The sequence below is a fragment of the Specibacter sp. RAF43 genome (assembly GCF_052114065.1).
GTDB lineage: Bacteria > Actinomycetota > Actinomycetes > Actinomycetales > Micrococcaceae > Specibacter.
This window is the reverse complement of record NZ_JBFREA010000001.1, coordinates 284,229-341,056: the sequence shown is the minus strand read 5'-3', so window position 1 is coordinate 341,056 and position 56,828 is coordinate 284,229. Positions and strand designations below refer to the sequence as shown.

Sequence of the window (56,828 nt, the reverse complement as noted above, 5' to 3'; positions counted from 1 at the left end):
CGCCGGGACAAATCCAAAGCGCGGGTAATAGTCGGTGCCCCCGAGCAGCACGATCACCGTCTCCCGCAGCTCATTCGCGGCGTCGATGGAGGCGTGCATAAGGGCCGAGCCGATCCCCTGGTTTTGGCGCGCCGGCAGCACGCCCAGGGGTCCCAGGCCCAGGGCCGGGACGTTGTCGATCCAGCCGCGCGTGCTGATCACGTGGCCCAGGATCTCCCCGTCGGCCGACTCCGCAAGGATCGAGAGCTCGGGCAGGTACTCGCGCGAGGCAAACAGCTCCCGCAGCAGCCGCGCCTCCGCCGCGCCCGGGTACGCGGCCTCAATCACGGCAAGGATTTCCGGCCGGTCCGGGGGGCGCTCCCGTCGAATGATCATCCGGCCATTGTATTCCCCCGCCCCGCCCCGGCCACCGGGACCCCCGCGGACAGACCCGGAACCGCGAGGAAGGCGTTGGGCGGCAGCGTTGCTGCGGGGCAGGGTCTGCCTGGCGGCGCAGGGTCTGTCCGGCGGCCCAGGGTCTGCCTGGCGGGCGGGGCCTGCCGGGGACCAAAAGCGCGACGGCGGCCCTCCCGCAGGTGGGGAGGGCCGCCGTCGGGCGGGGGGTGCGGAGCCTACTTGGACGCGTGGGCGTCTTCCTTGACTTCTTCCTTGACCTCGGAGGTGATCTCGACCGGCTGGGCGGCCGGGGCGTCCTCGACCGGCTTGGGCGCAGGCTTCGGCTTCGGCGTGGCGGCACTGACGAACGATGCGCGCGGGGTCATCAGGCCCTCGAGCTGGGTCAGGTCGCGGCCGGTGAACATGGTGATGAACCAGTCCATGAGCACGCGGAACTTGCGCTCCACGGTAGGCATGGCCAGGCCGTGGTAGCCGCGGTGCGCCAGCCAGGCCGGGGCACCCTTGAGCTGGATGCCCATGATCTTGGCAACACCCTTCCACTCGCCGAAGCCGGCAACGGCACCGAGGTTCTTGTGCTTGTACCCGGTCAGCGGCTTGTTGAAGCGGCTGGCCCACAGGTTCGCGGCGAGGCGCTTGGCCTGGCGCAGGGCGTGCTGGGCGTTCGGGACGCAGGTGCCGTCGGGCAGGCCGCCGGTCACGTCCGGGACGGCCGCGATGTCGCCGGCGGCCCAGGCGTTGGGGATGACGCCGAACTCGCCCGAGACCTGCAGGTTCACGTTCACGGACACGCGGCCGCGCGGTTCCACCGGGAAGTCGGTGGAGCGCACCATCGGGTTCGCCATGACGCCGGCGGTCCAGATGAGGGTGTCGGCGTCGAACTGCTGGGCCACGGTCTTCGCCGGCAGGTTGATGAGCTTGAGGTTGTGGTCCTCGGCATTGTCCAAGGAGGTGTTGAGCAGGACCTCGATGTTGCGGCTGCGCAGGTGCTCGACCACCCATAGGGCCTGGGACTCGGTGACCTCGGGCATGATGCGTCCCATGGCCTCAACGAGCACGAAGCGGAGCTCGGATTCCTCGATGCGCGGGTTCAGCCTGGCGGCGGCGCGGGCCATGTCCTCCAGCTCGGCAATGGTCTCGATGCCGGCAAAGCCGCCGCCGACGACCACGAACGTCAGGGCGCGCTTGCGCTTGGCGGGGTCGGTCTCGGTGGAGGCCTTCTCGATCAGCGACAGCACCTGGTTGCGCAGGGCCACGGCCTCCTCGATGGTCTTCAGCCCGATGCCGGATTCGGCCAGGCCCTTGATCGGGAACGTGCGGGTGATGGCGCCGGCAGCCAGGACCACGTCGTGGTAGGTCAGCTCGAACGGGGCGCCGCCGTCGGCCGGGGCAATGACGGCCGTGCGGTTCTCGTGGTCGATCCCGGTGACGGAACCCTGGATCAGCTCGGTCTCGCGTAGGTGCCGGCGGTGGGAGACGACGGCGTGGCGCGCCTCAATGTTGCCACCGGCCACCTCGGGCAGGAAGGGCTGGTAGGTCATGTAGGGCAGCGGATCGACGAGGGTGACAATGCCACCGGACTTCGCGATCTTCTTCTGCAGGCGCAGGGCCGTGTACAGGCCTACGTAGCCACCGCCGACTACGAGCACGCGCGGACGGGTTGAATATGTTGGTGTGAGTCCCATGTCTCAATGATACAACCGTTTGTGAAAACATTCACTAGCGCATTAAGTGACGTGCGTCATCCGGGCGGGCGCCGGCCAGACGGCCCCGCCCTCAGTGCTTGTTGGTGCCGGAGGACGCCGGGGCCGGGCCGGCCGGGGTGTCGGCGCCGTGCTTGCCGCCGTCACCCGCCCCGGAACCCACGGGTGCACCGGAGGCCTCGGTGAGCAGCCGGCGTCGTGCGACCAGCAGATGCGTGCCGCCGGCCAGGATGACCAGCACCAGCAGGCCCGCCGAGCCAAGAACCACGACGGCCGGGGTGGCGCTGGCCAGGGCGGCGTCCGGCAGCGGTGACGGCGCGGCGGCGTCGGTCAGCGTGGACTTGGGCTGGGGTGCGGTGGCGGCGGCGCCGGCGGACGGCGGCAGCGACGCCTGGCCGCGGCGGTGCACCCGAATCCAGTCGGTGATGCTGCCCAGCGGGTTGCGCGTCGCCAGCGGGACGTCGGCGGACAGCGCGGCCCGGGCGTCCAAGATGCCGTAGCCGTAAATGGCGTTGGGAACCCCGTCGCCCTTGGGCTTGGCCGTGCTGATGATCCGGTTGATCACCTGGGCCGCCGACATCTTCGGGTACTTGGCGCGGATCAGCGCCGCGACCCCGGCCACGATCGGGGCCGCGCCGCTGCTGCCGCTCCACCGGGCGTAGCCACCGCCGGGGAGGCCGCCGGCCAGGTCCTCGGCCGGGGCACTGACGCCGATGCTGATGCCCTGGGAGGAGGAATCGACGCTGGCCGTCCCGTCCTTGTCCAGGCCGCCCACGGCCAGGACGCCGGGGATGGTGGCGGGGGCGCCCACCTGTTCACTGCCGGTTTTCCGGTTGCCGGCCGCCGCCACGATCACCACGTCCTTGGCCTCGGCATAGGCAAACGCGGCATCCCAGCTTTGCGGCCAGGCCGTGGACGTGCTGCCCAGGGACATGTTGATGACCTTCGCGCCATGGTCCACGGCCCAGGTCACGGCGGCCGGAATCTGGTCGTCAATGTTCTTGCCGGAAGGGTTGTTGCTGCCGAGCCAGACGGAGATGCTCAGCAGTTGCGCCTTGGGTGCGACGCCGATGACGCCCGCGGGGCCCGCGCCCACCTTTTCCTTGGCATTCGCGGTGCCCTTGGTGGCGGCCGGGGCACTGGAATCGGCGTGGCCGCGGCCGGCCAGCATGGTCGCCACGAGGGTGCCGTGCTCGGGTTCGGCCCCCACGCCCTTGGTCCCGCCGGCGGCGCCGGAGCCGGACATGTCCACCCCGCCGACGACGGCGCCCTTCAGATCGGGGTGCTTTGCGTCGATGCCGCTGTCGATCACGGCCACTTTCACGCCGGCGCCCTGCGAGATGTCCCACGCCTTCGTGATGCCCGACTGGTCCAGCCAGTATTCGCGGTTGCGGATATCGTCGGCGGACGCGGCGGAGGCGCCCACCAGGGCCATCGGCCCCAGCAGGGCAAGCGTCAGCGCGGCCGCAGCGACGCTGCGCAACCGTGGCACTACAGGCATGAACACTCGATTCCGTTGCGGTCGCCGGCCGGGGATGTCCTGGTCCTCAGGACGGGTCCCCGGCCGCGCCCAGGGCAATTCCGTCCAGAATATCGTGTTCGCTGCTGGTTGCCGCATCGAGCCGTCCCCCGGTCAGCGCCGCGAGCCGCCGCAGCACGGTGCGCCAGATCAGCGCTCCCGCCCCAATGACGTCCACGCGGCCCGGGTGCATGATGCCCAGGGCCGCCCGGTCCGCCCGGGCCATGCCCAGCAGTTCCGAGGCGGCCTGGTCAATGTCGGCCAAGGGGACGACGGCGGCATGAATCACCTCAGCCTGGTAGCTCGCCAGCCCGAGCGCCCGGGCGGTGATGGTGGTGACGGTGCCGGCCACGCCCACCACCTTCGTCACGCTGCCCAGTGCCATCGTGGCCTGCACTTCGGCCAGTATGGCCTCGACGGCCGCCTCCGCGGCGGCGATCTCCGCGGCGGTTGGCGGGTCGCTGCGCAGGAACCGTTCGGTGAACCGGACGCACCCCATGTCGGTGCTCAGCCCGGCCCGGACTCCCCCAGCATTGCCCACCACGAACTCGGTGCTGCCGCCGCCCAGGTCAACCACCAGGACCAGTTCGTCATCCAGGGCCGGCAGCACGCTGGTGGCCCCGGCAAAGGACAGGGCCGCCTCCCGGGCACCGGAAACCACTTCCGGTGCCACGCCCAGGCGGGCCGTGATGCCCTCCACAAAAACGTCGCGGTTCCCGGCGTCGCGGGTGGCGCTCGTGGCCACGAAACGGATCCGTTCCACGGCGTTGGCGCGGATCAGGGCCGCATAGTCCGTGACGGCGGCAAAGGTGCGCTCCAGCGCCTCGGGGGCCAACATGCCCGTGGCGTCCACGCCCTGGCCCAGGCGCACCACGCGCATCTCCCGGTGCACGTCGGTGAGCGTCACGGCAGCATCGCCCGGGCCGCCCGCGCCGGAAGTGACGTCGGCGATGAGCAGGCGGATGGAGTTGGTACCGCAATCAATGGCGGCTACACGCATGGAAGGGCCTTTCGGGGCGGGAGGCTGGGCAGGCGGGGAGGGAACCGGCACTATTCGTCGGGGAGGTGCCGCACATGCCGGCTCAGGTCCTTCCGGGGCACGGGCGCCGCATCGTCCCAGGCCCCGGCGCAGTGGCACGTGTCCGCGGTCCACCAGGGGGCCAGGGCGGCCACGGCCTCGTCGCCGAGCGGATTCACGCCGGGACCCGCGGCCAGGGCGTGCCCCACGAGGACGTGCAGGCATTTCACCCGGGTGGGCATGCCGCCGGCGGAGATCCCGTCAATTTCGGGCACGGGCCCGGTGCCGGCGCGCCGGCCAAGGTCGGCGCGGGCCGCCAGGTACGCCTCGTGCGCCCGCCGGTACGCGGCCGCCAGGGCCGTATCGGCAGCCAGCCGGTCCGTCATCTCGGTCATCAGCCCGGCGGCCTCCAGCCGGGACGCCGCGGCGGTCAAGACGGGATGGGTGAGGTAGTAGGTGGTGGGGAACGGGATGCCGTTGCTGAGCCGGGGGGCGGTTGCGGCCACCAGCGGATTGCCGCACACGCAGCGGGCCGGGATCTCCACGACGTCGCGGACGGGCCGGTTGAGCTGCCGGCTCAGGGTGTCCAGATCGTGTTGGGTGGGTTCGGGCCCGCGTGCGGCGGGGCTTGCTGATGCGGACACCGGCGTCCTTCCTTCGAAATGATGTGGCGGCGGGCTGCTAACGGTTTCCTCCGCCAGGTTCAACCTGCCATTTTATCGTGCCGGCGGCCCACGCGATCGCCGGCGGCTATTTCGCCGCCGGCGCCGGCGTGGGCACCGTCGTGGCGCCCTTGGTCTTTGACTCCTTGGCGGCCGGCTGTGCCGATTTTTGGACGGCGTCCCACAGCCCGTCCACCCATGGCTGCGTGGTGACCGCCAGGGCGTTCTTTGCGGAGGCAATGCCCGGGGTTGTCGCGGATTGGCCCTGCGGGAGGACGCCGTTGGCGCCATACACCCAGTAGCCGGTCTCACCGGGCATGAGCATGCTCACCCTGTCCCGGGCCTGCTGGCGGATATAGGCCGGATCGTCCCAGCGGGCCAGCTCGGTGACAATCCCGGACCGGATGGTCTGCTGCGCGGCGATATCGGCCTTGAGCGCGGAAATCTCGGCGCGCTGCTCCATGAACGTGTGGACGTTGGGGGTCAGCATGATGGTGAGCACTCCCATGGCCAGGGCCAAAACCAGCAACCGGCCGGAAAACGAACGCGCCGGCACGGGGGCGGAGCCGGCCCCGTCGCGCCCGATCACCCCGGGCCCAAAACTGCCGGGCCCAAAACTGCCGGTGTCGGTGCCGGCGGTGACCCGCCGGCGCCCGGCCTTCGCGGCACCGGAGGTGCGGTGGCCGCCGGACTGTGGGGCCGGCGTCGTGCCGTGCCCGGACGGCTCGCCTGCCGTGGCGGACTCGGGGACCGCAGTCCCGGCCGTGTAGTGAGCGCTGGGCACTTTGGGGCGACGCGTGGCCATGACTCTCCTGATACTTCTGCGACGGCCCTCCCGCGTCACCGCCGGCATGGCCGACGGCTCCAACGGGTGCGGCCGGGCGACCGGCTAGGGTGTGTATTCCACCTTAGCCAGTCGCCGGCGCATCTTTAGGCCGTGAAACGCGGGAAAGCGCTGCGACCTGCATAACGTGCCGCATCCTCGAGGTCCTCCTCGATGCGCAGCAGCTGGTTGTACTTGGCCACGCGCTCGGAGCGGGCCGGGGCGCCGGTCTTGATCTGGCCGGCATTGGTGGCCACGGCGATGTCCGCGATGGTGGTGTCCTCGGTCTCGCCGGAGCGGTGCGAGGTGATGGTGGTGTAGCCGGCGCGCTGGGCCATGGACACGGCGTCCAGGGTCTCGGTCAGGGAGCCGATCTGGTTCACCTTCACCAGAAGCGAGTTGGCGGTCTTGGTCTCGATGCCGCGGGCCAGGCGCTCCGGGTTGGTCACGAACAGGTCGTCGCCCACGATCTGGACCTTGTCGCCGATCGCGTCCGTGAGGGCCTTCCAGCCCTCCCAGTCGTCCTCGTCCAGCGGGTCCTCGATGGAGACCAGCGGGTAGTCGCGCAACAGGTCCTCGTAGTAGGCGCTCATCTGGGCGGCCGTGAGGGACTTGCCCTCGAACTGGTACGTCCCGTCCTTGAAGAACTCGGAGGAGGCCACGTCCAGGGCCAGGGCAATGTCCTTGCCGGCCTCGTAGCCCGCGCGCTTGATGGCCTCCTGGATCAGGTCCAGGGCGGCACGGTTGGACGGCAGGTTCGGGGCGAAGCCGCCCTCATCGCCCAGGCCGGTGGACAGGCCCTTTTCCTGCAGGACGGCCTTGAGGTTGTGGTACACCTCAACGCCCCAGCGCAGGCCCTCGGAGAACGTGGACGCGCCCAAGGGGACGATCATGAATTCCTGGATGTCGACGTCGGAATCGGCGTGCGAGCCGCCGTTGAGGATGTTCATCAGCGGGACCGGCAGCACGTGGGCGTTGGGGCCGCCCAGGTAGCGGTACAGCGGGAGGTCGGCAGACACGGCCGCGGCGCTGGCCACGGCCAGGGAGACGCCCAGGATGGCGTTGGCGCCGAGCTTGCCCTTGTTGGGGGTGCCGTCCAGTTCCAACATCATGGAGTCAATCAGGCGCTGTTCGGACGCGTCGATGCCCTCAAGTTCCGGGGCGATCGCCTCCAGCACGGCCTCAACGGCCTGCAAGACACCCTTGCCCTGGTAGCGGGCCTTGTCGCCGTCGCGACGCTCCACGGCCTCGAAGGCGCCGGTCGATGCCCCGGAGGGAACGCCGGCCCGGCCCACCGAGCCGTCCGCCAGCAGGACCTCGACCTCAACGGTGGGGTTGCCGCGGGAATCCAAAATTTCGCGTGCGTGAATGGCTTCAATAAGTGCCACGTAGTGCTCCTCAAGCTTCGAGCGGATAAAGGTCGACCTCGCTGTCGCCTCAATCCTAACGGGTCGCGATGACCGGACACCCATTGCTACGCATGGGACGCAGCGCCCGGCCGGTGCTGAGCCGGCCGCCGGGAAAAGTTTCTCCATCCGGGGTATGGAATCACCGAATGCAGCGATATATCGTTAAGTATCGCGATGTATCATGCCGCGAGTACATGCCATCAGCGGCCGCGACCGCAACACCGCGCCGCCGCCTCGGGCGGACCCGGAGAGTCCCCGTACAGGGGCTCCGCGTCACCGCCCTCCCTCATCCAAAATCTGTCCTTGAACAGGCAAGAGTCATGAACAACTTCAACAATCCGGAACAATCCTATTGCTTTCCTTTCGGTCAGGCCCGCTGCCACCACGACCACCACTCCCCCACCGGCGAAGGTGAATTTTCCGGTCCGGGTGATGAGCGCGGCGGCGACTTTCCCGAGGGATCCGGGCACGGTCCGCACGACCGCCACGGCCACGGCTTCGGTTTCGGCCCCGGGTTCCCTCCGGGGTTCAGCGGCGGATTCGGTCCCGGCTTCGGCGGGTTCAGCGGTGGCTTCGGCCCCGGCTTCGGCGGCTTTGGCGGCGGCTTCGGCCCCGGTTTTGGTCCCGGCTTCCGGGGCGGGATGGGCCGCGCCGGTCGGGTCCGCAAGGGCAATGTCCGCAGCGCGATCCTGTCCCTGCTCAGCCGGCACAGCTACAACGGGTACGGCCTGATCGGTGCCATCGCCACCCATACCGACGGCGCCTGGCGTCCGAGCCCGGGCTCCATCTACCCCGCCCTGGCCGCACTGCAGGCCGAAGGACTCATCGCCTCGGTCGGCAACGGCAAGCGCACCGAATTTGAGTTGACGGACGCCGGGCGCAGCTACGTGGCCGACCATGCCGAGGAAATGGCCCAGGTGTGGACCGAGGCCCACGACGAGGCCAGCGTGAGCGCCGAGCTGCGCACGAGCATGGGCAAATTGATCGGCGCCGTCCAGCAAATCGGGCTTGGCGGGTCCGAGGAGCAGATCAAGGCCGCCACGGAGGCCCTGGATGCGGCCCGTCGGACCGTCTACAAGCTGCTGTCCGACTAACGCCCGCGCACCGCGTCCCACGAACGCTGCCCACCCGCTTGACCGCTGCCGGGCCGCAGCGTCCATGCGGGCCGGCAGCGTCCAAGCGGGCCGGCAGCGTTAGGGTGCCTGGTACCGGCGCACCGCGTTGCGCAGCGCCCGTTCGGCATCCAATCCGCGGGCCCGCGCGGCACGGACGACGTCGAAGAGCAGCTCCCCGAGTTCGTCCTCCGTTTGCGGCGGGCCGTCCGGTCCGCCTGGCCCCGGTCCGCCTGGCCCCGGCAGGGAGGGCCCGGACAGGGCGGGCCCCGGCGAGCTTGCGGACGGTGGGAGGGTGCCGCCCAGGCCTGCGGCAACGGCACGGTCCAGGGTCTTCGCGGCCAGGGCCAGGGCCGGCAGGGACGCCGGCAGGGAACCGTACACGGACGCCGCAGGAGCCCCTGGCGCCCCGAACCCCTCGGCCGACTTCGCCGCGGCATAGTTACGCTCGATCTCGGCAATGCTTTGCGGAAACCGCTCCTGCAGCGTCCCGTCGCCGCGAAATACGTGGCTGTTGCGGCGCACCAGTTTCTCGCGCAGGTGATCGGCCACATCCGCCAGCGTGAATCCGCCCGCCTCCTCCTGAAGGCGGGAATGCAGCATCACCTGGTAGAGGATGTCGCCCAGTTCCCCCTTGAGCTCGCCGACGTCCAGGGGCCCCGGACCGGCCTCCACGACATCGGCGAGCTCATACGATTCCTCGATCAGGTAGGTGATCAGCGACTCGTGCGTCAGCGCCGCCGTCCACAGGCAGTGCTCGCGAAGGTCCGTGATGACCGCCGCCAACCGCTCGACAGCGACCCCCAGGGCGGGATTAGTCCTGGTCATCACCGTCAAGGGCGTCCTCGTAAAACTCGATGATGTAGTCGGCCAGCTGCTCGCGCGCCTCGATCGGCAGGAACGCGGCGTGCACGGCGTTGAGCGTGAGCTCCAGGATGGTCTCAATGTCATAGCCAAACGTCTTGGCCAGGAGCTCAAACTCCCCGGTCAGCGTCACCCCGCTCATCAGCCGGTTGTCCGTGTTGACCGTGACGTTGAAGCCCAGCTGGTGCAGCAGGTCGATCGGGTGCTCGGAAATCGTGGTGCCAAACGCGGCAATGGCCCCGGTCTGCAGATTCGAGGACGGGCACAGCTCCAACGGGATCTGGCGGTCGCGCACCCACTGGGCCAGGTCCCCCAACGAAACGGTGCCGACGTCGTGCCCGTCCTCCTCCTGCACGTCCAGGTGGATGTCCTCGGCAATGCGCACGCCGTGGCCCAGGCGCAGCGCCCGGCCGTGGACCAGCGCGTCCTGGATGCTGTCCAACCCGGCGGCCTCGCCGGCGTGGACGGTAGTCGGGAAGTTGTTTTCGGCCAGGTAGGTGAAGGCCTCGGTGAAGAGCGACGGCAGGAAACCGTCCTCCGCCCCCGCGATGTCAAAGCCCACCACGCCGTTGTCGCGGTGGCGCACGGCCAGCTGGGCGATTTCCGCGCCGCGATCCGCATGCCGCATGGCCGTGACCAGCTGGCCCACCTCGATGTAGCCGCCGGCCTCGTCCACGGCGTCCATGCCCGCCTCCAGGCCCTCCTGCACGGCCTCGACCGCCTCATCCAGCGTCAACCCGCCGGTGAGGTGCTGCTCGGGCGCCCAGCGCACTTCCCCGTACACGACGCCGTCGTCCGCCAGGTCCTCGACGAACTCGCGGGCCACGCGCACCAGGGCGTCATGGGTCTGCATGACCGCAATGGTGTGATCAAAGGTTTCCAGGTAGCGCACCAGCGAGCCGGAGTCCGCCGAGTCCAGAAACCAGCGGCGCAACTCCTCCGGGTCCGTGGACGGGAGCGTGTGGCCCGCCTCGGCGGCCAGCTCGATGATGGTGGCGGGGCGCAAGCCGCCGTCCAGGTGGTCGTGCAGGGAAACCTTCGGCAGGGATTTCAGGTCGACGGGGGACGGGGAAACGGGCAGGGGCTCTGTAGTTGGCTTAGTCACGTTCCAACTCTAGGGAGCGATCCGGGCCCGCGCTAGTTCTTGGTGGTCCCCTGCGCTACGGGCGTACCGGCAATTTGTTTTCCGCGTTCGACGCCGGTCGGCGCCGGGCGCGGCGCGTTTGGTCCGGCGGCGGCCGGGGCCGGTCCGGCCGCTGCCTCCGCCCGGGCGCCCGCCTGGGCCGCCTCCGCCCGGGCCGCCTCGGCGCGGGCGGCCGCGACCAGGGCGACGGCCATCGAACCGGGGGCGGGGCGGGGCGCCAGCTTGCCGCGCTTTTCCAGGTAGTGGTGCAGGTACTTCATGGCGTGGTCCACGAGGAAGCCGATGACGATGGCAAAGGTAATGGCGATTCCCACGCCCAGCAGCGGGTTGTCGTGCACCCAGCGGCCGGCGAAGGTGCCCACCGCCACGGAGTAGCCGGCCCATGTCACCACGGCCACGCCGTCGAGCACGGCAAACCGGCGCCACGGGAAGCTGGTGGCCCCCGCGGTGAAGTTGACGGCGATCCGGCCCACGGGGATGTACCGGGCCGTGAAGATCAGGATGGCCCCGCGCTTCTCCAGTTCCCGGCCCGCCCAGGCGAACGCCTTCGCCCCGCGCGGCCTGCGCATCCACTTGAACCGGGTGGTGCCAAGCCGCCGGCCCATAAAGTAGGCAATGTTGTCGCCAATCACGGCCCCGATGCTGGCGCCGAGCATGAGCAGCCAGATGTTGGGCAGCCCGGTCCGTGCCGCGATCGAGGACAAGGCCACAATGGCCGTCTCGCTGGGCAGGAACAGGAAGAAACCATCGATCAGGCAGAACAGCGCCACGAGTGGGGTGACCCACCACTGGGCGGCTGAGTGCTCGATCACGAAATTAATCTGATCGATGGTGTGCAAGAAATCCACCGGGGATGGTTCCTCTCCTCTGGCGGGCTGTCACTCATTAGTTTCCCACGTTGGGAGCGGTCCGGGTATCAGTCTTTGGGGCTATCTTTCCCCCGGCGCTCTGGCGAGGGGACGGGCGGGTCACCCGATGCGCTCAATGATCAGTTTCGACGCCGGGGCGGAGCCCTCCGGCGCAATTGTCACCGCATCCTCCAGGGCCTGACGGGCGCGCCCAAACCGCTCCGGCGTGTCCGTCAGCAGGGTCATCAGCGGCTCCCCGGCCCGCACCAGCGCGCCCGGCTTGGCGTGCATCCGCACCCCGGCGCCGGCCTGGACGGCGTCCTCCTTGCGCGCCCGTCCGGCCCCGAGGCGCCAGGCGGCGACGCCCACGCTCAGGGCGTCGAGCCCCACCAGCACGCCGTCGGCGGGTGCGTAGATGACCTCGGATTCGCGGGCCGCCGGCAGCGCGGCGTCCGGGTCCCCGCCCTGGGCGGCGATCATCCTGCGCCATACGTCCATGGCCCGGCCGTCGCGCAGGGCCGCCGCGGGATCGGCGTCGCGGACCCCGGCGGCGGCCAGCATTTCCTCCGCGAGCCTAACGGTCAGCTCGACGACGTCTTCCGGGCCGCCGCCGGCGAGCACCTCCACCGATTCCGCCACCTCGATGGCGTTGCCGGCGGTCAGGCCCAGCGGCGTGGACATGTCCGTGAGCAGGGCCACCGTGTTGACCCCGGCGTCCTGGCCCAGCGCCACCATGGTCGCGGCCAGCTCGCGGGCATGATCGGCATCCTTCATGAACGCCCCGGAGCCGACCTTTACATCCAGCACCAGCGCGCCGGTGCCCTCGGCGATCTTCTTGCTCATGATCGAGGAGGCGATCAGCGCGACGGACTCCACCGTGCCGGTGACGTCGCGGAGGGCGTAGAGCTTCTTGTCGGCCGGGGCCAGACCCGCCCCGGCCGCGCAGATGACGGCGCCCACCTCGGAGAGCTGGCGCATCATCTGCTCGTTCGTGAGGTCCGCCCGCCACCCGGGGATTGCCTCCAGCTTGTCCAGCGTGCCGCCGGTATGGCCCAGGCCGCGGCCGGACAGCTGCGGAACCGCCACCCCGAACACCGCCACCAGCGGCGCCAGCGGCAGCGTGATCTTATCCCCCACCCCGCCGGTGGAGTGCTTGTCCGCGGTGCGCATCGGCACGCCGGCCGGGGTGCGCAGGGCGGAGAAGTCCAGGCGTTCCCCGGAGTTGATCATGGCGGCGGTCCACTGCGATATTTCCGCCCGGTCCATGCCGTTGAGCAGGATGGCCATGTTCAGGGCGGCCATCTGTTCATCGGCGATGGCCCCGCGCGTGTACGCGTCGATGGTCCACGCGATTTGCTCGGCGGTGAGCGTGCCGCGGTCGCGCTTGGTGCGGATGATGTCGACGGCGTCGAAGGCGGTCCCGGCAGGGCCGGAAGAGGCAGGGCCGGAGGGCGAGGCGTGGGTCATGGTGTTCTCTCCAGGTTCTCGGGGCCAAACGCGTCAGGGAGTATCTCCTCCATGGTCCGGATCCCGCGGCCGGTCATCAGGACCATCCCGGGGGCCCGGAATTCATGGAGCAGCTGGCGACAGCGCCCGCACGGCATCAAGACGGCCCCGGCCGCATCCACGCAGTAAAATGCCCGGATCCGGCCGCCGCCGGTCATTGCCAGCGCACCCACCAGCGTGCATTCGGCGCACAGGGTGAGCCCGTAACTGGCGTTTTCAACGTTGCAGCCGCTGACCACCCGGCCATCCTCGAGCAGGGCGGCCGCACCCACGGGGAACGCCGAATAGGGCGAGTAGGAGTTCTTCATGGCCGCCGTGGCGGCTTCCTTCAACGCGTCCCAGTTGATGGCGGCGGTGTCCATGGTCATCGGCTATCCCTTGATGTAGGGAAGGCCGTCGGCCGCGGGGGCGCGGGACTTGCCCACGAATCCGGACACGGCCAGGATGGTCAGTGCATACGGGAGCATCGCCAGGAACTGCCCGTCGATGGGCGTGCCGGCCAGCGAGAGGATGCTTTGGAGGTTGCCGGCCACGCCGAACAGCAACGCGGCCAGGGCGGCGCCGATCGGATTCCAGCGGCCAAAGATCAGCGCGGCCAGCGCGATGAAGCCCAGCCCGCCGGTCATGTCCTTGCTGAAGCTGCTCACGGCCACCAGCGTGAAGTAGGCGCCCCCGACGCCGGCCACGGCACCGCCGGCCAGCACGTTGAGGAAGCGGGTGCGGTTGACGTTGATGCCCACCGTGTCCGCGGCCTTGGGATGCTCGCCCACGGCGCGGATGCGCAGCCCCCACCGGGTGCGGAACAGGCCAAACCAGAGGGCGGCCACCAGGAACATCATGAAGTAGCCGATGATCGACTGCCGGAACAGGGTCGGGCCCAGCACGGGGATCTGGGACAGCAGCGGGATGGGCAGATCCGGCAGGTGCGCGGGCTGGTTGTAGATGTTGGCGCCGTCGACCTTGATCTTCATGATCTTTTCAAACAGGAACCCGGTCAGGCCGGAGACCAGCACGTTCAGCACCACCCCGACGATAATCTGGTTCACCACGTACTTGATGCTGAACGCGGCCAGCAGGAAGGAGACCAAAACGCCGGCCACGGCGGCCGCGAACAGGCCCGCGAACGCGTTCTGGGTGATGGAGGAGACCAGCGACGCCGTGAACGCGCCGGCCAGCAGCTGCCCCTCGATGGCGATGTTGACCACGCCGGAACGCTCGCACAGCACCCCGGACATGGAGCCGAAGACCAGTGGGATGGTAATGAGCATGGCACCGGTGAACAGCCCCACGAGCGTGATGTTCTGGGTCTTGGTCCCGCCGATGATCCACACCAGCAGGCCCAGGACAAACACCACGGCAAACGTCATGGTCACCCATTTGGCGATGCGCCCGTCGCGTTTCATCGCCCGGTAGGCCAGGGCGGCCAGGACGACGCAGATGAGGGCGGCAACGATGCCGAACCCCTTGGCCGGCAGCACCAGCTGGGGGACCTGCCATAAATCGTTGTCCTGGGAGATGCGGAAGGTGGCGTGCCCGTCGGGTCCGAGCAGGACGAAGACGACAACCGCGAACAGCGCCAGGGCCCCAAACAGGATGGGGGTTTTCCAGCTCCGGATCGCGACCCGGTCCACCAGCTTCGCCGGCTCGATGTTGGCTGCGACGCTCATGCGCTGGCTCCTTCACGGCGTACGGCCTTGATCCGGAAGATGGAGCGGATCAGCGGCGGGGCGGCGATGAACAGCACGATCAGTGACTGCACCACCGCAACAATGTCAATGGAAACGTCGGCATTGACGGCCATGGAGGTGCCGCCGGCCTTGAAGGCGCCAAAGAGCAGGGCCGCAAAGAACGTCCCCCAGGGCGTGGAGCGGCCCAGCAGGGCCACGGTGATCGCGTCGAAGCCGATGCTGCCGGCGATCTCGGAATCCAGGGACTTTTCGGTGCCGGCAATCTGCGCGACGCCGGCCAGCCCGGCCAGGGCGCCGGAGATCAGCATGACGGTGATGTAGCCGCGGGAGACGAGCATGCCGGCGGTGCGGGCGGCCTTCGGGTTGGCGCCGATGGCGCGGTACTCAAAGCCCAGGGTGGAACGGTTGAGCAGCCACGCCACCCCGATCACGGCCAGCACGGCCACGATCAGCCCGGCGTGCACGCGGAAGTTGGGGCCCAGCAGCAGCGGCAGCACGGCGGTCTCGTGCATGGGCGAGCTGATCGGGTTGGTGCTGCCGGGGGCCTTGAGCTGGTTTTTGAGCAGGTACAAAACCAGGGACACGGCAATGTAGTTGAGCATGATGGTCACGATGACCTCGTGGGCGCCGGTCCGGGCCTTGAGGAATCCGGCAATGCCGCCCCAGACGGCGCCGCCCACGGCGCCGGCCAGGATGACGGCGAGCAGGTGGATCACCGGCGGCAGCTGCATCTGGAAGCCGACGACGCCGGCGAAGGTGGCGCCGATGATGATCTGGCCCTGGGCGCCGATGTTGAACAGGCCGGCGCGGAAGGCGATGGTCACGGCCAAGCCGGAAAGGATCAGCGGCGTGGCGAACGTCAGGGTCTCAAAGATGCCCAGCTGTCCCTGCCAGGTGCGGGCCGAGGGATCGTAGGTGGCTCCGCGCCACAACGCCCCGTAGGCGTCGGAGACGGACGCCCAAACGGCCGACAACGTGGCGCCGGGGTCCGCAAAAAAATAGCCGGAGGCGGCGGCGACGCGCGGGTCCGTGACCGCGATCAGGATCCCGCCAATGATCAGCGCCACGATGACGGCCAGCACCGAGATCATGGCGTTGCCGCTCATGATCTCCCGGACCAGCTGCCCGCCGCGGCCGGACGCCGGCGCGGGCTGGGGTTTGGTTTGCGTCTCGCTCACGCGCGGTCTCCTTCGGCGGTGCCGGTCGTCTTGGTGGTCGGCGCGGCTGGCGCCTGGAGATGCTCCCTGGCCTCCTCGGCGGTCAGCCCGGCCATCATTAGCCCCAGCAGCTCGCGGCTGGACTTGCCGGGGACGATTCCCATCAGCTTGCCGGCGAACAGTACGGCGATCCGGTCCGCCAACTCAAGCACCTCGTCCAGTTCGGTGGAGACGATGACCACCGGCGTGCCGGCGTCGCGTTCGGCCACGATGCGCTTGTGCAGGAATTCGATGGAGCCCACGTCCACCCCGCGGGTGGGCTGGGAGGCGATGAACAGTTTCAGCGGCCGGGACAGCTCGCGGGCCAGCACCACTTTTTGCTGGTTTCCGCCGGAGAGCGTGTCCGCCGAATCCTGGGCCGAGAGGGTGCGCACGTCGTATTCGGCCACTTTTTGCTCGGCGTTCCTGGCGATGACGGCCCGGTTCATGCTGCCCCCGCGCGAGTACGGGGCCTTGGTGTACAGGTCAAGGATGAGGTTTTCGGCGATGGAGAATTCCCCCACCAGCCCGTCGTCCTGGCGGTCCTCGGGCACAAATCCGACCCCGGCGTCGAGCACCTGGCGCACGCTCTTGCCCACCAGTTCGCGCCCGGACAGGGTGATGGAGCCCTGGACGTGCCGTTGCAGGCCCAGCACGGCCTCGGTCAGTTCGGTCTGCCCGTTGCCCTGCACGCCGGCGACGGCGAGGATTTCCCCTTGGGCGACGGCGAAGGTGACGTTGTCCACCAGCCGCTGGCCGGCGTCGTTCATCACCGTCACGTTGGTGACCTTGAAGGTGTTTTCCCCGGGCTGGGCGTCGGCCTTCTCCAGCGTCAGGCTGACCGCCCGGCCCACCATCATCGAGGCCAGCTCGGTGGTGGAGGCGGAGGGCTCGGCGTTGCCCACCACCTTGCCGCGGCGAATGACGGTGATGGTGTCCGAGATCGCCTTGACCTCGCGCAGCTTGTGCGAGATGAACACGATCGAGGTGCCGCCGGCCTTCAACTGGCGCATGATGTCCATGAGCTCGTCGGTTTCCTGGGGGGTGAGCACGGCGGTGGGCTCGTCCAGGATGAGGATCTTGGCGTTGCGGACCAGCGCCTTGATGATCTCCACGCGCTGCTGGACGCCCACGGGCAGATTTTCCACCAGGGCGTCGGGGTCGACGTTGAAGCCGAACTTCGCGGAGATCTCCCGGATCTTCTGGCGGGTGGCCTCCAGGTTCAGGACGCCGCCAAACGTGGTTGACTCCCCGCCCAGGGCCACGTTCTCGGCCACGGTGAAGACCGGGACCAGCATGAAGTGCTGGTGGACCATGCCGATTCCGGCGGCCATGGCGTCGGCCGGGCCGGAGAATTTCACGGGTTTGTCGTCGATGAGGATTTCCCCGGCCGTGGGCTCGTACAGGCCGTACAGGACGTTCATCAGGGTGGATTTTCCGGCGCCGTTTTCACCGAGGAGGCTGTGGATCTCGGCGGATTCAACCACGACGTCGATGTGGTCGTTGGCCACCAGGGCACCAAAGCTCTTGGTGATGCCCCGCAGTTCTAGTTTCAAGGATGTGCCCGCCTACTTCGGTGTTGGACGACTCTGTGCTGAATCGACTGTGCGCCGCACCGGCAGCCAAGGCTGCCCGTGCGGCGCAACACAATCGAAAAACGGAGCTACTTGGGGCTGGACTTCGAGGGAGCCTTGATGCTGCCGTCGATGATGCCCTTCTTGATGGTCTCGAGCTGGCTCTTGGTGTCCGCGCTGACGGCGGAATCCAGGTCGTGGAACGGGGCCAGGGCCACGCCCCCGTTTTCCAGGGTGCCAACGTACGGGGCGGGATCGAACTTGCCGCCCAGGTCGTCCTTGACGATGGTCTCCACGGCCTCGCCCATGGTCTTGATGACCGAGGTCAGCAGGATCGACTTGTAGGTCGGGGCGGTCAGGAAGCCGTCGGAGTCGACCCAGATCATCTTGACGTTCTTGCCGTCCTTGTTGGCGGCCAGGATGGCGTCCCCGGCGCCCTTGCCCAGCGGGCCGGCCACCGGCATGACGACGTCGGCGCCGTCACCGATGAGGTTGTTGGTGGCCTTGGTGCCTTCCTGGATGATGTCGAAGGTGTTCGCGAACAGGCCCTGCTGGGTGTCCACGTTCCAGCCCAGGACCTTCACATCCTTGCCCTGCTTTTCGTTGAAGTACTTCACGCCCTCGGCGAAGCCGTCCATGAAGATGGTGACAGTGGGGATGTTGATGCCCCCGAACGTGCCCACCTTGCCGGTCTTGGTGACCGAGGCCGCCGTGTAGCCGGCCATGAACGCCGCCTGGGCCGTGTCATACACGACGGGCTTGACGTTGGGTGCCTTGATGGAGCTGTCGTCGATGATGGCGAAGTGGAGGTCGGTGTTGGCGGCGGCCAGCTTCTTCGTCGCGTCGGCGAGCAGGAACCCGACGGTGAAGGTCATGTTGCATCCGGCGTTGGCCATCTGGCCCAGGTTCGGCTCAAAGTCCGCCTTGCTCTTGGACTGGGCCTCCTTCATCTTGATGCCCAGGTCCTTGACGGTCTTTTGCAGGCCCTCGTAGGAAGACTGGTTGAAGGACTGGTCGTCGAATCCGCCGGAGTCGGAGACGATGCAGCCAAGGTAGCTGGCCGCGGCGTTCGAACCGGTGGTGCTGCCACCGCCGGTCGGCGCCGGAGCCTGGCCGCAACCGGTCAGCAGGAGCGCCGTTGCCCCCAGCGTGATGGTTCCCACCGTGGCCCCGCGTTTGGCGGTGCGAAACAGCWTATTCTTCAAGGTTCCTCCATAAGGTAAGTGTTTGCGACGAGTATCGCGTCGCCGCCCCCGGCGCCGGAATGTCAGTGATGACCCTAATCTAATCCGAGTTTCTACTCGCCGGTAGCCCAGACCGGGCGGAACTGGCCATCGTTGGGCAACCGTTACCAATTGGTGACCCGAGCCGGGCCGGGCCGCGCGGCCCGGCGCACGGCCCGGCCGGCGCCCCCGCAGGCGGTTACCACTGAAGCTGGATGACCATCTTGCCGGTATTGGCCCCGCGCAGCAGGTCGATGAAGGCAGCCGGCGCATTCTCCAGCCCGTGGACCACGGTCTCGTCAAAGCGGATCTGCCCGGCGGCCAGCCAGCCGGCCATCTTTTCGGCAAATTCGCCGGCCAGGTCCTGGTGCGCAGTGACCAGGAAGCCGCGCAGGGTCAGTTGCTTGCCGATCGCCGACGCCAGGTTGCGCGGGCCGTGCGGGGCGGCGGTGGCGTTGTACGCCGAGATGGCCCCGCACAGGGCGATCCGGCCAAACGGATTGGCGAGGGAGATCGCGGCCTCGAGCTGCTCGCCCCCGACGTTGTCAAAGTACACGTCGATCCCCCGGCCCGGGCCCAGTACGTCGGCCAGCAAGTCCCTGGCCGGGCCGTCGTGGTAGTTGAACGCGGCATCAAAGCCAAGCTCGCGCAGGTGCGCCGCCTTCGCCGCGGAACCGGCGCTGCCGATCACCCGTTCGGCGCCCAGTACCCGGGCCAGCTGGCCCGCCAGCGAACCCACCGCGCCGGCCGCGGCGGAGACAAACACGGTGTCCCCGGGGGCGAAGGCGGCCACCCGGGTCAGCCCCGCGTAGGCGGTCAGCCCGGTCATGCCGAGGGCGCCCAGGAAGGCGCTGGGCCGGGCCAGGGAGGTGTCGACCTTCTTCGTGGCCGTCGCCGCAACCACGGCGTATTCGCGCCAGCCCAGGCCGTGCACGACGACGTCGCCCTCCCTGCGCCGTTCGCTGCGGGACGCGATGACCTCACCCACGGCGCCGCCGTCGAGCACCGCATCCAGGGCAAAGGGCGGCCGGTAGGACTTCACGTCATTCATTCGCCCGCGCATGTAGGGGTCCACGCTCATGGCCAGGTTGCGGACCAGGATCTCGCCGTCGGCCAGCGGCGGCACGGCGGACTCGCTGAGGCGGAAGTTCCCCGGCACGGGCCAGCCGAACGGCCGGGACGCGAGCCGGATTTCCCTGGACGTGGTGGGGTAGGCGCTCATGCAGCCAGCCTAGCCCCCCGGACCGGTCTTAGGCTGCGGGCGTGCGCAGCGTGCGCAGGGCCGCGGCGCACAGCACCCGGATGCCGACGGAGAGGGCCCGTTCGTCCACGATGTAGTCCCCGCGATGCAGGTCGTATTCCTCGCCGCCGGGCACGTGCGTGCCTAGGCGCATGAGCGAGCCCGGGATGCCCTGGAGGAACCAGGCAAAGTCCTCCCCGCCCATGGATTGGGGGGCCAGCACCACGGAATCCTCGCCGAGTTCGGCCCGGGCCGCGGCCTCGATCAGCGCCGTCTCGTGCTCGGAGTTGACCACCGGGGGCACGCCGCGGGTGTGTTCGAGGTGCACGTCCACCCCGTACGGGGCCGCCACCTGCTGGACCACCTCGTCCAGCAGTTCGCCGGCCGAATGCCAGGCCTCGCGGTCCAGGCAGCGCATGGTCCCGCTCATGACCCCGTGGCCGGGGATGGCGTTGGGGGCGGATCCGGCGTTGATCTGCCCCCACACCATGGAGACGCCGCTGCGCACATCCACCCGGCGGGACAGCACGGCCGGGACGTTGATGGCGATCTGGGCCAGGGCAAAGACCAGGTCCTCGGTGCGGTGCGGGCGGGAGGTGTGGCCGCCGCGGCCGGAGAGGGCAATCCTGATGGTGTCCGAGGCGCTGGTGATGGGGCCGATGCGCGTGCCGATCTTTCCGACGTCCACGCGGGGGTCGCAGTGCAGGGCCATGATGCGCGGCACCCCGTCCAGCGCGCCCTGGTCAATGCAGGTCAGGGCGCCGCCGGGCATGGTTTCCTCGGCGGGCTGGAAGATGATGCGCACGGTGCCGCCCAGCGGGGTGTCGGCGTGCATCCTGGCCAGGACCAGGGCAATGCCGAGCATGCATGCGGTGTGGAAGTCGTGCCCGCAGCCGTGGGTGACCCCGTGGTTGCGGGATGCGAACGGCAATCCCGTCTCCTCAATGATGGGCAGGGCGTCAATGTCCCCGCGCAGCGCCGTCGCTATGGGGCCCTCCCCCACGTCCACAATGACCCCGGTGCTCTCCAGGCGTCGCGGCCGCAGCCCGGCCGCCGTCAGCAGCTCCATGATCCGGGCCGTGGTGCGGTGTTCCTGGAAGGACAGCTCCGGGTGGGCGTGCAGCTCGCGGCGGAACTCGATGACGTCATCGATCAGGGGCTCCAGCCAGGGGCCCACCAGCTCGGTTGGTTCTGTTTCCAGCGAATAATTGCGCACGCAACAAACTCTAACCATGTCCCCGGGCCTTGGCGTCATCGGTGGCGGACCTTTACGCCGATTCCCTACAGGACGTCGGTGTCGCCCTTGGCCTTGAGCCCGTCCACGGCCCGCTTCACGAGCTGGGCGTGGGCGCGTGTGGTCACCAGCAGGGCGTCCGGGGTGTCCACCACCACCACGTCCTCGATGCCGATCAAGGCGATGACCCGCTTGGTGTCCGTGACCACGATGCCGGTGCTGTCCTCGGTGAAGACGCGGGCGCCCTCGCCGATGACCGTGACGTCGTCCACCTCCCGGGCGTTGTTCAGGCGCGCGATCGCGGCGAAGTCCCCGACGTCGTCCCAGCTGAAGTCCGCGGGAATGACGGCGACGTCCCCGGCGTCGGCGGCGGGCTCGGCCACCGCATAGTCAATGGCGATCTTGGGCAGGGTGGGCCACACCCGGTTCTTCACGGCCACCCGTTCCGGGGTGTCCCACGCCTCCGCGATCTCCATGAGCCCGGCGTAGAGGTCCGGGGTGTTCGCCTTCAAATGGCGCAGCAGCAGTTCCACGGGGGCCACGAACATGCCGGCGTTCCAGTTGTATTCGCCGCTGGCCAGGTATTGCTCGGCAACGTCCTGGCTGGGCTTTTCCACGAACTTCACCACGGCGTGGGCGCTGGGAGCCCCGGCAACGGCCAGCGGCTCCCCCGTGCGGATGTAGCCAAAGCCGGTCGCGGCGTGGGTGGGCTTGATGCCGATGGTGACGATCTTGCCGGTGGCGGCCGTGTGGATGGCCTCGCGCACGGCGTCCTGGAACTTCTCCACCGGGCTGATCACCTGGTCGGCGGCAAACGATCCCATGATGGTTTCGGGGTCGCGCATGTACAAGATGGCGGCGGCCAGCCCGATCGCGGCCCCGGAGTCCTTGGGTTCGTTCTCCAGCACCAGGTCGCCGTCGGCAAGTTCGGGCAATTGGCGGCAGACGGCGTCGCGGTGCGCCTCGCCGGTGACCAACACGATCCCGTTGCCGGTCAGCGGGGCCAGCCGGTCATAGGTGGCCCGCAACAGGGTGCTCCCGCTGCCGGTGAGGTCATGGAGGAACTTCGGGGCCGCGGCACGGGAGAGCGGCCACAGCCTGGTCCCGACACCCCCGGCCGGGATCACGGCGACAAACTTGTCGATGGGCTCCGCCCGGGACGTGGCCGGTACGGCCGGAATTTGCGTATTCATTGCCACAACTCTAAGCGATGGCGCCCGCGATCCCGGGATTCCGCGGTAAAAGTTCACCCCGCCGGCGCCGGCCGGGCATACGGGCGTCGCCCCCGAAAGGGCGCGGGGTTGGCGGCCGGGCCCCACTTTATGACGTGGCTGTGATTTGTCGCATAGAGCAAGGAGCGCCTAAGTTGAATAAGCTGTAAGCGAAGCCTAAATTTAGGCTTCAGTTACGAGTGCTCACGCCGTGTGCGTTTCCCCGCGTGGAACCACGCCAGCGTCACGGTGATGCAGGAAGGTTTATTCAGTGCCGACAAAACCAGCTGGCACTCTGTACCGCGGCCGAGAAGGCATGTGGTCCTGGGTGGGACACCGGATTACCGGTGTAGTGATTTTCGTATTCTTGTTGGTGCACGTTTTGGACACCTCCTTGGTGCGGGTGTCCCCGGAAGCGTACACAGCAGTCATCGGGGCCTACAAGAACCCCATCATGGGCTTGGGGGAAGCCGCCTTGGTCGCCGCAATCGTGTTCCACGCCTTTAACGGGCTGCGCATCATTGCGATCGACTTCTGGAAGAAGGGTCCGAAGTATCAGCGCCAAATGCTGTGGACCGTCCTGATCGTCTGGGCCGTGGTCATGATCCCGTTCCTGATCCGCCACCTCTCCATCGTCTTCGGGGGGCACTAAATGAGTTCCAACACCATTGAAACACCGCGCTCCAGCGCCGAGGCGCCCAACTACAAGCGCAACAAGGCCTCCCACTCCAGCTTTGAGATGATCGCCTGGCTGTTCATGCGCCTTTCCGGCGTTGTGCTGCTGGTCTTGATCTTCGGCCACCTGTTCGTGAACCTCATGGTGGGCGACGGCATCCACGCCATCGACTTCGGCTTCGTGGCCGGCAAGTGGTCCAGCCCGTTCTGGCAGGTCTGGGACCTGGCCATGCTGTGGCTGGCGATGCTGCACGGCACCAACGGCGTGCGCACCATCATCAACGACTACGCCGAGCGCAATGGCACCCGCATGACGCTCAAGACGGTGCTCTACATCGCCGCCGCCGTCATCATCGTGCTGGGCACCTTGGTGATCTTCACGTTTGATCCGTGCCCGGCCGGTGCAGTCACCGACCTCCCGTCCTTCTGCCCCGTCCCCTAGGGAACGCCCGCAAGGATCAAACCTTGATGGGCGCCCCGCCGGCCCCGCGCCGGCGGGAACAGAAGTGAACACGAGTTTTTTGTTGCAGTAAAGAGAGAAAGAGCATCCAGTATGCAGGTCCATAAATACGACGTCGTCATCGTCGGGGCCGGTGGCGCAGGCATGCGTGCCGCCATCGAATCCGGCCAGCACGCACGCACAGCCGTACTGACCAAGCTCTACCCCACCCGCTCGCACACCGGTGCGGCCCAGGGCGGCATGTGTGCGGCCCTGGCCAACGTGGAGGAAGACAACTGGGAGTGGCACACCTTTGACACCGTCAAGGGCGGCGACTACCTGGTGGACCAGGACGCGGCGGAGGTCATGGCCAAGGAAGCCATCAACGCCGTCCTCGACCTGGAAAAGATGGGCCTGCCGTTCAACCGCACGCCCGAGGGCCGCATTGACCAGCGTCGCTTCGGCGGCCACACCCGCGACCACGGCAAGGCCCCGGTGCGCCGCTCCTGCTACGCCGCGGACCGCACCGGCCACATGATCTTGCAGACGCTGTACCAAAACTGCGTCAAGCACAACGTTGAGTTCTACAACGAGTACTACGTCCTGGACCTCCTCACCGTCGAGGAAGAGGCCACCCGCGAGGACGGCACCGTCTACCTGCAAAAGCGCATCGCCGGCGTTGTCTCCTACGACCTGGCCTCGGGCGAGCTGCACGTTTTCCAGGCCAAGAGCGTCATCCTGGCCACCGGCGGTGCGGGGAAGGTCTTCAAGACCACCTCCAACGCGCACACCCTCACCGGCGACGGCATGGGCATCGCGTTCCGCAAGGGCATCCCGCTGGAGGACATGGAGTTCTTCCAGTTCCATCCGACAGGCCTGGCCGGCCTGGGCATCCTGCTCTCCGAGGCCGCCCGCGGCGAGGGCGCGATCCTGCGCAACTCCGAGGGTGAACGGTTCATGGAGCGCTACGCCCCGACCATCAAGGACCTGGCCCCGCGCGACATCGTGGCCCGCTCCATGGCGAACGAGGTCCGTGAAGGCCGCGGCTGCGGCCCGAACAAGGACTACGTCCTGCTGGACTTGACCCACCTGGAGCCGGCGCACATCGACGCCAAGCTGCCGGACATCACCGAGTTCGCCCGCACCTACCTGGGCGTAGAGCCGTACACGGAGCCGGTCCCGGTGTTCCCCACGGCGCACTACGCCATGGGCGGGATCCCGACGAACATCAACACTGAGGTCCTCCAGGACAACGACACCATCATCCCGGGCCTGTACGCCGCCGGCGAGGTTGCCTGCGTCTCCGTCCACGGCTCCAACCGCCTGGGCACCAACTCGCTGCTGGACATCAACGTGTTCGGCAAGCGGGCCGGCGTCGCCGCGGCCAAGTACGCCGCGGCGGCCGACTTCATCGACCTGCCGGAGAACCCGGAGGCGCACACCGTGGCCCTCCTGGACCACGTGCGCACCTCGGACGGCGGCGAGAAGGTTGCCGCGATCCGCAAGGACCTGCAGGACACCATGGACGCCAACATGCAGGTGTTCCGCACGGCCACCTCCATTGACAAGGTCCTCTCGGACATCGCCTCCTTCGAGGAGCGCTACTCCCGCATCACCGTCCAGGACAAGGGCAAGCGCTTCAACCTTGACCTGCTCGAGGCCGTGGAACTGGGCTTCCTGCTCGAACTGGCCAAGGTCATGACCGTCGCCGCCCTGCACCGCCAGGAATCCCGTGGCGGCCACTACCGTGAAGACTTCCCGAACCGTGACGACGAGAACTTCATGAAACACTCCATGGCCTTCAAGGACCTGGCTGTCACGGCAGAGAGCTCCGCGGAGCACATTGCCGGCATCCGCCTGGAGACCAAGCCCGTTGTCGTCACGCGCTACCAGCCAATGGTGAGGAAGTACTAATGAGCCCCGTGGAAACTGCTGAAACCGCCCCCGAGCCGCTGTCGAAGATTGAGCTGCCCGCCCACCTGGGCGGCGGCGGGGAAATCCCCACCTTCGACATCACCTTGCGTGTGCGTCGCTACGATCCGGAATTTTCCGAGGACTTCACCTGGCAGGACTTCAACTTGACCATGTACGGCACCGACCGCGTGCTGGATGCCCTGCACAAGGTCAAATGGGAGCAGGACGGCTCGCTGTCCTTCCGCCGCTCCTGTGCCCACGGCGTCTGCGGCTCCGATGCCATGCGCATCAACGGCCGCAACCGGCTGGCGTGCAAGACCCTGCTCAAGGACCTGGACACCACCAAGCCCATCACCGTCGAGGCCATCAAGGGCCTGCCGGTGGAGAAGGACCTGATCGTGGACATGGAGCCGTTCTTCCAGTCCTACCGGGAGATCATGCCGTTCTTGATCAACCGCGGCCACGAGCCGTCCAAGGAACGCCTGCAGTCCGCCGAGGAGCGGGCACGGTACGACGACACCACCAAGTGCATCCTGTGCGCCGCGTGCACGTCCTCCTGCCCCGTGTTCTGGACCGACGGCCAGTACTTTGGCCCGGCCGCGATCGTCAACGCGCACCGTTTCATCTTTGACTCCCGCGACGACGCCGGCGACATGCGTCTGGAAATCCTCAACGACAAGGAAGGCGTGTGGCGTTGCCGCACCACCTTCAACTGCACCGAGGCGTGCCCCCGCGGCATCCAGATCACCAAGGCCATCGCCGAGGTCAAGCAGGCCATCCTGTCCCGCCAGGTCTAGTCCGGCCTGATCCGACCGGTCCGGCTTGATCCGACCGGCCGTGAGCGCCGCCCCCCGCTCGGGGGGCGGCGCTCTTGCGTTCATGGCCCCAGGTCAGCCGGCGCGCACCGCCGCAACAAGGTCGGGCAGCAAATTCGCCGCATTCGGGGTGCCGAGCCCGGTGACCGGGTCCCAGCCGGTCGTGGCAGGGTAGCCGGCGATCGTCGGGTCGGCCGTGTTGTTGCCGGTGGTCACGTCGTAGAAGTCATTGGCGTACGTCGCGGCATTCGCCCCGAGCCGGTACAGCGCGGGGTTGATGAGGCCCAGCCCGCCGCCGTTGATCTGGGCGGCAATCGCCACCAGGCCGGCCCACTGCGGGCAGGACAGCGAGGTGCCGCCGATGTCGTACCAACCGGTGCTGCAGGGCGCCTGGCCGCACAGGAGTCCGCTAAGCCCGTCCGGCGGGAGCGTCAGGTAAACCAGGGCACCGGTACCGGCACTTGCCTGCAATCCGATGTCCGGAACGCCTCGCATGGTCCCGATCGGGGTGCTGCCGCTCGGCAGCGTCCCCTGATAGTCGGGGCGGGCAAAGACATGGCTGAAACCGCCGCCGGAGAACGTCCACCCGACTTCGGCGACACCAGGGTTGTCCTGGCACTTGGCCGGCGGGCTCACGCTGTCCACGATGCGCTGGGAGGTCGCGTTCGGGTCGGTGCACAGGTACGTTCCGCCGACTCCGGTCACGAGCGGGTCCGATGCCGGCCACTCGACGGTCGGGAAGGGAAAGAGCTTGCCGGCGTTGGGGCCGGACACGGGCGCCTTGCCGCCGTTCGCCGTGCCGCCGTCACCGGAGGAACCCAGCACGGTGACCCCGTTCTGCGCCGCCGAGATGAAGGCGTGGCGCAAGTTTTGCAACGACTGGGGACTGCCGAAGGCGTCCTCCGCGGAGGCGAAACTTTGCGAAATGACCTGCGCCAGGTGATGGTCCACGACGTACTGCTCGGCGGCCATCATCTGCGGGAAGCCCTGGACCCCCAGGGTCTCGGCGGTCGGGGTGGTCACCAGGAGGATGTTCGCCCCGGGGGCCATGGAATGCGCCGTCTCGACGTCGAGGGCGACTTCCAGCGCCCATGCCGACTTGTCTTCCTGCCGGGTGCCCTTGCTCTTGGCCGGCGGGGCCTTCGTGGCCGGAGAGCCCTGCACGTGCAGTTCACTGAAGGTGGGCATCCCGGGGGCACAGGTCACGGCCTCCTCACCGCACATTGACGGAAGATTGAAGGCCTCGTTGTAGACGTGCAGGTCGTGGGCCATGGTGTCGCTACCGAAGGAGTCGACGATGGCAATCGTGATCCCGCGGCCGTCATGACCGGCCGCATACAGGGGACCGACGTTGTAGGCGGCGCGCGTGGACTGCGGCGTGAAACACCGCCGGCCCACAGAGGCACACTGTGCCTGGGTCGGYGGCGTCGCCGAACTGGTGACCTGGACAAAGTCGCTCACCGCCGGGTGCACGGCGGGCGATTCGGCGAGCGGTGGCGATGCCGTCGTGGTGCCTGCCAGGGCGGTGGCCACCGCAAGCGTCACCCCTCCCGCCAGCGAGAGAAAACGGATTCCGGTACGAGATTTCATCTTAACCTCCGGACTGCTGCACGACGACCCTCACGGCCGGGCCGGATGCCCGCCTGGTCGCCCCAATGGACCGAAGGTCACCCTCGGTTTACATCCGGCCCGGCGCCGCTGTCAAGGGATGATCCAACCCATGGCCGGTGATCCATGGGCATCCGGGCGCCGCGGGTGGACAATGGGCGCATGTTCGAAGAAACGAATATCCCGGCCAGGGACGAACCCGGTGCCGACGGGGAGAAGGCGGCCGCAACGGCGCGGGCGGCGCCCGCCGTGCGGGCCCAGCTGCTCGCCACCGAGCACTGGAGTTTGCTCGCCTTGCGGAGCACCACGCAGGCGGAGGTACTAACCAGGATCAGCATCTTCCTCACGCTCACCTCCGCCGCCTTGGTGAGCCTGGCCCTCGCCGGTCAGGCGATGAACTTCGATGACACCTTCGTGCTGCTGGCGATCATCATCCTGGTGGTGGTGATCATCGTCGGCCAGCTGACCCAGATCCGGGTCCTGAACGTTGGTTTTGAGGATCTTTCCTGCGTGCTGGCGATGAACCGGCTCCGTGCGGCCTATGCCGAGCTGGATCCCGGGATCGAGCGCTACCTGATGGCCTCCCGCTACGACGACCGGGCCGGCTCGCAACAGAGCTACTACATGCTGCCGCGACGAACCGCCGGCGGCCATGTCGCCGGAAGCAGCATGGTCCTGATCCTGGTGGTCAATGCCGCCCTGGCCGGCATTCTCGTCGCTGCACTTTCCGCCAGTTGGGGCGCTCAGGCCCGTTTCGCCCTGACCACCGGGCTCATGGTGGGCCTGTTCTACATCGCGGCATGGATGTGGGTCGGCGGCCGGCGCTACTTCAACGTCTGGAGGCGCTACAGTCCCCATTTTCCGTCACCGGAACCGGGGAGAGCGGAACGACGCACCTGAGGTGGCGGCGCGCCTGAGAAACGTGAGCGGGTCAGGCGTAACACGGCAGTAACGACCCTGGCCCTATGCTTCAGCTGCACGCAGCAACTATCAGGCAGGTGTTCCATGCCCAGACTCAATGAAGCGCAGATCAGGCTGGCTCTTCAGGCCGCCGCGGATCATTCGGCCAGGAGCGGCCGGCCCGCCGCGCGTTTCGGGCAAACGGGGGCCGCCGGGCTGTTGCGGCGCCGCCGGGACGCGCTGTTGACGGCGGCCCTCGCCGCGACCGGCGTCGACCAGGACAAGTTCGGGCAGCTGCTGGCCGAAAGCAATGCCGAGGCGGCGCGGTTCGTGGACGCGCAGCGTTCCGCCGCCGGGACTCGGCCGGCGGCCGCCCGAGAGGCCGTCCGCCGGGCAATTGACGGCCGGCGAGAGGCCCTTGCCCAGCTGCCGCCTGATCCGGTGGAATACTTCGCCCTTGAGGCACCATTCCTCATCTGGCCAACCCGCGGCATGGAACTGGAGTCCACCCACATCGAACCCTGGAACAGCCAAGCGGAAATCTGGCTGCACGCGGGCAACGACGGCGATTCCGAACAGGCCGGACGCGAGGAATTGACGTTTTACTTCCTCTGGGAGAATCCGCGGGACCGGTACTCCGTCACCAACGTGGACGGTTTCTTGGTCCTCAACGGCTTCTGCGACGCACTTGGCCACGGCGGCATCCTGTGGGGCGATCGATTCAGCAAGCTGGACGTGGACGTGACGCTGCGCCTGATGGAATGGTGGAACCAGCCGCCCACGGAGCCGCCCGCCGACCCCAGCCAGACCCAGCGTGCGGTGACACTGTCCGTGGACACGGGCGGGTTCGGGGATTTCACCCATGTGGAGATTGCGGACGTGTTCCGGGGCTACGACCTCCAGTACGGCTTCTTCACCCTGCCGCCACACGGCGTGGTGGTGATCGAGGTCAGCGTGGTGGCCTCCTATGACGTGCAGGACGGTTCCGTCGACCTGGACTTCTCCGGGCATAACCTCACTGTCCAGTGCCCGTTCGTCCAGGTGGCGATGCTGCCATGAAGGTCTCCGAGCCGGAGCGGGCCACGCCGGGGCCAAATGACCAGGAACCGCTCAACGCCGCGCGGCTCAAGGCGGTGCTGGCCGCCGGCCGGGAGTTTTCCGCGGCGCGGGAGGCCCTGGGTACCGCCCGCCGTGCCGCGGCCGGACGGGAGGTGCCGGCACCATCCCGCCCGGCCCGCGCCATGGCCGCCGAATATCTGGCCGGCACCGGCGCCGACGCGCAGGCCCTCGAGGGCCGGCTCGAAGCCGCCCGGGCGGGCAACCGCCGGCGTCTGGAGGAGGTCAGGGCGGATGCGCAGCGACGGTCCGGGGCCCGCGCGGCCCAGCTGGCCGCCGTCGTCGCCAACCAGCGGGCCGCCCTGAAGTCCGTCGTCGCCCTCGGTTCGCACTCCACCATCCGGTATGTCGTCCTGGACAGCCCGGTGTCGATCTGGGCGACGGAGCAGCTTCAGATGTCCTCCTCCACCATCCTGGCATGGGACAGCCGGGCCAAAGTCCGTTACGACGGGGAACTGTACGGTAGCTGGAACTCTGCCATCATCGAGTCCGTCGGGACCGAAGAGCTGCATTTCTACTTCCTGTGGCGGAACCCGGACGCGGGCTACGCGGTGGTCAACGTCGACGGATTCCTGGTGCTCAACGGCATGGGCACCGTGCACTCCCGCGGCGGACTGGTGGGTGGCGGCTCGGCCCGGCTGAGCCTGGACCCCACCCTCGAGCTGATCCAGACCTGGACGCAGCCGGTCTCCTCGCCGGCGGCCCAGTCCGGCCAGACGCAGCGGGCCCTGGACCTTGCCGTGGACTCGGACGGATGGTTCAGTGACGACCACACCAAGACGTCCCTGGTGTTCCGGGGCTTCGATCTGCGCCACGAGCAGGCGATTGTCCCGCCCGGGCAGTACCTGATCATCGACGTGGCCCTGGCGGTGAACTATTCCTACATCGACGGGGCCGTCAGCGCGGACTTCACCAGTGCGGCGTTCGATGTGCTCAGCCCGTTCGTCGAGATCGCCATCCTGCCCCGACCCGACGTCTTCCGCTCCACGTAGCCGCCATGGCGGCCCGGGTCAAAACTGCCCGTCGCCGCCAAGTGCCAGCTCTTCGCGCAGCGCCCAGCCGCCCCGGGAATAGTCGAAGAGGCCGATGCTGTTCACCTCGAACTGGGCCGCAAATTCCGCCATCTCGCTCTCGGCGCGCGCCATGACATCCTCCGGAAGGTCGTGCGCCACGGTCAGGTGCGGGCGGAAGTCAAACTCCACCAAATGCTCCAGCGGCCCCCCTTCCAGGCGCTCGTGCAGGTCCATGCATTCGGTGACGCCTTGGACCAGGTTCAGGTACACCACCGGCGACACCGGCTGGAACGTCCCGGTCCCCCGGAGCTCCACGGTGAACGGCTGGGTCGCGGCGGCAATGCTGCGCACATGCTCGGCCGCGTCCGTCCACGACCCGGTCGCCCGGCCCGAGACCAGCGTGATGTGCGGTGGCACGACGGCGGCGCCCGGGCCCCCGAACAGGACCCGCCAGTTGCTCAGCTCGCCGGCGAGCTCCGACGGCATCGAGATGACCACGCCCAGGCTGTCCGCGTGGGGCGCAGGTGATGCCGCGCTTTCGCTGATGCCGGGCATGGCTAGGCTTCCACCCCCAGGGGCGGCAGGAAGCCCACCTTCGCGTAAACGTCAGCCAGCGTGACCGAGGCGATTTCGCGGGCTTTCGCGGCGCCGTGGGCCAGCAGCCGGTCCAACTCCGCGGGGTCGTCCAGCAATTCCAGGGTGCGTCGGCGGATCGGCTCGATCCGGGCCACCACGGCCTCGGACACATCCACCTTCAGGTGCCCGTACATCTTGCCCTCGTACTCGGCCACCAGGGTGGCGATGGGCTTTTCGGTCAACGTCGAGAGGATCTCCAACAGGTTTGACACGCCCGGTTTCGCGGCCCGGTCGTGGGCGATCACCGTGTCGGCGTCGGTGATCGCGGACTTGATCCGCTTCGCCGTGACCTTGGGATCATCGAGCAGGTTGATCAGCCCGTTCGGCCCCGACGCGGATTTGGACATCTTCGCCGTGGGATTTTGCAGGTCATAGATGCGGGCGCCCTCCTTCTGGATGAAGGCCTCCGGCACCGTGAACGTCTCACCGAAGCGGTGGTTGAAGCGCTTGGCCAGGTCGCGGGCGAGTTCCACGTGCTGGCGCTGGTCGTCCCCGACGGGCACTCCCTGGGGACGATAGAGCAGGATGTCGGCGGCCATCAGGACCGGGTAGGTGAACAGGCCAACACTGGCCATCTCCGTCCCGCCCTTGGCCGACTTGTCCTTGAACTGGGTCATGCGGGCGGCCTCGCCGAAGCCGGTGATGCAGTTGAGCACCCACGCCAGCTGGGCATGCTCGGGGACGTGCGACTGCAGGAACAGGGTGGACTTGGCGACGTCGATCCCGCCGGCAATGTACTGGGCCGCCGTCTTGCGGGTGCGTTCGCGCAGTTCGGCCGGGTCCTGCGCCACGGTGATGGCGTGCATGTCCGGGATGAAGAAGAGTGTTTCGTAGTCGTCTTGGGTCTTGACCCAGTTGACGAGGGCCCCCAGGTAGTTGCCGAGATGCAGGGAGTCCCCGGAGGGCTGCATGCCGGACAGCACGCGGGGTCGGGCGGTGGTCTCACTCATGGTGGCGCGGGGTCCCCTTAGAACTTGTAGTCGACGACGAGCGGGGCGTGGTCGGAGAAGCGGGTGTCATAGCTGGCGGCGCGGTCTACGACGGCCTGGGCGGCCCGAGCCGCCAGCCCGGGGGTGGCCATGTGGTAGTCGATGCGCCAGCCGGTGTCGTTGGTGAACGCCTGTCCGCGTGCGGACCACCAGGTGTAGGGTCCATCCACCTCCCCCGCGAGCTCCCGGCCCACGTCCTTCCAGCCGATCTCCTCGCCAAAGAACCGGTCAAAGTAGGCCCGTTCCTCCGGCAGGAACCCGGCCCGCTTGACGTTGCCCTTCCAGTTCTTGATGTCCCGGGGCGTGTGCCCCACATTGAGGTCGCCGACCACCAGGGCGTGGTCACTGGCGGCCGCCAGCTGCGGGAGCCGGGTAATCATGGTGTCCAGGAACCGGTACTTGTCCGCCTGCCGGGGGGTGTCCACCTCGCCGGAGTGCACGTAGGCGCTGACCACCGTCAGGGTGGTGGGGGTGCCCTCGGCCGTCGTCAGGGCGTAGTCGGCCTCCACCCAGCGCCCGGAGGTGACAAAGTAGTCGTCGCCGATGCCGTCGCGCGTGGCCACGGGTTCCAGGGCGGACTTGCGCGTGGCGATGAGCACCCCGGCGCGGCCCTTGGCCTCGGCCTCGGCGTGCAGGATGTGCCAATCCGCGCCGAGGAGTTCATGCACTATGGCGTCCGGGGCGCGGACCTCCTGCAGGCACAAGATGTCCACATCCCGTCCCGCCAGCCAGTCGGCCATGCCGTGCTTGTAGGCGGCACGGATGCCGTTGACGTTGACGCTTGCGATCCTCAAATGACCGTTTTCCATAGCCCTGTTCACCTGTTCCACCTTACCTGTTTCGCCGCGACCGCCAGGGCCGGGCCGGCGTGTCAGTCCAGGACGACGCCGGTGACGGGCTCGTCGTCGGGCGGGGTGCCCTTCGACTCGGTCGGCGAGGCGGGCGTCCGGGCGTCCATGGCCGCATCCATCTTTGCCTCCTGGGCTTCCCAGCGGGGGTTGATCATGTCGCGGCCGTTGCGGGCGGTGATGTCGATGGTCTCCAAGGCGCGGGCCACCATGGCGTCGTCCCGGCCCAGGTATTCGTTGACCACCCCGATCTGGACGGAGACGATCTTGAAGGAGTGGTCCAGTTTCATTTCGCGTGCCTTGGCGGCCGTGCGGGAGCCGTCGGAGATCAGGTGGGTGCCGCCGTCGGCCGGGGTTTTGGCACTGCTGTGCTGCGCCATTTGGGCCTGGGCCAGCTGCACCTGGCGGGCGCCAAATGCGGCGGCCTTGTGCACGCCGATATAGACGGCGGTGGAGAGCGCCAGCCAGCCGAGCGCGATCACCGCGATGACCCAGCCCAGCACGGTGTTGCTGTTGGCGGCAAACACGATCGCCACCAAAAACACGATTGCCAGCACCAGGGTGCCCAGGCCGGTGAACTTGCCCGGTTTCGTCATTTTGCCAGTGCCAAGAGGGTTCATGGTTCCATTCTCTCAAACCCGCCCGGCTCCCCGGACCGCCTTCACCAGCGGCGAACGCGGCCCGGAGGGTGAGTCTAGGCCCGCTCGGCGGCCTCGACCACGTTGGCCAGCAGCATGGCACGGGTCATGGGCCCCACGCCGCCGGGGTTCGGGGAGATCCAGGACGCCACGTCGTAGGCGGCCGGTTCCACATCCCCGGTGACGACCGCCTTGCCGTGGCCGTCATCCACGCGGGAGACGCCGACGTCGAGCACGATCGCCCCCGGCAACAGGTCAGCGGCCTTGATCATGTGCGGGGAGCCGGCGGCGGCGATGACGACGTCGGCCCGGCGCAGTTCGGCGGCCAGGTCGCGCGTGCCGGTGTGGGCCAAAACCACGGTGGCGTTGACGTCGCGGCGGGTCAGCAGCAGCCCCATGGGCCGCCCGATCGTCACGCCGCGGCCCACCACCAGCACGCGCTTGCCCGCCAGCGTGATGCCGTGGCGCTCCAGCAGCACAATGCAGCCCTTGGGCGTGCACGGCAGCGGGGAGGTCATGGGGCGGTTGACGTTGGCCACCAGCCGGCCCAGGTTCATCGGGTGCAGGCCGTCGGCGTCCTTGGCCGGGTCGATGGCCTCCAGCACCAGCTCCTGGTCGATGTGCGCCGGCAGCGGCAGCTGCACAATGTAGCCGGTGCAGGCGGGGTCCTCGTTGAGCCGCCGGACGGCGGCCAGGACCTCCTCCGAGGTGGCGGTCTCCGGCAAATCGATGCGGATGGAGTTGATGCCCACCTCCGCGCAGTCCCTGTGCTTGCCGGCCACGTACCACTGGGAGCCCGGATCCGAGCCGACCAGGATGGTGCCCAGCCCGGGCGTGATGCCGCGGTCGGCCAGCGCGGCCACCCGCAGCTTCAGCTCGCCCTTGATGGCGGCCGCGGTGGCCCGGCCGTCGAGAATCCCTGCCGCCATACCGGCTACCACTGCTCCTGACCGGGGTAGAGCGGGAAGTCGGCGGCGAGCTTGTCCACCCGGACGCGCAGGGCGTCCACATCGGCGCCGCCCTTTAGCGCGGTGGCGATGATCTCGGCGACCTCGGTGAACTCCTGGGCGCCGAAGCCGCGGGTGGCCAGGGCGGGGGTGCCGATGCGCAGGCCGGAGGTGACCATCGGTGGGCGGGGGTCGAACGGGACGGCGTTGCGGTTGACGGTGATGCCCACGCTGTGCAGGAGGTCCTCGGCCTGCTGGCCGTCCAGCTGCGAGTTGCGCAGGTCCACCAGCACCAGGTGCACGTCGGTGCCGCCGGTCAGCACGGACACGCCGGCCGCGGCAACGTCGGGGGCGTTCAGGCGTTCGGCCAGGATCTTCGCGCCCTCAAGCACGCGCTCCTGGCGCTCCTTGAATTCGGCCCCGGCGGCAATCTTGAAGGCCACGGCCTTGGCGGCGATCACGTGCATGAGCGGACCGCCCTGCTGGCCGGGGAACACCGCCGAGTTGAGCTTCTTGGCCCATTCCGCCTTGGCCAGGATCACCCCGGAGCGCGGGCCGGCCAGGGTCTTGTGCACCGTGGAGGTCACGACGTCCGAATACGGCACCGGGCTCGGGTGCAGTCCGGCGGCGACCAGGCCGGCGAAGTGCGCCATGTCCGTCCACAGCAGCGCACCCACCTCGTCGGCGATGGAACGGAACGCGGCAAAATCCAGCTGGCGCGGGTAGGCGGACCAGCCGGCGATGATGACCTGCGGCTTCTCGGCGATGGCCTGCTCGCGCAACTTGTCCATGTTGATCCGGAACGTGTCCGCTTCCACCTCGTAGGCGGCGACGTTGTACAGCTTGCCCGAAAAGTTCAGCTTCATCCCGTGCGTGAGGTGCCCGCCGTGGGCCAGCGACAGGCCCAGGATCTTCTCCCCCGGCGTGATCATGGCGGCGAGCGCGGCGGCGTTGGCCTGCGCGCCGGAGTGCGGCTGGACGTTCGCGTATTCGGCGTCGAAGAGGGCCTTGACCCGCTCGATGGCGAGGTTTTCGGCAACGTCCACGTATTCGCAGCCGCCGTAGTAGCGGCGTCCCGGGTAGCCCTCGGCATACTTGTTGGTCAGCACTGAGCCCTGCGCCTCCAGGACGGCCCGGGGGGCAAAGTTTTCTGAGGCGATCATTTCCAGCGTGTCGCGCTGGCGGCCGAGCTCGTTGCGCAGCACGGCGGCAATTTCGGGGTCCAGCTCGGCGAGCGGAACATTGGTCAYGGACTGGGTGAGATTAACAGACACAACAGGCTCCTGGGTGGGAAACATTTATCTAGGCCAGATTATCCGGTGAACGGCCACCACGCAGGGGCTGTTTTTGTCGCAAGCACGGGGCTGTCCACCGCCAACGCGCGCGTTGGCTTGTGACCCTGGGCCCAGGCGTACGATCCTTTGGGTCTTCCCTCGTGCTGCTCCCCGGTGGTGTCCCACCTCATCGCCAGTTGCAACAGCTTAACTGTAGTACAGCCGCGCGGTTCCCGGGTAACGTTGCACGGGTGACTGCTCAGAGCTTCCCCGACCCCAAATCCCCCGGTTTAGCCTCCCCCGCCGGGTATGTCCTGACCCTCTCCTGCGCCGACCGTCCCGGAATCGTCCACGCCGTGTCCGGGGCGCTCCTTGAGGCCGGCTGCAACATCATCGACTCCCAGCAATACGGCAATTCGGACACGGGCACGTTCTTCATGCGGGTCGCCGTGGAGACCGCGACGCCGTTCACGCGCCTGCGCGAGCACCTCGAGCCGGTCGCGGCGGGATTTGGGCTCCACTGGCAGCTGCATCGCGCCGGCGCCCCGGTGCGCACGCTGATCCTGGCGTCCACGGCCGCGCACTGCCTCAACGACCTTTTGTTTCTGCAACGCTCCGGCACCCTGCCCATCGAGATCCCCGCCATCGTCTCCAACCACCGGGACCTGGAGCCGCTGGCGAAGTTTTACGGCATCCCGTTTTACTACCTCCCCGTCACCCCGGAGACCAAGGCGGCCGCGGAGGCCGCGCTGCTGGAATTGGTGGCCGAGCACGACGTGGAGCTGGTGGTGCTCGCCCGCTACATGCAGGTGCTCTCCGATGACCTGTGCCGGCACCTGGCCGGGCGGGCCATCAACATCCACCATTCCTTCCTGCCCTCCTTCAAGGGCGCCAGGCCCTACCACCAGGCGCACGCCCGCGGCGTGAAGATCATCGGCGCCACTGCCCACTACGTCACGGCCGCCCTGGACGAGGGGCCCATCATCGAACAGGAAGTGATCCGCGTGGACCACGGCCACTCGGTGGAGAAGTTTGTGGCGATGGGCCGGGCCGTGGAGGCCCGCACCCTGGCCCAGGCCGTCCAGTGGCACGCCGAGCACCGCGTCCTGCTCGACGGCACCCGCACCGTCGTCTTCGACTGACGAGCGCCGTCCGCCGTCCGCCGAGGTAGCCGGTCCGCGTCGAGACTCGTCCACAAGAGGGCGAGTCTCGGTGCGGGCCGGCTACCTCGGCACGTGGCCCGGGCAACCCGGTTTCGGTAGCATCGGCAGGGACAAGGTCCGCAGGAGCCCGCCCGGACGGGCTTCCCCCTGCGGACCACTCACCGGCGACGAACGGACCCACCATGAACCAGCTCATCCCCTTTGACGGCCACGCCCCGCTGGTGCACCCCAGCGCGTTTGTCGCGCCGTCGGCCATCCTCATCGGGCGGGCGTCCCTGGGCGCCGACTCCAGCGCGTTTTACGGCGTGGTGGTGCGCGGGGACACCAACGCCATCACCGTCGGCGCCGGCACCAACCTGCAGGACAACGTGGTGCTGCACGCGGATCCGGGCTTCCCGACCATCATCGGCGACGGCGTGAGCGTGGGCCACGGCGCGGTGGTTCACGGCTGCACCGTGGAGGACAACTGCCTGGTCGGCATGGGCGCGACCATCATGAACGGGGCCGTCATCGGCGCCGGCTCGCTGGTGGCCGGCGGCGCCGTGGTCCTGGAAGGGGCCGTCATCCCGCCCGGCTCGCTGGTGGCCGGCGTCCCGGGCAAGGTCCGGCGCGAGCTGACCGCCGACGAGCTGGTGCACGTGCGCGAAAACGCCGAACACTACGTCACGCTGGCCCGCAAGCACAAGGACATTCACGGCTGAATTGCGGGGCCGGCCAATCCATTTTGGTTATTTAGCTAAATCCAAGACCCACTTTATGACGCGATTACGTTAACTTCTTGACGACAAGCCGGTTGGTGATGCACGCTACATGGTATGAGTGCTGATCCCTCCCCCGCCGGCGGCGACGACCGCAAGCCCGGTTCCCAGTCGGCCCTGCGCAAGCGCAACGAGCAACTTGTCATCGAGTCACTGCGGGAATACGGTCCCCAGTCCCAGGCGGAGCTCTCGCGCGCAACCGGGCTTTCCACCGCCACGATCTCCAATATCGTCAAGGCCCTGGCCACGTCCGGGCTGGCCGCAACCCATCCCACCACCAGCTCCGGGCGGCGGGCGCTGGCAGTGACGTTGCTGGAGCCCGAGGATGTGGCCGCGGGCATCGACTTTGGCCGCAGCCACGTCCGCGTGGTGCTGGCCAGCCCGGGATTTCGCGTCAAGGCCGAACGGTTCCAGCCGCTGCCGGTGGGCCACCTGGCCGCCGAAAGCATCACCGCCGCCGCGGCCATGCTGGCGGAGCTGCTCGTCGAAGCCGGCGTCGAGCGCAAGTCCGTGATCGGGGCCGGCGTCGGCGTCCCCGGCCCCATCGACCATCGGACGGGCACGGTCATCCAGGGGGCGATCCTGCCCGAATGGGTCGGCGTGGACATCGTCACGCAATTGCAGTCCACGTTCAAAATGCCCGTCTTTGCAGACAATGACGCCAATCTGGGCGCCCTGGCGCAGGTCACGTGGGGGGAGCACCGCTCCTGCCGGGACCTGACCTTCCTGAAGATCGGCAGCGGCATCGGCGCCGGGCTGATCCTCAACGGCGCCCCGTACTACGGCCACACCGGGATCACGGGGGAAATCGGCCACGCCACCATTTTTGACCAGGGACTGGTGTGCCGCTGCGGCAATCGCGGATGCCTGGAAACCATGGCGTCCACGGCCATCATGATCGAACTGCTCAGCCGCGGCGGCCCGCGCACCATCACGGTCGAGGACATCATCGCCCAGGCGCAGGCCGGCGACGCGGCCACCTTGCGCGTCATCGACGACGCCGGCATGGCCGTCGGGCGGGCGGCCGCCAACGTCGCCAACATGATCAACCCGGAGATCATCGTGGTGGGCGGGCCGCTGGCACCGCTGGGGGAAACCCTGCTGGCGCCGATCCGGCGCGGGCTGATCCGCCACGCCGTGCCCACCATTGGCGAAAGCACCGTCGTGACCATGTCCGCCCTGGGCGACCGGGCCGAGGCCCTGGGCGCGGCCGCCCTGGTATTCGCCCAGGAGAGCCGCTGATCCCGCCGAGCGCGCGCCTCGGCGTTACCAATCCGTTGCGTTAAATAGTTGACGACAATGAGTGATGAAGGTAACTTTTGGATAGCGGGCGTTTTTCTTCGCCCACTCAGTCCCATCATTTTTCACACAACCTTCTTGGAGGCACTCATGCAACGTCGTCTATCGTTGCTGGCCGGAGTTGCAGCGCTGGGCCTGACCCTGGCGGCCTGTGGCGGCGGCAGCGGCACACCCAGCGACAACAACAAGCCGAGCGATGCAACCGGCAAGGTCGGTGTATTCACCTGGTGGGCCGACGGTTCCGAAAAGGCCGGCCTGGATGCGTTGGTCAAGGTCTTCAACGCCGACTACCCCAAGCTCACCTTTGACAACCTGGCCGTCGCCGGCGGCGCCGGTTCCCAGGCCAAGAGCGTTTTGGCGGCCCAGCTCAAGGCCGGCAACCCGCCGGATTCCTTCCAGGCCCACGCCGGCGCGGAGCTCCAGGACTACATCGACGCCGACCAGCTCGAGGACCTGACCGGGTTCTACCAGGCCAACGACCTCACCTCGCAGTTCCCCAAGGACCTGATCGACCGCCTGACGGTGGACAACAAGATTTACTCGGTGCCCTCCAACATTCACCGGGCCAACGTCGTCTGGGCCAATGTCAGCATCCTGAAGAAGGCCGGTCTGGATCCGGCCAAGCCGGCCACCACGCTGGACGGCTGGTTTGCCGACATGGACAAGATCAAGGCCACGGGCAAGACCCCCCTGGCGGTGGCCGGCTCCTGGACCCAGGTTCAGCTGTTTGAAAACATCCTGCTCTCCAGCCTGGGCGCGGACGGCTACAGCGGCCTCTGGGACGGCAAGACCGACTGGAAGGGCGCGGAGGTCACGAAGGCCGTCAACGCGTACAAGAAGGCCCTGACCTACACCAACTCGGACCGCGACTCCCTCAGCGACTGGGCCCCGGCCACGCAGCTGATCGAGGACGGCGCAGCGGCCTACAACGTCATGGGTGACTGGGCGGAGGCCAAATTCGAGCAGGACGGCAAGAAGTCCGGCACCGACTACGCCTACTTCGCCACCCCGGGCACCCAGGGTGTCTTCGACTTCCTGGCCGACTCCTTCACCCTGCCCAAGGGCGCCCCGAACCCCGACGGCGCCAAGGCGTGGCTGGCCACCATCGGCTCCGCCGCCGGCCAGGCCGCCTTCAACAAGGTCAAGGGCTCCATCCCGGCCAACACCACCGCCAAGACGGACGACTTCTCTGACTACCAGAAGAGCGCCATCAAGGACTTCAGCCAGGACAAGATCGTCTCCTCCCTCGCCCACGGTGCCGCGGTGCCGGTGGCGTGGCTGAACGATCTGAGCACCGCGGTCAGCAAGTTCGGCGGCGACGGCAACGTCGAGACCTTGCAGACATCCGCGGCCGCCATTGCCACAAAGTTCGCCAAGTAACATCCGCGTTCGTGGGGGCGGGTCGTGACAGCACTGTTGCGCCCCGCCCCCAACGCATGTGCCATTGATTCTCTTCTGGGAGGCAAGCTGTGTTAAAGCGTGCTAAGACCTGGGGGCCCGGCCTACTGCTGCTGGCCCCCACCATCATCCTGGTGGGCGTTTTCGTCTACTGGTTGATCATTGAAAACTTCCGCGTCAGCCTGACCAACCAGCACACGGCCAGGCCCAGCAACAAGTACGTGGGACTGGAAAACTACGCCAACCTGATGGCGGACCCCAACTTCCAGCACTCACTGTGGAACCTGCTCATCCTGACCATCGTGTTCCTGGGCGGCACCCTGATCTTCGGCTTCCTGTGGGCCTGGATCCTGGAGCGGCCGGCCACGGGCGAGGGCTTCTTCCGTTCCGTGTACCTGTTCCCCATGTCGGTGTCCTTCATCGCCTCCGGCGTGGTGTGGCGTTGGCTGCTCTCCAGCCTGCAAACCTCCCAGCCCGGCGGCGAACGCACCACCGGGCTGAACCGGCTCCTGGACAGCGTGGGGTTGGGTTTCCTGCAAAACGACTGGTGGTCCAACCCCACGTGGGGCATCGCGGCCATCGCCGTACCCGCGGTGTGGCAGCTCTCCGGCTACGTCATGGCCCTGTTTCTCGCCGGCTTCCGCGGCATCCCGGATGAACTGCGCGAGGCGGCCCGCATCGACGGCTGCAGCGAGTGGAAGCTCTACCGCTATGTGATCTTCCCGCAGCTGAACCCGGTCATGCTCTCCGCCGTGATCATCATCGGCCACATGTCCTTGAAACTCTTCGACTTGATCCGGGCCATCGTCCCCGACGCCAACACCTACGACGTGCAGGTCCCGGCCACCATGATGTGGGTTAAATACATCGGCAGCGACTACGCCGATGCGGCCGCGATCGGCACCATCTTGCTGGTCCTGGTCGCCCTGGTGGTCATCCCCTACCTGATGTACACCTCACGAGCGGAGAAGCGCTAATGTCCACCTCAACGGCGAACAACAAAAACCGCCTGCGTTCGGCCCAGGACATGCGCTCCGATGCCAAGCGCGACTCCCGGCGCCGCATCAACCGCACCCTGAAGTACGCGCTACTGCTGTTCTTTGTCATCATGGTGCTGCTGCCGGCCTACGTCCTGCTCATCACCAGCTTCAAGGGCAGCGCCGACGCCGACCCGTCGCGCGCCTGGTTCTTCCCCCAGGTCTGGGAAACCGGCGGCTGGGTCAAGGCCTGGACCACCCTGGCCCCGTCCCTGGGACGCACGGTCCTGCTGGTGGTCCCCTCCGCCCTGATCTCATCGTTCCTGGGCTCGATCAACGGCTACGTGCTCTCCAAGTGGCGCTTCCCCGGCGCCAACATCATCTTCACCCTGATCCTGTTCGGCATGTTCATCCCCTACCAGGCCGTCATGATCCCGTTGACACAGCTGGTCAGCGACATTGGCGTCCCGCAAGGCATCCCCTCGCTGATGCTGCTGCACATCGTCTACGGCCTGCCGATCTGCACCTTGATCTTCCGCAACTACTACGCCTCGGTCCCCGACGAACTCATCGAGGCGGCCCGCATGGACGGCGCCGGCATCCTGCGCACCTATGGCTCGGTGGTGCTGCCCGTCTCAGCGCCCGGCTTCGTGGTGGTGCTGATCTGGCAGTTCACCTCGGCCTGGAACGACTACCTGTTCGCGGCGTTCTTTTCCTCCGGCCGCAACGGCCCGGTCACGATTGCCCTGTCCTTCCTGGCCGGCGGGCAGCTCACCGACTACGCCGCCTCCATGGCCGGGGCCCTCATTGCCTCCGTCCCGACGCTGATCGTCTACATCCTCCTGGGCAAGTATTTTGTGGGCGGCCTGATGAGCGGCTCCGTCAAGGGCTGACGCCCGGCATTGCTGGCAGAATGACGACATGACCACTTCCCGCTTTGTCGGCCGTCCCGACTGGTACACCTCGTTCAACCCGGAGACCCTGGCCGCCACCGGCACGCCGCTGCGCTGGGGCGTGGTGTCCACCGGAAACATCGCCCACACCGTCACCGCCGACCTCGCCCTGCTTGCCGACGCCGTGCTGCAGGCGGTCAGCTCGCGCAGCGCCGCGAATGCCGCCGCCTTTGCCACCCGGTTCGGCTTCGCATCCCACTATTACGACGGCGGCCCCACCGGCTCGGGCGCCCCGGGCTACGTCCAGCTGGTCCAGGACCCGGACGTCGACGTCGTATACATCGCCACCCCGCATGCCCAGCACTACGACATCGCCAAGGCCGCACTTGAGGCCGGCAAGCATGTCCTGTGCGAGAAGGCCCTGACCATTACGGCAGCGGAGGCGCGCGCCCTGATTGCGCTGGCCAGGGCACGGAAGCTGTTCCTCATGGAGGCCGTGTGGGCCCGGTTCGTCCCCGGCTTCCAGCGGGCGCTGGAGGTCATCGGGTCCGGGGAAATCGGCGAGGTCCGGTGGGTCCGGGCCGATCTCGGCTTTCCGGCGCCGGCCGATGACTCCGCCCGCATCTGGGCCCGGGCCGACGGCGGCGGGGCGTTGCTGGACATCACCGTGTACCCGCTGCTGTGGGCCTGGGCGGCCCTCGGCCGGCCGGCCACGGTGTCCGCGACCGGCGCGCTGACGGCCCTCGGCGTCGACAGTCAAAACACGCTCACCCTCAGCTACCCATCCGGCGCCCAGGCCCAGCTCATCAGCTACCTGTCCTCGCACGGGCCGCGCGTGGCGACCGTCTCCGGAACCCTGGGCTTCATCGAGACGGTCGGCTCCGTGAACAATCCCAAGGGGCTGCGCGTTTCGGTGGGCTGGGACGGCGAGCGCACCGAGACCTTCGAGTATCCCGGCAGCGGCTACACCTATCAGCTGCGCGAGGTCACCCGCTGCATCCAGGGCGGGCTGACGGAGAGCGCCACCATGCCCCTGGAGGACTCCGTGGCCATCATGGAACTGTTCGACGGCGCCCGCCGCCAGTTGGGCGTGAGCTACCCCAACGACTCCCGCACGGATCTCTAGCCCCCCAAAGAGAACTGACCCGCAAAAGATGTCGATTTTCACGAAAATTCGCGACTTTTTCGACATCGTTTGCGGGTCAGATCATGCTGCTTGCTAGATGGCGCCGATGGGAACGATCTTGCCGTCCTCCACCTTGTAGCCGTAAACGGTTGGCGCGTTCAGCTCTCCCTTCTCGTCCCACTTGTAGTGCTTGCCCAGGCCGTCGGCGTCGTACTTCTCCACCCACCGCAGCAAGGTGGCCCGGTCCTGGTTGCCGGCGTCGATGCCGGACAGGAGTATGGTGGCGGCGTCGTAGCCCTCCACGGAGTACGTTCCGGGCTCCACCTTGTTCAGCGCCTTGTAGGCCGTGGCAAAGGTCGGGATCAGCTCGCCGGCGGCGCACGCGCAGGTGAAGAACGCGTTGGCGGACGCGTCACCTGCCTGCTTGATGAACTGGTCGTCCTTCAGGGCGTCGGGTCCCACAAACGTGCCCTTGTAGCCCTTGGCCATCAACTGCTGGTCAAACGGGGCGCCTTCGGCGTAGTAGCCCGAGTAAAACACGGCGTCGGCCTTGGAGTTGATGATCTTGGAGATCGCGGCGGAGAAGTCCTTCTGTCCCTGCGTGACCTTGTCCGTGCCGATGAGCGCATCACCGAGTCCGGCGGAGGTGGTCTTCGCCATGCCCGTGCCAAACTCGGAGTCGTCCAGCACCAGGTAGACCTTCTTGGCGCCGAGCTTGCCGGTCATCAATTTTGCCGCGGCCGGGCCCTGCACATCGTCGCTGCCCAGGCCGCGGAAGAAGGTGGTCCAGCCGTTGAGGGTCAGGTTTGGACTGGTTGCCGCGGGCGTGATGTGCACCAGCTTGACCTGTTCGAAGATGTTGCCGGTGGCCCTGGATTCGCCGGAAAACGCCGTGCCGACCACGCCGATGATGCTTGGTTCCTTCGTGACCTGGGCGACCGGGCCGGTTGCMTTGTTCGCATCGCCCTCGGTGTCAAACTTCTTGAACTGCACCTGGCAGCCTGGGTTGGCCTGGTTGTGTTGGTTCATGGCCAACTGAACGCCATTGAAGATATTGATGCCCAACTGCGCGTTGGGTCCGGTTTCGGCACCCACATAGGCGATCGTCGTCGTGGGGGCGCACTTGGCCTTGCCGTTTCCCGCGGGAAGCACCGCATTCTTGGGGGTCGGAAGTGCGGTGATCGCCGGAATGCTGACCGCGCCCGCCTCCCCTCCCGGCGCGGCGCCGCCCGGGGTTCCGGCCTGATTGGCACATCCCCCAAGGAGCATGCCGACTGTGGCGACGGCAGCGAGGGTGGTCATGACGTTCTTGCGGTACATGTGACTTCCTTCCGGAAGGCGCGGCACTTGCCGAATGGGCGGCATTGTCCACCGGTGTGTCTGCGCTCCATGGAATCTGACACTACGCGCCATATGACATAGGACACGTTTTTGTGGTCCCACCGCGCGTCGCGTCCCCGCCCAAAAAAACTGACCCGCAAAAGATGTCGATTTTCACGAAAATTCGCGACTTTTTCGACATCTTTTGCGGGTCAGTTCATGAGGGGGACGGCTAGCCGACGCCCAGGTAGGCCTCCTTGATGGCCGGGTTGGCCAGCAGCTCCTTGCCGGTGCCGCTGTGCGTGATCTCCCCGGTTTCCAGCACGAAGGCCCGATGGGCCCGGGCCAGGGCCTGGTTGGCGTTTTGCTCCACCAACAGCACCGTGGTGCCCTGGCTGTTGATCTCGGTGATGATCTTGAAGATCTGCCGGATGAACTGCGGGGCCAGCCCCATCGACGGCTCGTCCAGCAGCAACAGCTTGGGTCGGGACATCAGGGCCCGGCCAATGGCGAGCATCTGCTGCTCACCACCGCTCATGGTGCCGCCGTACTGCTTTTCCCGCTCCTTCAGCCGCGGAAACAAGGTGAACACCCGGTCCAGGTCGTCGCTGACGCCGACCCTGTCCTTGCGCCCAAACGTACCCATGTCCAGGTTCTCGGCGACCGTCATGGCCGGAAAGATGCCCCGCCCCTCCGGTGCCTGGGAGATCCCCTGCACCACCCTGACGTGCGCCTTCGTCTTGGTGATGTCCTCACCCATGAACGTGATGGACCCGTGGGACGGATTCAGCAGGCCGGAGATGGTCTTCATCGTGGTGGTCTTCCCGGCGCCGTTGGCACCGATCAGGGACACGATTTCCCCCTCCTCAACGGTGAAGCTCATATTGTGAATGGCCTGAATCCGCCCGTAGTGGACGGATACGTCGTTCAACTCAAGCAAAGTCATCTTCAGGCTCCCCTAGGTAAGCGGAAATCACGCGCGGGTCTTCACGGATGTCGGCCGGTTTCCCGTCGGCAATCTTCTTGCCGAATTCCAACACCACGATCCTGTCCGTGACACCCATAACGAGTTTCATGTCGTGCTCAATGAGCAGCACCGTGTAGCCGTCGTCCCGAATGGTCCGAATGAGCTGCATGAGCTCTTCCTTCTCGGCCGGGTTGAACCCGGCCGCCGGCTCGTCCAGGCACAGCACCTTGGGGTCGGTGGCAAGTGCCCGCGCGATCTCCAACCGGCGCTGGCTGCCGTACGGCAGATGCCGGGACAGCGTGGCGGCCTGGTCGGCGATGCCCACAAATTCCAGCAGGGCCATGCCCCGCTCAATCGCCGACTTTTCCTCCCGGATATGCCGGGGCAGGCGCAAAAGGGCACCCACCACGGACGTCTTGTGGCGGGCGTCCAGGCCCACCACCACGTTCTCCAGGGCCGTCATTTCACCAAAGAGCCGGATGTTCTGGAACGTGCGCGCCAGCCCCGCCCTGGTGATCTTGTGCTGTTTCATGCCGTTGAGCAGCTTGCCTTCCAACAGGACCTGCCCGCTGGTTGGCTTGTACACGCCGGTCATGGCATTGAAGCACGTGGTTTTGCCGGCGCCGTTGGGCCCGATCAACCCCAAAATTTCGCCGCGCTTGATGTTGAAGCTGACATTGTCCATCGCGACAAGACCGCCGAATTTCATGGTGAGGTTCTTGACCTCCACCAAGTTTTCCCCGACCTCGACGGCGATTTCCCGTTCCGGCGCCGCGGCCTCGGCCACGTCGGCGTCCACATCAAGAATGCCGGCGTGCCGGCCTGCTGCTTCCATTGGTTCGCTCACTTTGCAGCCTCCCCGTCCACGGCGGGCACCGGTTTCCTGCCGGAAACCCTGGCCCTCACKGCCGCGTAGGCATGGCCGCCGTAGGCGAGCAGCCGCTGCCGCGCCGGCACCAGGCCCTGCGAGCGGTAAATCATGATGACGCACAAGGCCAGGCCGAAGATCAGGAACTTGTATTCGGCAATGGCCGTGAAGCGCAGCGGGATGTAAGCCACCAGGGCCCCGCCAAGGATGGCGCCGACCTTGTTGCCGGAACCACCCAGCACGACGGCGGCGACAAACAAGATGGAGGTGACGACGTCGAACTTCTGGTTGTTCACAAATCCCACCTGGCCGCCCATGAGCGAGCCGGCCAGACCGCCAATGCAGGCGCCCAACGCAAAAGCCCACACCTTGTACTTGAAGGTGGGAACACCCATGGTCTCGGCGGCGTCCTCATCCTCACGGATGGCGATCCACGACCGGCCCACACGGCTGCGTTCCAAATTGCCCACCAGGAAAAGCACCACGAGCAAAATGGACAGGGTCAACCAATACCAGGGCGTGCCATTGGAGTTGGCGAAGGTCGGGATGCCGTCGGCACCGACGCCCGGCGGGTGGCCGACGTTTTGAAAGCCAACCTGGCCCTTCATGGCCGGAATGATGGTGGCCAGGATCCGCACGATCTCACCAAAGCCCAGCGTCACAATGGCCAGGTAGTCACCTCGCAGGCGCAGCGTGGGCAGCCCCAGCAGCACGCCGACGAACATCGTCACGGCCATGGCCACGGGGATGGTCCACAGGTAGGGGATCTTGATGAAGGTGGAGTCGGGACTGGTCAGCATGGCGGCGGTGTAGGACCCCACCGCAAAGAATGCGATGTAGCCCAGGTCCAGCAGGCCGGCGTAGCCGATCACGATGTTCAATCCCACGGCGACCAGGGCGTAGATGGCCATGAGCTGGCAGGCCAGCGGAAAGTCGTTGCCCGGTTCGGTGCTGATGAACGGGGGGTTGATAACGGGCAGCAGGTATGCCAAGACAACGATCACGACCAGGAACAGCCATTGTTTCTGTCGCGGCATGGCCTGCCATCTCTCACTCCAGGCATGGAACAGCTTGCCCTTGCGTGGAGCGTCGGCGCTGGCGCCGGGCGGGGTGCCGACCGCCTCCCGGTTTTCCGCGGCCTGACGCGCCGCGGCCTCCGGCAGCGGGGTGGGTCCGTCTACCATGCTCATGCCTTGCTCCTTCCCAGCGAAGTGCCCAGGATGCCCTCGGGCCGCAGCAGCAGCACCAGGACCAGGACCACGAACGCCACGACATCGGTCCATTGCGAGTTGCCGAGCAGGATCTGGCCGTAGTTGCCGATCAGGCCCAGCAGCAGCCCGCCAAGGAGGGCGCCGCGGACGTTGCCGATGCCGCCCAGGACGGCGGCCGCAAAGGCCTTGATGCCGAGGATGAATCCGCCGTTGTATTGTACGCCGGATGGAATTTTCATGACATAGAACAAGGCGGCGGCCCCGGCCAGGATACCGCCGATCACGAAGGTCGTGATGATGATCTTTTCCTTGTTCACGCCCATCAGGGTGGCCGTGTCAGGGTCCTGGGCGACGGCGCGAATGCCGCGCCCGGTCCGGGACTTGCTGATGAACTGGTCGGTGACCACCATCATGATGACGGCGGCGATGACGATCAGCAATTGCTGGGAATCGATGATGGTGCCAAAAACTTCAAAGATCGGCTGCGCCCGGAACATGGTCAGGGCCGGCTCCGGGTTGGGACCGCGCCACAAGAAGATCAGGTACTGGATGGTGAAGGACGCGCCGATCGCGGTGATCAAAAAGACCAGGCGCGGTGCGTTGCGCTTCCGCAAGGGTTTGTAGGCCAGGCGTTCGACGAGGAAGGCCGTCAACGCCGAGGCAACGACGGCCGCGATCAATGCCAAGACCAGGTTGATGGCGATCTGCCATATTCCAAGATTTGGGGCAGAAGGGCCGAAGCCGAGGAAACTGAGGGTGAAGAAGACCGCGTAGCAACCCATGATGAACACTTCGGAGTGTGCGAAGTTAATGAGGTTTAGCACGCCGTAAACAAGGGTATAGCCAAGTGCCACGAGGGCGTAGATGGAGCCGAACGTCAACCCGTCGAAGGTGGCGCTCCAAAAGTTCTGCATCAGGGAGGGGAAATCTAGGGTAATCCAGTCGCTGGCCGGCGGCGCGGCCATGAGGATGGTTGGAATCATAAAAACTGTCCGATCTTGCAGGGCGCCTGGGCAGATTGTGCCCACGACCCCCGGATCCTACGGTTGGGGTTAAAAGGGCGTGTGCATGGCAATGCTGTGAGGCAGGAATCCCCACCCCACAGCATTGGTCATGATCGGATCACTCCCCGATGGCACCGATGGGAACGATCTTGCCGTTCTCAACCTTGTAGCCGTAGACGGTCGGGGCCTGGAGCTCGCCCTTGTCATTCCACTTGTAGTGCTTGCTCAAACCATCTGCATCGTAGGTCTTCACCCAGTTCAGCAGCTTGGCCCGGTCCTGGTTTCCGGCGTCAATACCGGAGAGCAACACGGTGGCGGCGTCATAACCCTCGATGGAGTACGTGCCGGGTTCCATGTTATTCAGGGCCTTGTAGGCCTTTTCAAAGCTCGGGATCAATTCGCCGGGGATGCACGGGCAGGTGRAGAACGAGTTCGCGGACGCGTCACCGGCCTGCTTGATGAACTGGTCATCCTTGAGGCCATCCGGGCCCACGAAGGTTCCCTTGTAGCCCTTGGCGACCAGCTGCTGGTCAAACGGGGCGCCTTCGGCGTAGTAGCCGGAGTAGAAGACCGAATCCGCCTTGGAGTTGAGGATCTTGGAGATCGTCGCGGAGAAGTCCTTCTGTCCCTGCGTGACCTTGTCGGTGCCGATCAGGGCACTGCCCAGGCCGTCCGAGGTGGTCTTGCCCAGGCCGATGCCGTATTCGGAGTCATCCTGGACCAGGTAGACCTTCTTGGCGCCCAGCTTGCCCGTCATGAACTTCGCCGCCGCAGGTCCCTGCACCGCGTCATTGCCCAGGCCACGGAAGAAGGTGGTCCAGCCGTTGTTAGTCAGGTTCGGGTTCGTGGCGGCCGGGGTGACGTGCACCAGCTTGACCTGTTCGAAGATGTTTCCCGTGGCCTTGGACTCACCGGAGAACGGCAAGCCGATCACGCCGATGATGTTGGCTTCCTTGGTGACCTGCGTCACCGGACCGGTGGCCTTGTTCGGGTCACCTTCGGTGTCGAACTTCTTGAAGGCAACCTGGCAGCCCGGATTGGCCGCGTTGTGTTCGTTGATGGCCAGCTGAATACCATTGAAGATGTTGATGCCCAACTGCGCATTGGCACCGGTCTCGGCACCCACATAGGCAAGCGTCGTGGTCGGGGCACAGGTCGCCTTGCCGTTTCCTGCGGGGAGCACCGCATTCTTCGGCGTCTCGATGGACGTCAGGGCGGGGATGTTGACGGTGGTTGCCCCTCCCCCTCCGCCCGATGTGCTGGTCCCCTGGGGTGCGGCCTGATTCGCGCACCCGCCCAGCAACATGCCAAGGGTAGCGGCTGCTGCAAGAGTGGTCATGACTTTCTTACGATACATAGAATCGCCTTCCGGACTACGCGGCAAGGTCCGCCGGACGTCTTCGTCCGACGGAAATTCTTGCCCTTCACGTCACCCGACATTACCCCGCAAAATGTGTCCGAGGACACATTTACACGTAAAGATCTGATAACAGATGTCTTTTTGCGGTGAACGGTACGACGGCGGCGCCCGCGGACAATAAAAACCCGCCTCCGGCGGGTGGCGGGCTTTTTCTTGCTGGTGTGCGGTGTTCGGGCCCGCCCCGGAAACAAACTGGCCCGCACTAAATGTCGAATTAGCGACGATTTCGGCTAATTTTCGACATTTAATGCGGGCCAGTTTTTCCTGTGCCGGCTAGGCGAGGGTGGCGATGACCTCGTTGAGCGTCTGGGACGGACGCATGACGGCGGCGATCTTGGCCGCGTCCGGGCGGTAGTAGCCGCCCAGGTCAACCGGGGAGCCCTGGACCGCCAGCAGTTCGGCGCTGATCGTGGCCTCCTTCTCGGTGAGGCCCTGCGCAACGCTCGCAAAAGCGGCAGCCAGCGCGGCGTCGTCATTCTGCTTGGCCAGTTCCTGCGCCCAGAACTTGGCCAGGTGGAAGTGGCTGCCGCGGTTGTCCAGCTCGCCAACCTTGCGCTTGGGGGACTTGTTCTCCAGCAGGAAGGTGCCGGTGGCACGGTCCAGGGTGTCCGCCAGGATCTGCGCGCGGGCATTGCCCTTGCTCACGGCCAGGTGCTCGAAGCTGACGGCCAGCGCCAGGAATTCGCCCAGGCTGTCCCAGCGCAGGTGGTTTTCCTTCAGGAGCTGGGCGACGTGCTTCGGGGCGGACCCGCCGGCACCGGTCTCGAACAGGCCGCCGCCGGCGATCAGCGGGACCACCGAGAGCATCTTGGCGCTGGTGCCCAGTTCCAGGATCGGGAACAGGTCCGTCAGGTAGTCGCGCAGCACGTTGCCGGTCACGGAGATGGTGTCCTCGCCCCGACGGATGCGCTCCAGGGTGTAGGCGGTGGCCGCTTCCGGGTTCATGATCTGAATCTGCAGGCCCTCGGTGTCGTGGTCCTTGAGGTATTCGGTGACCTTCCCGATCAGCTGCGCGTCGTGCGCACGCGTCTCATCCAGCCAGAACACGGCCGGGGTGGCGGAGGCGCGGGCCCGGGTGACGGCGAGCTTGACCCAGTCGCGGATCGGGACGTCCTTGGCCTGGCAGGCGCGCCAGATGTCGCCCTGGGCAACCTTGTGTTCGATCAGGACGTCGCCGGCGGTGTTGACGATCTGGACGGTGCCGCTCTCCTCGAGGATGAACGTCTTGTCGTGGCTGCCGTATTCCTCCGCGGCCTGGGCCATGAGCCCGACGTTGGGCACGGTACCCATGGTGGTCGGATCGAAGGCGCCGTTGGCGCGGCAGTCGTCCAGGACCACCTGGTAGACGCCGGCGTAGCTGCTGTCCGGCAGCACGGCCAGGGTGTCGTGTTCCGCCCCGTCGGCGCCCCACATGTGGCCGGAGCTGCGGATCATGGCGGGCATGGAGGCGTCCACGATGACGTCGGAGGGGACGTGCAGGTTGGTGATGCCCCTGTCGGAATCGACCATGGCCAGGGCGGGGCCCTCGTCATAGCCCTTCTGGATGGCGGCCTCGACGCCGGCCCGGATGTCCGCCGGCAGGGAACCGAGGCCGTTGAGAATGGAGGCGAGGCCGTTGGCCGGGCTCAGCCCGGCCGCAGCCAGCGCGTCGCCGTAGTTGGCGAACAGGTCCGGGAAGTAGGCCTTGACGACGTGGCCGAAGATGACGGGGTCGGAGACCTTCATCATGGTGGCCTTCAGGTGGGCCGAGAACAGGATTCCGTCGTCCTTGGCGCGGGCGATCTGGGCATTGAGGAACTCATCCAGGGCGGCGGCGCGCATGACGGTGCCGTCGAGCACTTCGGCGGCCAGCACCGGGAACGCTTCCTTGAGCACCGTGACCGTGCCGTCCGCGGCGACGAACTGGATCTTGACCTTGTCGTCGGCCTCGATGATCACGGACTTTTCATTGTGGCGGAAGTCCCCGGTGTCCATGGTGACCACATTGGTCCTGGACTCGGCGCTCCAGGCCCCCATGCTGTGCGGGTTCGCCCTGGCGTAGTTCTTCACGGACAACGGGGCGCGGCGGTCCGAGTTGCCTTCGCGCAGCACCGGGTTGACGGCGCTGCCCTTGATCTTGTCGTAGCGGGCCCGCACATCCTTTTCCTCGTCCGTGGAGGGATCGTCCGGGTAGTTCGGCAGCGCGTAGCCCTGCCCCTGGAGCTCGGCGATGGCGGCCTTCAGCTGCGGGATGGAGGCGCTGATGTTGGGCAGCTTGATGATGTTCGCGTCCGGGTTCTTGGCCAGGGCGCCAAGTTCGGCCAGGGCGTCCGGGACGCGCTGGGCCTCAGAGAGATAGTCGCCAAAAACGGCGATAATGCGCCCGGAGAGGGAAATGTCGCGGGTTTCGATGTCCACGCCGGCGGTCGAGGCGAAGGCCTGAACGATGGGCAGGAGCGAGTAGGTCGCCAGCATGGGTGCTTCGTCGGTATGGGTGTAAATAATCTTTGCCATGGGTGGGGCGTCTCCTACAAAAAGACAATGGATATCTGCATTACTGGTGAGATTTCTTTCCCCTCTAACTTACCCGAGGACACCGGTTTGGTGACTATCGCGGCGTCCGGATGCGCTACTATGACCGCACCGGCGCGCCGTGCGGGAGCTAGTGGAAGAAGTGGCGGGCCCCGGTGAAGTACATGGTGATGCCGGCGGCGTTGGCTGCGGCGATGACCTCGTCGTCGCGCACGGAACCACCGGGCTGGACCACGGCGCGGACGCCGGCGTTGATCAGGATCTCCAGGCCGTCGGCGAACGGGAAGAACGCATCGGAGGAGGCCACGGCGCCGCGGGCGCGCTGGGCCGAGGCCGCCCCGGTCGCGGAGGCCCCGCCGGCGGCGTCAACGCTCGAGTCCACGGACACGCCCAGCGTGTTGGCGCGTTCCACGGCCAGCTTGCAGGAGTCGACCCGGTTGACCTGCCCCATGCCAATGCCCACCGCGGCGCCGTTGTTGGCGAGCAGGATGGCGTTGGACTTGGCCGCCCGAACGGCCCTCCACGCGAACTCCAGATCGGCCAGGGTGGCGGAATCGGCGGCGTCACCGGCGGCGAGCGTCCAGTTGGCGGGGTTGTCGCCGGGGGCGTCCACCTTGTCGGCCATCTGCACCATCATGCCGCCGGAGACCTGGCGGACCTCGGCCGGGTAGCGGCCGTAGCCCTCCGGCAGGGCCAGCAGGCGAATGTTTTTCTTCTTGGCCAGGATCTCCACGGCTTCCGGCTCAAAGTCCGGGGCGATGACCACTTCGGTGAAGATGCCGGCCACGGTCCGGGCCATGCCGGCGGTGACCGTGCGGTTCGCGGCGATCACCCCGCCAAATGCGGACAGCGGATCGCAGGCGTGGGCCTTGGCGTGGGCGTCGGCGATGGGATCGGCGGCATCGGCGGAGGCGACCGCCACCCCGCACGGGTTCGCGTGCTTGATCACGGCGACGGCCGGCTGGTCGAAGTCGAAGGCGGCGCGCAGGGCGGCGTCGGCGTCCACAAAATTGTTGTAGCTCATGGCCTTGCCGTGCAGCTGGTCGGCCTGCGCGATGCCCGCCGGCGCCCCCTTGTCCACGTACAGGGCGGCCTGCTGGTGCGGGTTTTCGCCGTAGCGCAGCACCTCGGAGCGCTCCAGCGCGAAGCCGGCGTAGGACGGCCAGTCGATGACGCCGTCGCCGTCCTCATCCAGGAACTGGGCGGACGTCCAGGCGGCCACGGCGTTGTCATACGCGGCGGTGTGCGCAAACGCGGCGGCGGCCAGGCGCTGGCGGGCGGCGAGTTCAAAGCCGCCGGCGGCCGCGGCCTCGATGACCTGGCCGTATTTGGCCGGGTCCACCACAACCGCCACGGACGGGTGGTTCTTCGCGGCCGCACGCACCATGGAGGGGCCGCCGATGTCGATTTGTTCCACGACGGCGTCCTGCCCGGCCCCGGACTTCACGGTGTCCACGAACGGGTAGAGGTTCACCACCACCAAGTCGAACGGTTCGATGTTCATCTCGGCCAGCTGGCGGACGTGGTCCGGCAGGCGGCGGTCGGCGAGGATGCCGGCGTGGACCAGCGGGTGCAGGGTCTTCACCCGCCCGTCGAGGCATTCGGGGAAGCCGGTCAGCTCGGACACCTCGGTCACCGGGACGCCGGCCGCGGCAATTTTGGCGGCGGTTGACCCGGTGGAGACGATCGAAACACCGGCGGCGTGCAGCCCAATGGCCAGCTCCTCCAAACCGGTTTTGTCGTAAACCGAGATGAGGGCCCGGCGGATGGGAACACGGTTAAGGGGTGAGCTGGTCACAGAAATTCTCCAGGGGTTGGTCGAGGGGGCGACACCTAAAGTTTAGGGCACATCCCATCGTCTAGGCTCTCAGTCATGACATCCCGTGAGCTGAACCACACTCCCCCGGCGCCGGCGGAGCTGCGCCGGCTGGTCAACGCCGTCATCTGGCCGGGCTTCGTCGGCACCACGGTCCCGGCCTGGCTGGACGGGGCCCTGCGCGAGGGCCTCGCCGGCGTCGTCTACTTCAGCCACAACATCGACCCGGACGCCCCCGCCCAGGTGGCGGCCCTGTCTGCCGCCCTCCGCGCGGCCAACCCGGACGCCGTGATCGGCGTGGACGAGGAGGGCGGCAATGTCAGCCGGCTGCAGGCGCGCGAGGGCTCGGACATTCCCGGCGCGGCGGTGCTGGGTGCCCTGGATGAGCCGACGACGACGGCCGCCGCGGGCCGCGCGATCGGCCGCCTGTGCCGGGCGGCCGGGGTCAACCTGGCCCTTGCCCCGGTGGCCGACGTGAACACGAACCCGCGCAACCCCGTGATTGGCGTGCGCGCGTTTGGGAGTGGGACGGCCCTGGTGAGCGCGCACACGGCGGCCGCCGTGGCCGGGATCCAGTCGGTCGGCGTGGGCGCGTGCGTGAAGCATTTTCCGGGGCACGGAGACACGGTGGCGGATTCGCACCTGGAGGCGGCGCGCGTGGACCTGACCCTGGCGGAGCTCACCGAGCACCACCTGCCGCCGTTCCAGGCCGCCGTCGACGCCGGTGTGGCGGCCGTGATGACCGCGCACATCATCGTCCCGGAACTGGGCGGGGCCCCGGCCACGCTGAACCCGCGGGCCGCGGGGCTGCTGCGCGGCCTGGGCTTCGAGGGCCTGCTGATCACGGACGCCCTGGACATGGCGGCGGTGCGGGCGACCGTCGGTGCCGGGGAGGGCGCCGTGCTGGCGCTGCTGGCGGGAGCGGATCTGCTGTGCGTGGGCAACCCGCTCAACGCGTACACCACCGGCCGGGACGACGAGGCGTGCTACACGGAGGTTTTTGACGCGGTGGCCGCCGCGGTCCAGGCGGGGCGCCTGCCCGTGGCGACCCTGCGCGGGGCGGGCGCGCGGGTGCGGGCGTTTGCCCGGTGGTCGCGGGAGGCGATGGCCGAGTCCGACGCCGGAGCCGGCGATGCCGCGATCGACTGGGTGGGCGTCGCGGCCCGGGCCTGCCGGATCGACCTCGCCCGGGGCTGGTTTGCCCTGCCCGAGCTGGCGGCCGCCGTGACCGTGGTGGACGCCCGCATGGGCCACAACATGGCGGCCGGGCCAACCCACGACTTTTTGGCCACCGCCCTGCGCGAGCGGCACCGCGTCACCGAGCTTCCGGCCGGCCTGGACGCCGCGGACATTTTCGGCGCAGTCCTGGCCGCGGACGGGTCCGTGCTGGTCATCGTCGACTCCGTGTCCTCGACCCGGCAGCGGGCGATCGTGGCCGCGGTGGCCGCCGCCGCGCCGGAGGCGGTGTGCATCAATGCCGGGCTGGCGCCCCGGCAGGACGACTCTCCCGCCCTGTCCACGGTGCACTGCCACGGCTTCAGCCGCGTCACCGCCCTGGCCGTGGTGCGCCGCCTCCATGCCCGGACGTGAGCCGGTCAGATCGCCGGCTCGGCCTTGAGGGAGCGCAGGCCCGCGGACACGGCGAAGGCCCAGCCCAGAATCCCGGCCAGCGCGATCCGCTCCGCCAATCCCAAAAAGGCCGGGAAGAACCGCCCGGCCAGGCCCAGCGAGCCCAGGCCGGCGGCCGCGAGCCCGGCACAGGCGGTGGCCGCCGTCCCGGTCCGGCGCAGTGCCGGATTCCGGCGCAGCCATCCGGTGAGGATCGTGATGCCCGCGAGCGCCGCCGCAAAGCCGCCCCCGGCCACCACCAGGTGCACGGTGCCGATCCGGGTGGTGCCGCCCGGGGCCGCATCAGCGC

General features: G+C 67.5%; 51 protein-coding genes and 1 riboswitch (2 of these 52 cut by a window edge). Of the genes, 16 read left to right on the top strand and 35 right to left on the bottom strand.

Going from position 1 to position 56,828, the window contains the following annotated elements; genetic code table 11:
* The 7 genes from AB4Y80_RS01550 to eno all read right to left on the bottom strand — a co-directional run.
* Positions 1-375: the 5' portion of a GNAT family N-acetyltransferase gene (locus AB4Y80_RS01550; protein WP_442211528.1), read on the bottom strand. 126 nt of this gene lie to the left of the window's left edge; only the first 375 of its 501 coding nucleotides appear in the window; its start codon is at positions 373-375; its stop codon lies off the left edge, out of view.
* 236 nt (positions 376-611) lie between these two features.
* Positions 612-2,078: an NAD(P)/FAD-dependent oxidoreductase gene (locus AB4Y80_RS01545; protein WP_442211527.1), complete on the bottom strand. Its 1,467-nt coding sequence runs from the start codon at positions 2,076-2,078 to the stop codon at positions 612-614.
* A gap of 91 nt (positions 2,079-2,169) precedes the next feature.
* The gene (locus AB4Y80_RS01540) at positions 2,170-3,597 is read right to left on the bottom strand and encodes a S8 family serine peptidase (protein ID WP_442211526.1); all 1,428 of its coding nucleotides are present in this window, start codon (positions 3,595-3,597) and stop codon (positions 2,170-2,172) included.
* A gap of 46 nt (positions 3,598-3,643) precedes the next feature.
* Positions 3,644-4,615, bottom strand: coding sequence for a Ppx/GppA phosphatase family protein (locus AB4Y80_RS01535; RefSeq protein ID WP_442211525.1), 972 nt, complete (start codon positions 4,613-4,615; stop codon positions 3,644-3,646).
* 50 nt (positions 4,616-4,665) lie between these two features.
* Complete coding sequence (locus AB4Y80_RS01530) at positions 4,666-5,277, bottom strand: DUF501 domain-containing protein (protein WP_442211524.1); 612 nt, start codon at positions 5,275-5,277, stop codon at positions 4,666-4,668.
* A gap of 106 nt (positions 5,278-5,383) precedes the next feature.
* Positions 5,384-6,100: an FtsB family cell division protein gene (locus AB4Y80_RS01525; protein WP_442211523.1), complete on the bottom strand. Its 717-nt coding sequence runs from the start codon at positions 6,098-6,100 to the stop codon at positions 5,384-5,386.
* A gap of 125 nt (positions 6,101-6,225) precedes the next feature.
* Positions 6,226-7,506, bottom strand: a complete 1,281-nt coding sequence (eno, locus tag AB4Y80_RS01520) for a phosphopyruvate hydratase (protein WP_442211522.1) — start codon at positions 7,504-7,506, stop codon at positions 6,226-6,228.
* Between the two features lie 341 nt (positions 7,507-7,847).
* Here eno and AB4Y80_RS01515 point away from each other — a divergent pair, with 341 nt between their 5' ends.
* The gene (locus AB4Y80_RS01515; protein WP_442211521.1) at positions 7,848-8,621 is read left to right on the top strand and encodes a PadR family transcriptional regulator; all 774 of its coding nucleotides are present in this window, start codon (positions 7,848-7,850) and stop codon (positions 8,619-8,621) included.
* Between the two features lie 99 nt (positions 8,622-8,720).
* Here the strand turns inward: AB4Y80_RS01515 and AB4Y80_RS01510 are convergent, their stop codons facing one another.
* The 12 genes from AB4Y80_RS01510 to AB4Y80_RS01455 form a co-directional block, all read right to left on the bottom strand.
* The gene (locus tag AB4Y80_RS01510) at positions 8,721-9,467 is read right to left on the bottom strand and encodes a MazG nucleotide pyrophosphohydrolase domain-containing protein (RefSeq protein ID WP_442211520.1); all 747 of its coding nucleotides are present in this window, start codon (positions 9,465-9,467) and stop codon (positions 8,721-8,723) included.
* Positions 9,454-10,608, bottom strand: coding sequence for an adenosine deaminase (locus AB4Y80_RS01505; RefSeq protein WP_442211519.1), 1,155 nt, complete (start codon positions 10,606-10,608; stop codon positions 9,454-9,456). Before AB4Y80_RS01505 ends, AB4Y80_RS01510 begins: the two co-directional genes overlap by 14 nt.
* A 32-nt stretch (positions 10,609-10,640) precedes the next feature.
* Entirely contained in the window at positions 10,641-11,459 is an 819-nt protein-coding gene (locus tag AB4Y80_RS01500; RefSeq protein ID WP_442211518.1) for a DedA family protein, read from the bottom strand.
* Between the two features lie 156 nt (positions 11,460-11,615).
* Complete coding sequence (locus AB4Y80_RS01495; protein ID WP_442211517.1) at positions 11,616-12,962, bottom strand: thymidine phosphorylase; 1,347 nt, start codon at positions 12,960-12,962, stop codon at positions 11,616-11,618.
* Positions 12,959-13,363 (bottom strand): cytidine deaminase, encoded by a 405-nt coding sequence (locus AB4Y80_RS01490; protein WP_442211548.1) that lies wholly within the window; start codon positions 13,361-13,363, stop codon positions 12,959-12,961. Before AB4Y80_RS01490 ends, AB4Y80_RS01495 begins: the two co-directional genes overlap by 4 nt.
* Positions 13,364-13,372: 9 nt before the next feature.
* Entirely contained in the window at positions 13,373-14,668 is a 1,296-nt protein-coding gene (locus AB4Y80_RS01485) for an ABC transporter permease (protein WP_442211516.1), read from the bottom strand.
* Positions 14,665-15,867, bottom strand: a complete 1,203-nt coding sequence (locus AB4Y80_RS01480; RefSeq protein WP_442211515.1) for an ABC transporter permease — start codon at positions 15,865-15,867, stop codon at positions 14,665-14,667. The genes AB4Y80_RS01485 and AB4Y80_RS01480 overlap by 4 nt, the downstream gene beginning before the upstream one ends.
* The gene (locus AB4Y80_RS01475; protein ID WP_442211514.1) at positions 15,864-17,441 is read right to left on the bottom strand and encodes an ABC transporter ATP-binding protein; all 1,578 of its coding nucleotides are present in this window, start codon (positions 17,439-17,441) and stop codon (positions 15,864-15,866) included. The genes AB4Y80_RS01480 and AB4Y80_RS01475 overlap by 4 nt, the downstream gene beginning before the upstream one ends.
* 107 nt (positions 17,442-17,548) lie before the next feature.
* Complete coding sequence (locus AB4Y80_RS01470) at positions 17,549-18,664, bottom strand: BMP family lipoprotein (protein WP_442211513.1); 1,116 nt, start codon at positions 18,662-18,664, stop codon at positions 17,549-17,551.
* Between the two features lie 217 nt (positions 18,665-18,881).
* Complete coding sequence (locus tag AB4Y80_RS01465) at positions 18,882-19,904, bottom strand: NADP-dependent oxidoreductase (RefSeq protein WP_442211511.1); 1,023 nt, start codon at positions 19,902-19,904, stop codon at positions 18,882-18,884.
* Between the two features lie 28 nt (positions 19,905-19,932).
* A complete protein-coding gene (locus AB4Y80_RS01460; RefSeq protein ID WP_442211510.1) occupies positions 19,933-21,138 on the bottom strand; it encodes an amidohydrolase in 1,206 nt (401 codons plus the stop codon).
* A gap of 65 nt (positions 21,139-21,203) precedes the next feature.
* The gene (locus AB4Y80_RS01455) at positions 21,204-22,349 is read right to left on the bottom strand and encodes a mannose-1-phosphate guanylyltransferase (protein ID WP_442211508.1); all 1,146 of its coding nucleotides are present in this window, start codon (positions 22,347-22,349) and stop codon (positions 21,204-21,206) included.
* A gap of 289 nt (positions 22,350-22,638) precedes the next feature.
* On the opposite strand from AB4Y80_RS01455, the gene sdhC reads away from it, so the two are divergent.
* From sdhC to AB4Y80_RS01435, 4 genes are all read left to right on the top strand, one after another.
* The gene (gene sdhC, locus AB4Y80_RS01450; protein WP_442211507.1) at positions 22,639-23,019 is read left to right on the top strand and encodes a succinate dehydrogenase, cytochrome b556 subunit; all 381 of its coding nucleotides are present in this window, start codon (positions 22,639-22,641) and stop codon (positions 23,017-23,019) included.
* Positions 23,020-23,484 carry a succinate dehydrogenase hydrophobic membrane anchor subunit gene (locus AB4Y80_RS01445; protein ID WP_442211506.1) on the top strand — a complete coding sequence of 155 codons (465 nt, stop codon included), beginning with the start codon at positions 23,020-23,022 and terminating at the stop codon, positions 23,482-23,484.
* Positions 23,485-23,595: 111 nt separating this feature from the next.
* On the top strand, positions 23,596-25,395 hold the full coding sequence (sdhA, locus tag AB4Y80_RS01440) for a succinate dehydrogenase flavoprotein subunit (protein WP_442211505.1): 1,800 nt from the start codon (positions 23,596-23,598) through the stop codon (positions 25,393-25,395).
* Positions 25,395-26,192: a succinate dehydrogenase iron-sulfur subunit gene (locus AB4Y80_RS01435; protein WP_442211504.1), complete on the top strand. Its 798-nt coding sequence runs from the start codon at positions 25,395-25,397 to the stop codon at positions 26,190-26,192. Before sdhA ends, AB4Y80_RS01435 begins: the two co-directional genes overlap by 1 nt.
* A 93-nt stretch (positions 26,193-26,285) precedes the next feature.
* Here the strand turns inward: AB4Y80_RS01435 and AB4Y80_RS01430 are convergent, their stop codons facing one another.
* Entirely contained in the window at positions 26,286-27,800 is a 1,515-nt protein-coding gene (locus AB4Y80_RS01430) for a S53 family peptidase (RefSeq protein WP_442211503.1), read from the bottom strand.
* Positions 27,801-27,980: 180 nt separating this feature from the next.
* Between AB4Y80_RS01430 and AB4Y80_RS01425 the strand changes: the two genes are divergently transcribed.
* The 3 genes from AB4Y80_RS01425 to AB4Y80_RS01415 all read left to right on the top strand — a co-directional run bounded on the left by AB4Y80_RS01425 (position 27,981) and on the right by AB4Y80_RS01415 (position 30,826).
* Complete coding sequence (locus tag AB4Y80_RS01425) at positions 27,981-28,718, top strand: hypothetical protein (protein ID WP_442211502.1); 738 nt, start codon at positions 27,981-27,983, stop codon at positions 28,716-28,718.
* Positions 28,719-28,823: 105 nt separating this feature from the next.
* Positions 28,824-29,777, top strand: coding sequence for a hypothetical protein (locus tag AB4Y80_RS01420; protein ID WP_442211501.1), 954 nt, complete (start codon positions 28,824-28,826; stop codon positions 29,775-29,777).
* Positions 29,774-30,826, top strand: a complete 1,053-nt coding sequence (locus AB4Y80_RS01415) for a hypothetical protein (RefSeq protein WP_442211500.1) — start codon at positions 29,774-29,776, stop codon at positions 30,824-30,826. Before AB4Y80_RS01420 ends, AB4Y80_RS01415 begins: the two co-directional genes overlap by 4 nt.
* An 18-nt stretch (positions 30,827-30,844) precedes the next feature.
* On the opposite strand, the gene AB4Y80_RS01410 is transcribed toward AB4Y80_RS01415, so the two are convergent.
* From AB4Y80_RS01410 to glyA, 6 genes are all read right to left on the bottom strand, one after another.
* Positions 30,845-31,402: a 2'-5' RNA ligase family protein gene (locus AB4Y80_RS01410; RefSeq protein ID WP_442211499.1), complete on the bottom strand. Its 558-nt coding sequence runs from the start codon at positions 31,400-31,402 to the stop codon at positions 30,845-30,847.
* A gap of 2 nt (positions 31,403-31,404) precedes the next feature.
* Complete coding sequence (trpS, locus tag AB4Y80_RS01405; RefSeq protein ID WP_442211498.1) at positions 31,405-32,433, bottom strand: tryptophan--tRNA ligase; 1,029 nt, start codon at positions 32,431-32,433, stop codon at positions 31,405-31,407.
* Positions 32,434-32,450: 17 nt separating this feature from the next.
* On the bottom strand, positions 32,451-33,281 hold the full coding sequence (locus AB4Y80_RS01400; RefSeq protein WP_442211497.1) for an exodeoxyribonuclease III: 831 nt from the start codon (positions 33,279-33,281) through the stop codon (positions 32,451-32,453).
* 62 nt (positions 33,282-33,343) lie between these two features.
* A complete protein-coding gene (locus AB4Y80_RS01395) occupies positions 33,344-33,916 on the bottom strand; it encodes a hypothetical protein (RefSeq protein ID WP_442211496.1) in 573 nt (190 codons plus the stop codon).
* A 98-nt stretch (positions 33,917-34,014) separates the two neighbouring features.
* Complete coding sequence (locus AB4Y80_RS01390; RefSeq protein WP_442211495.1) at positions 34,015-34,887, bottom strand: bifunctional methylenetetrahydrofolate dehydrogenase/methenyltetrahydrofolate cyclohydrolase; 873 nt, start codon at positions 34,885-34,887, stop codon at positions 34,015-34,017.
* A 5-nt stretch (positions 34,888-34,892) separates the two neighbouring features.
* Positions 34,893-36,179, bottom strand: coding sequence for a serine hydroxymethyltransferase (gene glyA / locus AB4Y80_RS01385; protein WP_442211494.1), 1,287 nt, complete (start codon positions 36,177-36,179; stop codon positions 34,893-34,895).
* Positions 36,180-36,301: 122 nt separating this feature from the next.
* A riboswitch (ZMP/ZTP riboswitch) is annotated at positions 36,302-36,390 on the bottom strand.
* A 40-nt stretch (positions 36,391-36,430) separates the two neighbouring features.
* On the opposite strand from glyA, the gene purU reads away from it, so the two are divergent.
* The 7 genes from purU to AB4Y80_RS01350 all read left to right on the top strand — a co-directional run bounded on the left by purU (position 36,431) and on the right by AB4Y80_RS01350 (position 43,793).
* Complete coding sequence (purU, locus tag AB4Y80_RS01380) at positions 36,431-37,321, top strand: formyltetrahydrofolate deformylase (protein ID WP_442211492.1); 891 nt, start codon at positions 36,431-36,433, stop codon at positions 37,319-37,321.
* Between the two features lie 203 nt (positions 37,322-37,524).
* The gene (locus AB4Y80_RS01375; RefSeq protein WP_442211491.1) at positions 37,525-38,043 is read left to right on the top strand and encodes a gamma carbonic anhydrase family protein; all 519 of its coding nucleotides are present in this window, start codon (positions 37,525-37,527) and stop codon (positions 38,041-38,043) included.
* Positions 38,044-38,157: 114 nt separating this feature from the next.
* Positions 38,158-39,342, top strand: coding sequence for an ROK family transcriptional regulator (locus AB4Y80_RS01370; protein WP_442211490.1), 1,185 nt, complete (start codon positions 38,158-38,160; stop codon positions 39,340-39,342).
* Between the two features lie 147 nt (positions 39,343-39,489).
* A complete protein-coding gene (locus tag AB4Y80_RS01365) occupies positions 39,490-40,779 on the top strand; it encodes an ABC transporter substrate-binding protein (RefSeq protein ID WP_442211489.1) in 1,290 nt (429 codons plus the stop codon).
* 89 nt (positions 40,780-40,868) lie between these two features.
* A complete protein-coding gene (locus AB4Y80_RS01360) occupies positions 40,869-41,774 on the top strand; it encodes a carbohydrate ABC transporter permease (protein WP_442211488.1) in 906 nt (301 codons plus the stop codon).
* A gap of 50 nt (positions 41,775-41,824) precedes the next feature.
* Complete coding sequence (locus tag AB4Y80_RS01355) at positions 41,825-42,667, top strand: carbohydrate ABC transporter permease (RefSeq protein ID WP_442211547.1); 843 nt, start codon at positions 41,825-41,827, stop codon at positions 42,665-42,667.
* 28 nt (positions 42,668-42,695) lie between these two features.
* A complete protein-coding gene (locus AB4Y80_RS01350) occupies positions 42,696-43,793 on the top strand; it encodes a Gfo/Idh/MocA family protein (RefSeq protein ID WP_442211487.1) in 1,098 nt (365 codons plus the stop codon).
* 93 nt (positions 43,794-43,886) lie between these two features.
* Here the strand turns inward: AB4Y80_RS01350 and AB4Y80_RS01345 are convergent, their stop codons facing one another.
* The 8 genes from AB4Y80_RS01345 to purH all read right to left on the bottom strand — a co-directional run bounded on the left by AB4Y80_RS01345 (position 43,887) and on the right by purH (position 54,892).
* The gene (locus tag AB4Y80_RS01345; RefSeq protein ID WP_442211485.1) at positions 43,887-45,113 is read right to left on the bottom strand and encodes a branched-chain amino acid ABC transporter substrate-binding protein; all 1,227 of its coding nucleotides are present in this window, start codon (positions 45,111-45,113) and stop codon (positions 43,887-43,889) included.
* 232 nt (positions 45,114-45,345) lie between these two features.
* Positions 45,346-46,059 (bottom strand): ABC transporter ATP-binding protein, encoded by a 714-nt coding sequence (locus AB4Y80_RS01340; RefSeq protein ID WP_442211483.1) that lies wholly within the window; start codon positions 46,057-46,059, stop codon positions 45,346-45,348.
* Positions 46,046-46,915, bottom strand: coding sequence for an ABC transporter ATP-binding protein (locus tag AB4Y80_RS01335; protein WP_442211546.1), 870 nt, complete (start codon positions 46,913-46,915; stop codon positions 46,046-46,048). Before AB4Y80_RS01335 ends, AB4Y80_RS01340 begins: the two co-directional genes overlap by 14 nt.
* A gap of 8 nt (positions 46,916-46,923) precedes the next feature.
* Positions 46,924-48,138 carry a branched-chain amino acid ABC transporter permease gene (locus AB4Y80_RS01330; RefSeq protein ID WP_442211482.1) on the bottom strand — a complete coding sequence of 405 codons (1,215 nt, stop codon included), beginning with the start codon at positions 48,136-48,138 and terminating at the stop codon, positions 46,924-46,926.
* The gene (locus tag AB4Y80_RS01325) at positions 48,135-49,124 is read right to left on the bottom strand and encodes a branched-chain amino acid ABC transporter permease (RefSeq protein ID WP_442211545.1); all 990 of its coding nucleotides are present in this window, start codon (positions 49,122-49,124) and stop codon (positions 48,135-48,137) included. The genes AB4Y80_RS01330 and AB4Y80_RS01325 overlap by 4 nt, the downstream gene beginning before the upstream one ends.
* Positions 49,125-49,281: 157 nt before the next feature.
* Positions 49,282-50,502, bottom strand: a complete 1,221-nt coding sequence (locus AB4Y80_RS01320; RefSeq protein ID WP_442211481.1) for a branched-chain amino acid ABC transporter substrate-binding protein — start codon at positions 50,500-50,502, stop codon at positions 49,282-49,284.
* Positions 50,503-50,856: 354 nt separating this feature from the next.
* Complete coding sequence (locus AB4Y80_RS01315) at positions 50,857-53,076, bottom strand: NADP-dependent isocitrate dehydrogenase (protein WP_442211480.1); 2,220 nt, start codon at positions 53,074-53,076, stop codon at positions 50,857-50,859.
* A 148-nt stretch (positions 53,077-53,224) separates the two neighbouring features.
* Positions 53,225-54,892 (bottom strand): bifunctional phosphoribosylaminoimidazolecarboxamide formyltransferase/IMP cyclohydrolase, encoded by a 1,668-nt coding sequence (purH, locus tag AB4Y80_RS01310; protein ID WP_442211479.1) that lies wholly within the window; start codon positions 54,890-54,892, stop codon positions 53,225-53,227.
* Positions 54,893-54,967: 75 nt separating this feature from the next.
* On the opposite strand from purH, the gene AB4Y80_RS01305 reads away from it, so the two are divergent.
* Positions 54,968-56,500 carry a glycoside hydrolase family 3 N-terminal domain-containing protein gene (locus AB4Y80_RS01305; RefSeq protein ID WP_442211478.1) on the top strand — a complete coding sequence of 511 codons (1,533 nt, stop codon included), beginning with the start codon at positions 54,968-54,970 and terminating at the stop codon, positions 56,498-56,500.
* A 5-nt stretch (positions 56,501-56,505) separates the two neighbouring features.
* Here AB4Y80_RS01305 and AB4Y80_RS01300 read toward each other — a convergent pair whose 3' ends face one another.
* Positions 56,506-56,828, bottom strand: partial view of a DUF998 domain-containing protein gene (locus AB4Y80_RS01300; RefSeq protein WP_442211477.1) — the 3' end only. The gene runs 355 nt beyond the window's last position; the window shows 323 of its 678 coding nt (coding positions 356-678); the start codon falls outside the window, past its right edge — the gene reads right to left on this strand; the stop codon is at positions 56,506-56,508.

Bases quoted from the DNA above. Each gene is read 5' to 3' on its own strand.
- AB4Y80_RS01545 (WP_442211527.1), bottom strand. From the start codon at position 2,078: ATGGGACTCACACCAACATATTCAACCCGTCCGCGCGTGCTCGTAGTC.
- AB4Y80_RS01540 (WP_442211526.1), bottom strand. From the start codon at position 3,597: ATGCCTGTAGTGCCACGGTTGCGCAGCGTCGCTGCGGCCGCGCTGACG.
- AB4Y80_RS01535 (WP_442211525.1), bottom strand. From the start codon at position 4,615: ATGCGTGTAGCCGCCATTGATTGCGGTACCAACTCCATCCGCCTGCTC.
- AB4Y80_RS01525 (WP_442211523.1), bottom strand. From the start codon at position 6,100: ATGGCCACGCGTCGCCCCAAAGTGCCCAGCGCTCACTACACGGCCGGG.
- AB4Y80_RS01515 (WP_442211521.1), top strand. From the start codon at position 7,848: ATGAACAACTTCAACAATCCGGAACAATCCTATTGCTTTCCTTTCGGT.
- AB4Y80_RS01510 (WP_442211520.1), bottom strand. From the start codon at position 9,467: ATGACCAGGACTAATCCCGCCCTGGGGGTCGCTGTCGAGCGGTTGGCG.
- AB4Y80_RS01495 (WP_442211517.1), bottom strand. From the start codon at position 12,962: ATGACCCACGCCTCGCCCTCCGGCCCTGCCTCTTCCGGCCCTGCCGGG.
- AB4Y80_RS01490 (WP_442211548.1), bottom strand. From the start codon at position 13,363: ATGGACACCGCCGCCATCAACTGGGACGCGTTGAAGGAAGCCGCCACG.
- AB4Y80_RS01485 (WP_442211516.1), bottom strand. From the start codon at position 14,668: ATGAGCGTCGCAGCCAACATCGAGCCGGCGAAGCTGGTGGACCGGGTC.
- AB4Y80_RS01465 (WP_442211511.1), bottom strand. From the start codon at position 19,904: ATGAGCGCCTACCCCACCACGTCCAGGGAAATCCGGCTCGCGTCCCGG.
- AB4Y80_RS01455 (WP_442211508.1), bottom strand. From the start codon at position 22,349: ATGAATACGCAAATTCCGGCCGTACCGGCCACGTCCCGGGCGGAGCCC.
- AB4Y80_RS01445 (WP_442211506.1), top strand. From the start codon at position 23,020: ATGAGTTCCAACACCATTGAAACACCGCGCTCCAGCGCCGAGGCGCCC.
- sdhA (WP_442211505.1), top strand. From the start codon at position 23,596: ATGCAGGTCCATAAATACGACGTCGTCATCGTCGGGGCCGGTGGCGCA.
- AB4Y80_RS01435 (WP_442211504.1), top strand. From the start codon at position 25,395: ATGAGCCCCGTGGAAACTGCTGAAACCGCCCCCGAGCCGCTGTCGAAG.
- AB4Y80_RS01425 (WP_442211502.1), top strand. From the start codon at position 27,981: ATGTTCGAAGAAACGAATATCCCGGCCAGGGACGAACCCGGTGCCGAC.
- AB4Y80_RS01420 (WP_442211501.1), top strand. From the start codon at position 28,824: ATGCCCAGACTCAATGAAGCGCAGATCAGGCTGGCTCTTCAGGCCGCC.
- AB4Y80_RS01415 (WP_442211500.1), top strand. From the start codon at position 29,774: ATGAAGGTCTCCGAGCCGGAGCGGGCCACGCCGGGGCCAAATGACCAG.
- AB4Y80_RS01410 (WP_442211499.1), bottom strand. From the start codon at position 31,402: ATGCCCGGCATCAGCGAAAGCGCGGCATCACCTGCGCCCCACGCGGAC.
- trpS (WP_442211498.1), bottom strand. From the start codon at position 32,433: ATGAGTGAGACCACCGCCCGACCCCGCGTGCTGTCCGGCATGCAGCCC.
- AB4Y80_RS01400 (WP_442211497.1), bottom strand. From the start codon at position 33,281: ATGGAAAACGGTCATTTGAGGATCGCAAGCGTCAACGTCAACGGCATC.
- AB4Y80_RS01395 (WP_442211496.1), bottom strand. From the start codon at position 33,916: ATGACGAAACCGGGCAAGTTCACCGGCCTGGGCACCCTGGTGCTGGCA.
- AB4Y80_RS01390 (WP_442211495.1), bottom strand. From the start codon at position 34,887: ATGGCGGCAGGGATTCTCGACGGCCGGGCCACCGCGGCCGCCATCAAG.
- AB4Y80_RS01375 (WP_442211491.1), top strand. From the start codon at position 37,525: ATGAACCAGCTCATCCCCTTTGACGGCCACGCCCCGCTGGTGCACCCC.
- AB4Y80_RS01370 (WP_442211490.1), top strand. From the start codon at position 38,158: ATGAGTGCTGATCCCTCCCCCGCCGGCGGCGACGACCGCAAGCCCGGT.
- AB4Y80_RS01365 (WP_442211489.1), top strand. From the start codon at position 39,490: ATGCAACGTCGTCTATCGTTGCTGGCCGGAGTTGCAGCGCTGGGCCTG.
- AB4Y80_RS01355 (WP_442211547.1), top strand. From the start codon at position 41,825: ATGCGCTCCGATGCCAAGCGCGACTCCCGGCGCCGCATCAACCGCACC.
- AB4Y80_RS01350 (WP_442211487.1), top strand. From the start codon at position 42,696: ATGACCACTTCCCGCTTTGTCGGCCGTCCCGACTGGTACACCTCGTTC.
- AB4Y80_RS01340 (WP_442211483.1), bottom strand. From the start codon at position 46,059: ATGACTTTGCTTGAGTTGAACGACGTATCCGTCCACTACGGGCGGATT.
- AB4Y80_RS01335 (WP_442211546.1), bottom strand. From the start codon at position 46,915: ATGGAAGCAGCAGGCCGGCACGCCGGCATTCTTGATGTGGACGCCGAC.
- AB4Y80_RS01325 (WP_442211545.1), bottom strand. From the start codon at position 49,124: ATGGCCGCGCCGCCGGCCAGCGACTGGATTACCCTAGATTTCCCCTCC.
- AB4Y80_RS01315 (WP_442211480.1), bottom strand. From the start codon at position 53,076: ATGGCAAAGATTATTTACACCCATACCGACGAAGCACCCATGCTGGCG.
- AB4Y80_RS01305 (WP_442211478.1), top strand. From the start codon at position 54,968: ATGACATCCCGTGAGCTGAACCACACTCCCCCGGCGCCGGCGGAGCTG.